This is a genomic window from Prevotella melaninogenica ATCC 25845, from assembly GCF_000144405.1.
Taxonomy (GTDB): Bacteria; Bacteroidota; Bacteroidia; order Bacteroidales; family Bacteroidaceae; genus Prevotella; species Prevotella melaninogenica.
Genome location: NC_014370.1, coordinates 1,703,944 through 1,761,614, shown reverse-complemented (window position 1 = coordinate 1,761,614; position 57,671 = coordinate 1,703,944). Strand labels below are relative to the sequence as shown.

The window sequence follows — 57,671 nt, the reverse complement described above, 5'->3', positions numbered from 1 at the left end:
ATAGCAAAGAACGACACGCTAACAGCCTTGCAACATGCATTATTCGCAGAAGTGGGTGACAGTTTAAAGCAACCACAGCCTAATGTTGTAATTATTTATAGCGAGAGTTGGAGTAATTATCTGTTCAATCTCCAACAGAAGGATGCGGAGATGAACTTCGGTTTGGACCGTCATTTCAAAGAAGATTTGCTTTTCCGCAACTTCCAATCGGTTCAGAATGGTACGATAAATTCGCTTGAAAACCTCTTTGTGTCTACTCCTTTTCCACACTTCTTTACTTCATCTTATCGTTTCAATACGCTGCCTACGTCGATTGCCTTACCTTTCAAAGCCAGCAACTATACAACGATGTTTATGTCGGGAATGGATGCTGCGTGGGAGAACTGTGCTGAAGCATTGCCTCATCAGCAGTTTGATGCAGTCTACGATAAGTTCTTTCTCTTGAAAGACTATCCTCATGCGACTTATAATAGTATTGGTGTTTACGATGAATACCTCTTCCAAGCATTGTTAGATAAGTTAAATAAACCATCAAAGAAACGGCAGATGATAACTGTGATGACGACGACAAATCATCCACCTTTTGAGTTCCCAAAGGACTTGAAACTTCCTCCTTTGCCCGATTCTTTCTATGGTAAGAAGTGTTTTGCAGAGCATAATCGTAAGGTTTTGGATAAGTATCTCACTGGATTCCGCTATTATAACAAGACACTGAATGACTTTCTCAATCGCTTCAAAGCCTCTGCAGCAGCAAAGAATACGATACTTGTTATCACAGGTGACCATAACGTGCGCGTTATTCTTAATAATGATGTAATCGATAAGCGGTATGAACATTCCGTTCCGCTCTATGTCTATCTCCCACCTTACCTACGCAAGGAGGCTTATAACAAGCTAACTAATCGATGGGGAAGTCATGATGATATCTTAGCAACGGTCGCCCCCTTTGCTTTCCGTAATACAAAGTATTTCAAGATGGGTAAAAACCTCTTAGATACGTCCGTTTCGGACAGTACTTATTATAGTGCAAACGTTGACCAGATAGAAGCTATACCAAGCTATCAAAATAAGGCTGAGCGACTTACGGCAGCCCGCAACCTACTCCGTCAGGTGTATTTTGGTTTGTATTGGAGGACGCAACAGTAACAAAACGATAGAGGGTGTAAGTTTTGAAGCTTACACCCTCTATTGTTATATTATAATGATTCGTTTATTTCTGTTCGTCTTCACTCTGTTTCTTTATCCTTGCCTCTATTACTTTCGCAACAATCATAAACTGGTAGAAGCCTGTCATAACACTATCAATAAAACCTGTAACACCGTTTCTTATTTCTCCATTCATAAAGTAGGATTTGAAGAAACGCCAGAAAGGACGGAAGAGTAATGCACCAACTCCATAGTTCTTGCCCTGTTTTTTGAGGACTTCGTTAGTGGTATAGCGGTTGCATTTCTCTAACATATCAGCTAAATAGTTCTCCGCTAAGTGAATTAATTGTACGTTGTAAAGATGGTTATTGATGTGTTCAACAGATCCCTGCACTTGTGGAATGGAGTGTATGTATGGAGGCCATACAGTTCCTTCGCAGATAAAGAAGCGTAGTTGGTAATCCTTTGAAAATCCTTTCTTAGGGGTATTCATAAATCGGTTCTGCCTTGGAATATAAAGACCTTTCGCACAGTTAGGCTTGTCGATGTGCTGATAGAGATAAGATCTCAGTTCTGGTGTCACCAATTCGTCAGCATCAACGACGAGTACCCACGGGCTTTTAGCACTTTGTATGGCAAAGTTTCGGGCTGGTTCGACACAGGTATGATTACCTTTTGGGAAAGTAACAACCTTACATCCGGCACGTTGAGCAATCTCCACGGTATGGTCAGTACTCTCCATATCGCAGATAACAACCTCATCGAAGTCCTTAACGGAGTCGAGTACACGCTGCAGGAATTTCTCAGCATTGTAGGTGTTGATAACAACTGATATCTCTTTTTTTTCCATCTTATGGGCAAAGATACGATTTTTTTCTGTACATTTGCATTATGCCAATTGAAAAAAACAACGCATTATCGGATTTGTTGGAAAGTATATTTGAAAGATAGAAATACCTACTGATTTGGTAAAGGCAATGTGTTTTATTGGTATAAAATGTGTTTGAATTATTCATTACTATGATAGAAAAGCCTTTAGTTACGGTCATTACCGTTTGTTATAACGCTGTATCACTGATAGAGAAGACTATCCGTAGCGTTTTGGCACAGCAGTATGAGCACATTGAATACGTTGTTGTTGATGGCGGTTCTACCGATGGTACGATAGAGATAATTCGTAAGTATGAAGCTCATATCAGTCATTGGATAACGGAACAAGACGAGGGTATCTATGATGCAATGAACAAAGGAGTTGCAATGGCTACAGGAGAGTGGTGCATCTTTCTCAATGCTGGTGACACATTTGCTGCTGATGACGTTTTGAATCGGATTTTTCAAGTTCCGCGTGAGGCTGATGTTATTTATGGTGATGTCGTAAAGAATGGAACTGTTAAGGCTGCAGAGCCACCGCATAATAGTCATAGAATGTACTTTTGTCATCAAAGTTGTCTGACACGTACAGCCTGTCTTCGAACTTTCCCATACGATACAAGTCATCGAATGTCAGCAGACTTCAAGTTGTATAAGTTGCTTTGGAAAAAGCATTATCGCTTTCTTCAACTGCCTTTTGCTATTGCCAACTTTGATACAACGGGTGTTTCCAACACGAACCGATCACGAGGACTATATGACAACATACGAATTATCAGAGAATTAGACGGATGTTTAGAGCAGATTCGACTTCTACCACGTCTTTATTTCGTCTATTTCCTCTGTAAATTAAAGAATCAATAAGTTAGTAACAATTAATAACCATATAGCTATGATACCCAAAGTCATTCATTACTGCTGGCTCAGCAACGACCCATATCCTGATAAAATACAGAAGTGTATGGACACTTGGAGGAAGGTGTTGCCCGACTATGAGATAAAATTATGGAACACTGAGAACTTCGATATGTCAAAGGCTCCAGTCTATGTGCGCGAAGCTTTCGAGCAACGTAAGTGGGCTTTTGCTGCAGATTATATCCGTATGTATGCGCTATATACCGAAGGTGGTATTTATCTTGACTCTGATGTAAAGGTGTTGAAGTCATTTGATGAATTCCTTAACTATAAGTTCTTCACTTCATTAGAGTATCATCCAAAGCAGATAGAGATGACCGGTGCGATGGATATGATTGATAAAGAAGGTAATCGTATCAAGGATGATTTCGTCTCAGGAATACAGATTCAGGCGGCAGTGATGGGTTCTGAGGCTGGCTGTCAGTTTGTTAAAGACGTCTTAGACGACTATGAGAAGCGTGAGTTTATTTATCCAGAAGGCTCTAATGGTAAGGGAGTTATCTCTCCATTTGTCTATGCAAGGGTAATGGAAAAGTATGGTTTTAAATACTTGGATAAAGATCAACCACTCGAAGACAATATGATGGTATTCCGTTCGGAAATCTTTGCAGGCAACAAGTATGAGGCAACACCAGCTTCATACGCCATACACTATTGTGCTCATAGTTGGAAACGAACCCCGATGGAGAAGTTAAACCGATGGTTGAAAAGGAATATCCCTTGTCTGTTTCCTAAGAAATAAATGTGATGAAAGATAGAATAAAGCAACTCTTACACCATCCTTTACTCTCTAACCGATGGTTCCTTATGGGCTTATGGTTTATCATTGCCCTCGCAGGAATGCTGAAGTACAATCGAAGTTTCAATAACTTCCTTATCTTCCGTGGTGTTTACTGGCACACAGTGAATCAAACTTCACTCTATACAGCCTATCCTGCGGAATATTGGGATGTGAATCATTATGGTCCGGTGTTCTCACTTGTCATCGCACCTTTTGCCCTTCTGCCTCTTTGGGCGGGTATGTTGCTATGGTTAGTGTTCCTAACAGCATGGCTATATTTAGCTATTGTCCGTTCAGGACTACGTGAACAACAGAAGATTTTCATACTTTGGTTCTGTGGAATAACGCTTCCTACCGCACTTTTTATGCAGCAGTTCAATATTGCTGTGGCTGCAATGATTCTCTCTTCTTTCTTTCTTATTGAGAAAGAAAAGGACGGTTGGGCTGCATTCTTCATCGTTTTAGGTACGTTGGTGAAACTGTATGGTATCGTAGGGTTGGCTTTCTTCCTATTCTCTCGGCACAAGTTGAGATTGTTGATGTGGCTTACAATATGGTCAGTTGTACTCTTCTGTGCGCCAATGCTTATTAGTTCGCCATCTTATGTCATAGGACAATACCACGAATGGTTCACTTGTTTAGTGGAAAAGAATGCAGAGAACCTCGGTTCTATTCAGCAGAATATCTCCCTTTTAGGACTTGTTCGTCGTACAACTGGCTGTATGAACTATTCTGACCTATGGCTGATTCTGCCCGGAATGGCACTCTTTGCCCTTCCTTACCTGCGTTTCTCACAGTATAAGAACCTTGCCTTCCGTGAGACGATACTTGCCTCTGTACTCTTGTTTGTCATACTTTTCAGTACAGGTAGTGAGGCCAGCGGATACGTGATAGCCTTGTTAGGCGTTTGTATATGGTACACCGCTGCTCCTTGGAAGCGTGGAAAGTGGGCGATAGCATTGATGGTATTTGTCTTCCTACTCTCTGGTATGGGTAGCAGCGACATCTTCCCGAAGTTCATCCGAGAAGCATATATCAAGCAATATGCCCTCCGTGCGTTGCCAATCAGTATTCTCTGGCTGTGGCTTTGTTATGAGTTATGCACAAAGGATTATACCCCAATAGAAAAGGCCGATGCTCATGAATAAGAAGATAATAGGTTATGATGCTAAGCGAATTGTAAGAAACGGTACCGGATTAGGTAGCTATGGGCGCACACTCATCAACGACCTTGCCCCGTTGATGCCTAACACAAACTTACGACTCTATGCTCCTGATGCTGGACGTGACGACCTTCGCAATCAGGTGGAACTGCGAGATAACGTGCAGTTCTGCTATCCCGACCACCTTCGTTTCCGTCTGCAGCGTGACTGGTGGCGTGTGAAAGGGGTGGTAAAAGACCTAAAAGCAGATGGAGTAGAACTTTATCACGGTCTTTCGGGTGAACTGCCTTCAGGTTTGGCAGCAGCCGGCATCCCCGGTGTTGTTACTATTCATGACCTTATCTTCCTACGTCATCCGGAGTTCTATCCCGCTATTGACGTTTTCTTCTATAAGCGGAAGTTCTATCAGACACTACGTGAGGCAAGCCGTATCATTGCGATTAGCGAATGTACGAAGCGTGACATCTTATATTATGGTGACTTTCCAGAGGACAAGATAGACCTTGTTTATCAAAGCTGTAGCACTCACTTTAATCAGTCGGTAAGTCCTTCACTGATAGAGGAAGCCCGCCGTAAGTATCAACTCCCACAGCGTTATATATTAAATGTAGGAACGGTAGAAGTGCGAAAGAATATTCTTTTGGGTATTCGTACTATGGCAAAGCTACCTTCCGACTTACATCTTGTCATCGTAGGACGACAGACCAAGTATCAGAAAAAGCTCGATGCAGAAATCAAACGTTTAGGAATTGGCGAGCGAATCCATTTCCTTCAAGGTGTACCTAACGACCTTCTCGCAGCTATTTATAATCAGGCTGAGGCTTTTATCTATCCTTCACGTTATGAAGGATTTGGTATTCCAATCATCGAAGCCATACAAAGCGGATTGCCAGTCGTAGCTGCTATGGGTAGTTGTTTGGAAGAAGCGGGTGGTCCTGATTGCCTTTATGTAGGTCCAGACGATGTCGACGGCAATGCTGCTGCAATCCTTTCAGCGATAGAGCATCGTAAGGAAATGGTCAGCAAGAGCCAACGCTACGTAAAACGATTCGAAAATCAAGATGTAGCCTCTCAGATTCTTGAGGTGTATAATAAGATATAAAGCATCATCCCCAAGCCCTTTTCTTATCATAAAGAGCTTGGGGATGAGTTTTTTCTTCCCTTTTCTATTGCTGTATTACTGCTTAGCACCAATCGTGCGAACGCTCCGCACCATGTGTGCGGACGCCTAACACCAATGGTGCGGATGCCTAATACGAATCTCGCAAACCATCAACACCCACCATCTAACACCCATCACCCAATCCTGCCAACCATTAACACCTACCATTCAACACCTATCACCCATCACCCTTTCTCCCTTTTACAAACACAAGACGCAGTAAAACGAAGTTGATAGGAACAACTATCACCATCACAAGGATAGGCGACAGCCATTTGCTGATACCTAACCAAAGGAAGAGATGGAGCAATCCTATTTCTAAAAGATAGTTGAGTATGTGGCTACCAACGAAGCCTGCAACATTATTTTTTGACGGTTTTCCTTTAAAAGTAAAGTAAGTTGTAAGTCCGTAGTTACAAAGAAGTCCCACTCCGTAACCAGCTGTATAAGCTATGGTTGTATTCGTAAAGAGTAGAAAGAGACAATAGGTTCCATAATGGATAAGCGAACATATAGTGCCCGTTATACCAAAACGGAAGAGTCGCCAGAAGTCTTTTCGCCAGCGTTGCCAAAGCTCTTTAATGCGTATCGCCATGTGAGAAGGGATTAATCGAGTATTTGACTGATGTTATAAAGTGGACGCTGCTTTACCTCTTCATATATTTTGGCAATATAAACTCCCACTGCACCGATTGAAATCATCAGCATAGCACCCACGAGCCAAATACTAAGAATGAGTGAAGCCCAGCCTGCTACCTCCGTATGATTGACGAAAGCGTGGATGACGTAGATACCTATGCACAAGGTGACGAACAAGAAGGCGATACCAAGATAGATGACATAGTAGATTGGTTTTACGGAGAATGATGTGATACCATCTAATGCCAAGCTAAGCATCTTGCGCAAAGTGTATTTAGAAGTACCTGCTTTACGTTCACTGATGCGGTCGTCAACAGTTGTAGACTTGAGTCCGATAGAAGGGATGAGACCACGCAGATAGAGGTTACGTTCCTTATATCCAGAGAGTATCTCTAAGGACTGACGGCTCATCAGACGGAAGTCAGCATGGTTAAAGATACTGTTCACGCCCATCTTCTCTTGTAGATGATAGAATGCCTGTGCAGACATACGCTTCAAGATTGGGTCGGCTTTGCGTGAAACCTTCACCCCATAGACAATCTCATTGCCGTCTTCAAAGGCATCAATCATCTGTGGAATACATTTCTTATAGTCATCTTGCAGGTCGGCATCGAGTGTGATAACAGCATCGGCCCAGTCTTTTGCCGTCATCATACCAGCCATGATAGCATTCTGATGCCCCACGTTATGAGCGAGGTTGATACCCTTTATACGTGGATGCTGGCTGTGGAGCTGTTGGATAATCTCCCATGTTCGGTCACGGCTTCCGTCATTGACAAACACAATCATCGAGTCATCAGAAATCCTTCCCTGACTGATGAGTTCGTCGAATAGCTCCATGAGCTGTGCTGCTGACTGTTCTAAAACCTCTTCCTCGTTGTAACACGGAGAGACCGTTGCAAGTTTTACCATATCTTATATTCTGCTTGTTGGGGTGTTTATAGGGAGTGTTTCTTTGACTGCTGTCTGCTGTTCAGAGCGGGAATCGAACTTATTTCTTCTGGCGCTTGGCAAAGTCAACGTAGGTAATAAACTCCTGCTTGTCTGCCTTCATTGCCTTGATAAAGCGGTCGAGTCGCTGTTCTAATTCGTGTCCACTATGATTCTTGATGATAAAAGGCATCTTGAACTCTGGATGTGACTTGAGGTCATAGAACTCCCATGGGTGGAAATAGGTCACGAAATAGCCATCGTGGCGCAATACCTGTCGAACTAAACGAAGATAGAACCACTCTGGGAAGTTGTGCATAGACAGCCAAAAGAGTGGAATACGTAGGTGAGGGCTAACGCTGGCAGGTATCTGCATGACCTTCCCTTGCATAAACCATGTGCGTGGAGTAGTGAGGTGCATGTATCGACCCGGTATAAAAGCAGGGTTCAAAGAAGAGTTATAAAGGTAGCCAGCCTTCTCTATATCCTCATCCGATACAGGGAACATACGTGGCTGACGATAGCCCGCAACCTTCACACCTGTTACACGTTCGATGATTTCTTTAGAACGAAAAACATCCTCTGGCTTGGGTTGCCAGTGGTCAACACCATGACAAGCCACCTCGTGCCCTTCGTTCTTAATACGCTCCATGACCTCTGGTGCCAGTTCTGCAAAGTTGCCAGTGCAGAAGAAGGTAGCGCAGACGTTATTCGCCTTCAGTATGTCGAGGATGCGATTTGTACCCTCAATGGATACCTTCATGCCCTCTTCAAGGGAGAAGTCTACCCCATGTTCGCGTGGTACATCAAACTCTTCCGTATCGAAGCTTAGTAATATCATTTCTCTTCTGTTTCTTTATTTGTCCAGTTTCCTTCATCAAAAGAAAGCTATTCTACAAATCCTTTTTCCTTTTGAGGATAGCCTTAACAACGGCTTTGACCATGTCTTGTTTTATTGTTGTAAGCTTTCATTTGTGGAAAGTATTGCAAAGTTACAATAAAACTCTGATATTACTTGTATAATAAGGTGTTGATTTGGGGCTTATTAACCATCAATAATTGGGCAGAAGAGGATTAATAAGCTTCTTCTGTTAAATATATAGATTGCAAATAGATACTATGTCTTTCCGTCTTCTACCAACAACTTATTCCCATATTACGGATATTTGTAAATTATTTTTATATGGTTCAATGCCAATATATGCTTTTTTGGCTTCTTAAAGACGCCTAATAGGCTTGCAAAAGATGCCCTTTTGAGGTTCAATTAACGCCCTTTTGGAGTCCAATTAAGCACCTTTTATGATAGTACTTTATAACTAACTGATTTCGTGTTTGTTACAAACCTGATTTCTATACGTGTATTTGTCATTATTTACAGATGTTTTATTAGAAATTATGTAATGATTTTTCAAAATGTTATCTTGAATCTTTGGAGTGTTTAATTTAGGGTGTTGGGTGTTGGTTGTTAGGTGTTGATGGTATGATTTTAGGGTTGTTGGGTGTTTAATGTTAGGTGTTGATGAAATGATAAGGTGGTTGATAAAGATAATCTACAATATGAGTTGGTATTTTATATGCTTTTTACTGTCTTTAAATGATTGGAGGGTTGATTTCTGGATGCTTTTTACTCGTAAGATATAAAAATATATTTTTTCTCCTCAAAAGATTTTGTTTTCTCAATAATATTTCGCACTTTTGTCCTCAGAATACACTAACGTAAACAAAAGATAATCTAAAAAACGGAAAGTCGAGAAAGCAACGTGGGGAAATGTAGACCTATGTTATGTCAAATTCCTTATGTTTTCATCTGTGCTATAGGATGATTCTATGCTTTTCAGATCGTACCGCTTCAGATAGAATCTTCATAAAATCATGTCACAAAAGAAGAACAACAAGAGATTGCTTGCAGTGCTTACAATGGCATTGTTTTCCATAATATCCTTTGCACAGGGAGTCAAGTTGGCTGATGGTGTTGAGCCATTGCCAGCGGATGCAAAAACTCCGGGCTCAGAATATACACTTGTCTTCCATGATGAGTTTAATGAGCCAGATGGCACCTTGCCTAATACAAAGGTGTGGAGATACTGTACGCGCCGTCCGAAAGTGACATGGGCACGCTTCTTGAGCAACTCTCCTGAGGTCGCTTTTATGAAGGATGGTAATCTCGTTCTGCGTGCTATTCCTAATTCTGATAGGTCAAAAGATGATGTGGAAATGCTTTCAGGCGGTATCGAAACCAGTCAGAGCTTCACCTTTCGCTTTGGTCGTGTAGAGTGTCGGGCTATGATTAATCCTTTTGTAGGTAATTTCCCTGCTATCTGGATGATGCCAAAGTCAAAGTTTGGATGGCCGAAAGGCGGTGAGATTGATATCTTTGAGCAGATTGATAATGAGCAGCGTTGTTATGCAACCGTACACTCTGCATGGACAAAAAGTCATGGAAATGAGCCACACTCTGGCAATCTTTGGATGCCAATGAATCGTTATCACACCTATGCAGTAGAGTGGGAAGAGGACGTGTTGACCTTCTTTGCTGATGGTAAGCGCGTGTTCCAATATAAGAAACAGAATGATAGTCAGGAGCAATGGCCGTTTGATAAGTCTAATTTCTACCTGATTCTCAATCAGTCAGTGGGCAATGGTTCATGGGCGAAAAAGGCAGATGTCAACCATACCTACGAGATGCGCGTCGATTGGATACGTGTCTATCAAAAGGAGAAGCATATCCCTACGAGTATCAGTGTTCCAATGACAAAGATACAGGAAAGCGCAGAAAGCGATGATATTTATTCGTTGCAGGGGGCTAAGATGGGGACTCATGAGAGCGAATTGCCAAAGGGAATCTATGTTCTTAATGGTAAGAAGTTTGTTAAATAAGCTTTACCGCTATGGTGGAAAAGCTAAGAAATACAGAAACGATTTACTAACATAAACAAGAAATAATCTATGGAAGAACAAATCGAAGTGAAAGAACTCGACAGTGTTGTAGTGCACTTTTCTGGTGACTCAGGTGATGGTATGCAGCTTGCGGGTAACATTTTCACCACTGTCTCGGCTACAGTCGGCAATGGTGTATCTACTTTCCCAGACTATCCAGCTGATATCCGTGCCCCGCAAGGATCCTTGACAGGTGTGAGTGGATTCCAGGTTCATATCGGTTCGGGCAAGGTTTATACGCCTGGTGACCTCTGTGACGTTCTTGTAGCAATGAATGCTGCTGCGTTGAAGATGCAGTATAAGCATTGTAAGCCTAACAGTACAATTATTATTGATACTGATTCATTCGGACAGCGTGACCTTCAGAAGGCTGAATTCCGCAGCGATGACTATTTAGGTGAGATGGGTATCGACCCTGATCGGGTAGTGGCTTGTCCGATAACAAAGATGGTGAAGGACTGTTTGGCTGATACTGGCATGGATAATAAGTCTATGCTAAAGTGCCGTAATATGTTTGCCTTGGGTCTTGTCTGCTGGCTTTTCAGTCGTGACTTAGAGTTGGTAAACAACTATCTTGAGACAAAGTTTAAGAAGAAACCAGCCATTGCAGAGGCGAATATAAAGGTAGTACGTGCAGGATATGACTATGGTCATAACGTACATGCTTCTGTTCCTAATACCTATCGTATTGAGTCAACAGTGAAACAGCCTGGCCGTTATATGGATATTACGGGTAACAAGGCTACTGCTTACGGTCTTATGGCTGCGGCTGAGCGTGCTGGCTTGCGTCTTTTCTTAGGTTCTTATCCTATCACTCCTGCAACAGATATCTTACATGAGTTGTCAAAGCATAAGTCAATGGGTGTGACAACCGTACAGTGTGAGGACGAGATTGCTGGTTGTGCATCGGCTATTGGTGCTGCTTTCGCTGGTGCTTTGGCTGCTACTTCAACCTCTGGTCCTGGTATCTGTCTGAAGAGTGAGGCAATGAACCTTGCACTTATTGATGAGCTTCCATTGGTGATTATCGACGTACAGCGTGGTGGTCCGTCAACGGGTATGCCTACGAAGAGTGAGCAGACTGACCTCTTGCAGGTGCTTTATGGTCGTAATGGTGAGAGTCCAATGCCTGTCATTGCAGCTACAAGTCCTACCGATTGCTTTGATGCAGCCTATAACGCTTGTAAGATTGCATTGGAACATATGACGCCAGTAGTGCTCCTTACCGATGCTTTCATTGCTAATGGTTCTTCTGCTTGGAAGCTTCCAAATATCGAAGAGTTGCCAGAAATCCATCCACACTTCGTTACAGAAGACCAGAAGTATAAGTACACTCCATACAAGCGTGACCCTAAGACATTAGCACGTTACTGGGCTATCCCAGGCACGGAGGGCTATACACACATCCTTGGTGGTTTGGAGAAAGATGGTGAGACAGGTGCTATCTCAACCGATCCTGAGAACCATGACAAGATGGACCACATCCGTTGGAACAAGGTGGCACGTATTTCTGTACCTGATTTGACAGTTTTAGGCGACAAGGATGATGCTGATTTACTCATTGTAGGCTTCGGTAGTACATACGGTCATCTCTATTCAGCTATGGAGGTGTTGCGTGGTAAGGGACATAAGGTTGCTTTGGCACAGTTCAAGTATGTGAACCCATTGCCAAAGAACACTGCAGAAGTGCTTAGTCGTTACAAGAAAGTCGTTGTTGCAGAACAAAATCTTGGTCAGCTCGCAGCCCTCTTGCGTATTCGTATCAACCACTTCGCTCCTTATCAGTATAACCAAGTTAAGGGACAACCATTCGTTGTCACGGAGTTGGTTACTACTTTCGAGAAACTCCTCAAGGCTCCACTGCCAAAGGAAGAAACTGGTACTTTCTATACGAAGATACTTGAGTAAGGGAGTTGACGAGTTTACAAGTTGACGAGTTAACGAGTTAACAAGTTGCTTGTTAAGAGTTAAGCGAATAGAAGTAATCATAATTGTGAATTATGAATTTTGAATTCTGAATTAATGGTAATCACAATTATGAATTATGAATTTTGAATTATGAATTAAATTAAAAGTCATGAATCAATATACAGCACAAGATTTTAAGAAGGGACAACCACGTTGGTGTCCTGGCTGTGGCGACCATTTCTTCCTTGCCAGCTTGCAGAAAGCAATGGCAGAGTTAGGTGTTCCACCTTACGAAACAGCCGTTATCAGTGGTATCGGATGCTCAAGCCGATTACCTTATTATGCTAATACATACGCTATGCAGACCATTCATGGTCGTGCAGCAGCCATCTCTACTGGTGCAAAGGTGACCAACCCAAACCTTACCATCTGGCAGGTTTCGGGCGATGGTGACGCACTTGCTATCGGTGGTAACCACTTTATCCATGCGATGCGTCGTAATGTGGACCTGAATATGATTCTTTTGAACAACCGTATCTATGGTCTAACGAAGGGACAGTATTCACCAACCAGTCCACGTGGCTTCGTTTCTAAGTCAAGTCCTTATGGCACTACGGAGGATCCATTCCACCCAGCAGAACTCTGTTTTGGTGCGCGTGGTAACTTCTTTGCACGTAGTGTTGCCAGCGACAATACCGAGACAATTGAAATCCTCAAGGCTGCTTATCTACATAAGGGTGCTGCCGTGTGTGAGATTTTACAAAACTGTGTTATCTTCAACGATGGTTGTCACAACTCTGTTTATACCTCACAAGGTCGTAAGGAGAATGCTATCTATGTCAAGCATGGCGAACCATTGATCTTCGGTCCCAACCAAGAGTTTGGACTTGTACAAGAAGGCTTCGGCTTGAAGGTGGTTAAAATCGGAGAGAACGGTATTACTCGCGATGACATCCTCGTACATGATGCTCACTGTCAGGATAATACCTTACAGCTAAAGCTTGCAATGATGAGCAATGAGGACGGCTTCCCTGTAGCTCTCGGAGTTATCCGTGACGTTGAAGCACCTACCTATGACGCTGCTGTTAATCAGCAGATAGAAGAGGTGAAGGCGCAGAAGCATTACCATACCTTTATGGAGATGCTCGAAACCAACGATATTTGGGAAATAAAAGAGTAAAAATTTAAGACGAAATACACTTGCACGAAAAGAGGAAAAGATGTAACTTTGTGGACAACCAACCATTTAAGACATCATGAGTAGACTAACCTCATTTCTACATAGCAGGTGTACGATACAGACAAATGCCACTTCCTGGCGCACGAGTGTTGCGTTAGGAGTTGGCATTTTTTTGTTTCTTTACCTCCTACAACCCTTTGGAATCAGCCAGTATCGGGGTAATACATTCCTGATGTGTCTTGGTTTTTGTGTCATGACTATCTTCGTTCAATGGCTTTGTGCTTTCCTTTTCTTCAAAAGACCATTACGAAAAAATGTCCCAATCACCAATGGTTATATCATTCTTTATAGTATTGCTATTGAGTTGGCAATGGCAATCTCTATGACGCTCTATGCTGCTTTCTTCTTCCAGATGCCATTAACATGGCGGCTATTCAGTATATTCTTTTATTGGACCTTCCTTGTTTGGGTAATCGTTACAGCTATTTTTACGTTGGTAAACTATAACCGTATGTTGAATAGTAGACTGGAAGAAATGATAAAGAAGACTACGGATGAGCAGGAGGATATCCTCATTACATTGCATGATCAGAACCTTCGAGGAACCGACCTCACCTTGCCTATCAACAATCTACTCTATATCGAAGCTCGAAAAAACAATGTCTGCGTATGTTATCTAAAAGAAGGTAAGATACAAAAAACCGAACTTCGTTCTACGTTGACAGCCTTGAAAGATGACCTCCCTTACGATAATATCTTTCAGTGTCACCGTTCCTTCCTTGTGAATATCAATAACATCTCTTCTGCAAAAGGTAATTCCAACGGCTATCAGCTGCGCCTTTCAGGTTGTGATGACTTCATTCCAGTCTCCCGCACCTTTGTTCCCGGTCTTCGCCACTTCGTCGGTTAATATCTATCCATTAGTATGTTCTTCCGTCTTCTACAAGTAACTTATTCCCTTATCACTTGATATCTGTAAACTATTTTCATACGTTTCAAAATCAATCCATGCTCTTTTGGCTTCTAAAAGACGCCTAATTGACTTGCAAAAGGTGCCCTTTTGAAGTCCAACTAACGCCCTTTTGAAGTCCAATTAAGCACCTTTTGTTTTGCTAATTTATAACCAATTGATTTCCTGTTGGTTACAAACCTGCTTTTTATGCGTGTTTTTATCCTTGTTCATAGCTGTTTTATTTGAAAATATGTAACGATTTTTCAACACGAAATCTGTGTTTTTGAAGTATTAAGATGAAAGTTTTTTCTGAAATGGGGAGTGATAAACTAAAGCTATTACATAAAAAGGCACACTGAGGAAAGGACTAAGACGGTGCAAGAGAAAGTTTTGTAGCGTAGTTAGTAATAGAAATATTCAGTTACTATAAAAAAAATACTGGTAATCTTCCCATAAAAACATACTGTTTGCTATTATATTCTTACCTTTGTAAGGTGATATTCTGAAATCGAATGTAATGATAAATCTAAACTAAAAAATACTTCAAAGAAATTAGAAATATGAGAAAGATACGTTATTTTCGCTTGTTGTAGGTGTTGCGATACGGCATGAAGTGTTTTCTATAAATCAAGGTGGCAACTATCTCTTTTGGATAACGAAACAGCTATTAAAAAGAGGTTTTAGTCATATCTTTTAAATATTTTTCTAAGTTTCTCAAAAAAAGTTCCTAAATCCGTGCAGTCTTTTAAGCAAAACATGCTCCTTTTAATAAAAAGGTATGGTATATCTATGAAAATAGATGTTAATATAGACGCATGTAAACAGGGAGAACGTAAGGCTCTCGGAAATTTATATAAGGCATATTCCGACAGATTAAAGAGAATATGCCTGCACTATGTGGAAGATGAAAGTACGGCAGAAGATATTTTGCACGATGCTTTTATCATCATTTTTACCTCTATTAATTCGCTGAAGGACAACTCAAAATTGGAAGGATGGATGATAACGATTGTGAGAAACCTTTCGTTGAGATTCCTACAAAGTACAGAAAAAAGTAATATTCTTTTATCCAGTCTGGGGAAAGATTTGTTGAGCGAAGAAGACGATAAAGAAAAGAATATAGAGCTGGAGTTGTTGCTGTCAGTGATAGAATTGTTACCAGAGGGGAACCGAGAAATATTCAAACTCTCAGTGTTGGACGGTCTTTCACATAAGGAAATAGGGGATCTGCTTGGTATCAATCCACATAGTTCTTCTTCGCAGTTGGCTCGGGCAAAGAAAATGCTGCGTGTCATATTGATTAAGTATTGGATGCTGTTCTTGCTTCCCATCCTGATACCTGTCTATATCTATTTCGTAACGAGGGACAAGTTCGTTGACACATCTGATAATAGATCAACGGCTTTAGATACTCATCATAACTTTCCAAAACGAGTTCAACAAAATAGAGCTGCTTCTCAAAAGAATGGGCAGCCAAGGTATTCTATACCTTCAAGTGCTACTGAAAATGATAGGCGTGTTTTGGCAGAAAAGACTCTTTCTACTGAAGATATTTTATCACGAATAATAACAGATAGTATAGAAACCAGACAGCAAATTGTATCATTTCATGAGGACTCCTTGCAGAAATATCTTGCTAAAATTAGAGTAAGTATAGACGACTCAGTGCTTCACATTCCACAAATTTCGGAAGATAAAATGTTGGCATCGAATGAAAGTATGAGGGTTGATGTAAATCATAAGAAGAAATATACGTGGAAAATTAACTTTGGTTATTCCTCAAATACATCGGGTAATACAATATCTAACTTCAATTATCTGTCAGTTATCGATTATGCAAATGGTGGTGCAGCTGCTAAAATTTATTCCTGGAGAGATTATATCGACTATCTTGACCGCAATCGTATGCTGATGGATTCAATAGAGAATGCAAGGCTACGCCAACAGGCTGTCAACCAGTTTATCTCTGCCGACCAAAGCGTAGCGGAAAAAGTACATCATTATCGTCCTCAAACCTATAGCCTGTCACTCAACAAACAGTTGAGTCCGCAATGGATTTTTGGTACAGGATTAATCTACACAAGATTGAAGTCTGAATTTGAGAATCCTTTCAATGATGCAAAATTGAAAAGAACGCAAAAAATAGATTATATAGGTATACCATTGCACATGACCTATCAAGTGTGGAATAAAGGGAAGCTGAATACTTATGTCACAGGAGGAGTAACTTTTGAAATGCCAGTTCACAGTTCTCTTACCAAAGAGTTTGTTATCACGTCGGATTCCTCGTTCACCATGAGGGGGACTATCCACCCGCGTTATCAATGGTCCGTGAATGCCGGCTTGGGAGTACAATACCAGATTTTCAAACCTTTCAGTTTTTATCTGGAGCCTGGGCTTTCCTACTACTTTAAAAATGGAAGTGGTATTCAAACATACAGAACTGAACATCCGTTTATGTTCAGCATACCTTTTGGGTTAAGATTAACATGGTAATCATCAAATAAATATAGTATATGAGTCACTTGAATTTAACAAAAAGTCTATTGGCATTTAGCCTGCTGGGTACCATAACAGCGTGTTCATCAGAAAGCACTGTTATCGGAAATGTCAAAGTATCAAATGTCGTTACCTCTGATTGCAAGACGTCCGTATCCAAGAAAGATACTCGCCCCGAGTATCTTACGGATTTTTACAGTACAAAAACGACATTGAGTATGCTTATGGGAAATGACAATACGGTTACAGCTCAGTTTCTTGACGTGATGGATAATTGTACAATTGGTCAATTGAACGTGGATATTACTTGTGTAGAAAACAAAATCATAATCATTCTCTACCCAGACCGTGACATGCTCACTGATTGTGTCTGCCTGTATGATGTGAACTTCAAAATCAGAGATTTATTTCCCGGAAATTATCAGTTAGAAATATTTCAGACAACCACGAACAAGCAGACGAACTCATCCAACAGAATCTATCATGGTACGGTGACTTTGGATTCCAATAAGATAGTGAGGCTGGCCATGACCCGTTAAGGGAGCCTCAGAGATAATAAAACTAAGACGGTGCGTATATGATTACGCACCGTCTTTTGTATAGATAAGTCTATCGTATTCCAAAAATATTTTGGAAAAATGAGCAGTCATTTGCATGGATTGGTATCTTTTATTTTGACGGACATGCAGAGCCGTTTCAGATTGTTTAACCAATTAACAGATACATCAATGCAAGCAAGACACTTGGATAGGAAAACATATTTTGAGGATTCTGCCATCACTTCTTCCCTTTTCTACCTGCCATACATCAGGAAGTTTCATCCGATAACCTCATGCAGCAAAATATTGGAAATTGGGTGTGGCGAGGGAGGAAATCTGAAACCTTTTGCAAATATTGGCTGCCAAGTCTTTGGTGTAGACATGGCACAGATACGAATAGAGCAGGCACGTCAATTCTTTTCAGAAGAAAAATTGAAAGGTCATTTTGAAAGTGGCGACTTCCTTGAATATCCGACTCCAAGTGAAGATGATAAGTTCGATATAGCAATCTTGCATGATGTTATTGAACATGTGCCCAACAAAATTGCATTCTTAAGCCATATTCGCAAGTTTCTAAAAGAAGATGGCATCTTGTTTGTGGCTTTTCCTGCATGGCAGATGCCTTTTGGTGGACATCAGCAAATATCTCGCAATAAGACATGGTCTAAAGTCCCGTACTTCCATCTCCTTCCGAATCCGCTGTATCGCTTTATCCTGAATAGGCTGGCAGGAGAAGAAGAGTCGATGGTAAGTGAACTTATATCGATAAAGAAGACCAAATGTCCGATTGAACGATTTGAGAAAGTAGTTAAGGCGACAGGTTTATCTGTATGCAATCGTCAGCTATGGCTTATCAATCCTCACTATCAGCAGAAATTCGGATTACGGCCTCGAAAACTTTGTCGGGGCATTTCCTATATTCCCTTTTTCAGGAATTTCTGTTCTACTTCTTGTTTTTATTTGTTGAAACTTGGATAGTTTTTCTAAAAAACGTTTACCTGAGAATTAAAGATGTAGGTGTCTATTCAAAATATGGAACTTGGGCTGGTATATATCAGGTCAAGTGTCATATAGTATTGTCAATATTCCATCTTCATCTTATCTTTTTCTCTATATATTCCTTTATAATTGAGTTTCCTGTCATTCCTGTCATTCATTATGATGACTTAACTTGTTAAATTACAGTAGGGTTATGCAAAGTGTTAAAAGTGACAGCAAACAGAAATTAAAATTATTCTTGTAGAAATGAGTAGTAGTGTGTCTTCTTACTTTAGTCAGAAATATTACATCATTCTCTTAACTATCCAACGAACTAAGCGTGTTAGTTGTTCGTCCCAAAAGATAGTATTTCAGCGGGCTTGATAGTTATTTAAACCACTTTTTTGCTGTCTGTCCCTATTATTTGGAGGCAATCAAAAGCTTTGATACATTTGCGACAGAAATCATTGTTTCACTTTTTAAAATCAAAGCGTATGAAAACTTTAGTTTCTAAAATCGTCGTTATCGTTGCCCTTATGTGCGCAACCAGTATGAATGCACAGAACAACAATCAGTTCGATGCACAGTTAAAAACCACTTTAAGTAATGTCAAGGCAAACGTACCTACATCTATTGTAAAGGTAATGAATGACTTGAAGCGTATGGAAACTCAGTATCCTGATGCTTGGCTCCCCACCTATTATCGTGTGTTCTATGCCCTTCAGTATGCTGCTCGAGACCCACAGAGCGATTATTCTTCTTTATTCTTAGACGCAGTGAAGGATGATGTCGAGGCGCTACAAACAAAGAATGACGTTGACCGTTCAGAGCTGTTTACATTGAAGGGGTTCTATTACACGGCCCTTATCACACAGAATCCTGTTGAGAATGGTAAACTTTATTACCGCGATGCAATCAGTTGTTACAAGTCAGCTATTGGCATTAATCCATCAAACCCTCGTCCTCGTATTCTTCTTTACATGTTCTTTGATAATATGAGTAAGCAGATAGGACAGCCAAGTATGAATAGTCCAAAGGATTTAGAGACTATCAAAGAGCTGTTTAGCAAGGAAAAGCAGAATGGTCTACAGCCAGCATGGGGACGTAATCTGATAGACTTTTGCAAGTAAAAGTAATGTCCTGAAAAACTTAATGTATAAAGATGTGGGGCGTATTAGGCATACGCCCCTATCTTTGTGAGGTCCTTTATCATACAAAGAAATTATGCTAATAGATACTATAAATCGTCATCAAGTCTTCATAAAACAGAAGATAAAGAGTATAGATTTGCTCTCTTTAAGAAAAAAATGTATCTTTGAAGCCTAAAAACAGATATTATTGAAAACAAAGAACGATTTAAGCTATGGCAAATTCATTAGACGAAGTGACAGGACCAGTTAATGATGCTGGCCGTGATGTACATGTAATAGACAAGCAACTTCCTGTTGAAGTTGGTTTTGGTTCAACCCTTTTCCAGATTGCTTTGTGGGTAGTTGGTCCGGTATTGGTATTGTTGTTTGTGCTGTTATTGGGTAGTACGATGACAAATCCATTGCTTGTAGGTGTTGTAGGCTGTTTGGTGGGAATCCTTCCAGGTGTTATCTTTATCTTTATGAAGATATCAGCTCGCAATTATTTCCAGAAGTTAGAACAGCGTATTCAGGCTGAGGCATCTAATATAGACAACTATTTGGAACAGCGAGTGCAGATTCTGCAGAACGTAGTTGGATTGGTAGAACGTGCTATCGACCTTGATAAAGACGTGATGAAGGCTGTTGCAGCTCTTCGTAGTGGTGGTGTGAACGAGGGTAACAGAAGTGATGTGAATGCACAAGTAAATACAGCCTTCGGTCGACTCTTTCCACAGGTTGAGGCTTATCCAGAGTTGAAAGCACACAATGCCATTGCTGATGCGATGCAGCAGAATAACTACTTGCAGCGTGAGATTACGGCAGCTCGTACTGTTTATAACAGTCGTGTGACACAATGGAATACTGATATCTTCTCTTGGCCAACAAAGATGATTGTTGCAGCTCAGCAGGGTTATACAACTCGCATACCATTTACTGCAACAGCAGAAACACGAGAGGCAGCGAGAGGTAAGTTCTTCTAATACTACAGAAGTAAATGATAGAGGATATATATGATCCACTAAACGAATACATCAGCACCTTTAAGGAAAAGTTCAAGCAGGTGGCTGATGAAACCTTTAATGCACTTGCTGACGAGGCACAGGTTGATGTTGAGGGTAATCGTGAGACGTGTCGACAAATCTATGCAGGTGAGAAGCAACTCACGGATGTGTCTGGTCGTATCACGATGTGGACTATCCTATGCGTTATTCTGTGGATAGCTGTGGTGGCAGGTGGTGCTGTTGTATATGTGAAATGGAATGAGTTTCCAATGGAGCATCTCTTGATGATAGGTGGAGGGGCGGTCTTACTGCTTGTCTTTCTATTACTCAAGGTACATCCAAAATTGAAGTCCTTACGTACTCAGCACAATGAATTAGATAATAAGGTGAAAACTTTGAAGGAACAGGCATGGAATCAGATGGCTGCTCTGAATAGGCTTTACGACTGGGATGTCTTTACGCGTATGATGTCGAAGACTGTACCCAGACTGGAGTTCGACCCTTATTTTACGACACAACGACTGGCAGACCTTCGTAAAACATACGGATGGAACGACTCTTTTAATACCGAGCGTTCTGTGCTTTATTCCCATTCTGGACTTATTAATGGTAATCCTTTCGTCATCTGTCGAACACGAAAGATGGAGATGGGAGAGAAGACTTATCACGGTCAGAAAACTATTTTCTGGACAACAACAGAGACGGGTCCTGATGGAAAGCCACGTACTGTGTCTCACTCAGAAACCTTACATGCCAGTGTAACAGCGCCTTATCCTAATTATTTTGAGCGTACAAGGCTTATCTATGGTAATACAGCAGCACCCGACTTGACCTTCTATCGTAAGCCAAGTGGGCTGGCTGGAAAAGAAGGTTCGTTACGTTATAAGTGGGATCGGTTTATGTTGAGACGTAAAGCACGCAACCTTGAGAGTGGCGACTTTGCGATGTTGACGAATGAAGAGTTTGAGGTTGCGTTCAATACAAGTAATCGTAATAACAATCAGCAATATGCTTTACTCTTCACACCATTGGCACAACAGAGTATGATGGCATTGTTGATGGACGAGAAAGAGGGCTATGGTGATGACTTTGATTTCGATAAGCATTATATGATAAATACTATCATGCCAGAGCATCTACAAGTGTTAGACCTCGATATGAACCCTGCTCAGTATCGCAGTTTTGACTTTGAGAAGGCTAAGAAAGACTTTTACGAAATCAATGAGAAATACTTCCGTGCTATCTACTTTAGTTTTGCACCCTTGTTGTGTGTACCGATGTATCAGCAGATACGACCACAGAAGGATATCTACGGACATGATATGGAACAGAAGAGTTCGTTCTGGGAGCATGAAGCATTGGCTAACTTTTGGGGACAGGAGAATTTCCAACATCCTGATTGTGTAACTCCTTGTATTATGAAGACTTCTTCTGCGGCACAGGGGGATGGCAGTACGCTGATTAACGTGACAGCTTATGGCTTCCGTTCAGAACGTCGTATGTCTTATATTAGTAAGTATGGTGGTGACGGTTCATGGCATGATGTACCCGTGGAGTGGTATGAGTTCTTACCCGTTGAGGGCAATGGTCGTATTATGATGCAAGAGGATAATCTTCAAAATGATACTGATATGAGTCAGAAACAGCGTATGAGCCATATCAGTGATGTCTTACAGAAATCGCACTTAGATGTTTATAGAAGGCATATTGCCTCTAAGATATAACGATGAAGGAAATGAATAAAAAAACAAAGGACGATAAAAGCATCTCACTTTTATCGTCCTTTGTTTATGTAAGGGGAGTCTTGAGTAGAAGTGAAGCGCTTGCCTTAGATTCGATAATATATTCGAGAACAAGCATACACATAAACTTTCTAATGCTGACTGCTATTTTTGAAGCAGTTGAAGAGCATAAGACAATTGAGTATCTTTCCCTGATAAGAAGTCATTAACTTTCATTGATACCAAATAATTCGGGCTTATTCCTTTCCCTTCTAATGGGAAACCCTTAGGAGAGGTACCTGACGAATGTCCTACAGGAAGTCGATAGAATATTCCGTGTGATGTCTTAAAAAGACAAATAATACCGCCTGTATCACCAGCTGAAGATGTACCAACCAACACGGCATCACCACTTTCTTTCATTGTAATGAGAAAAGTCTCAGCTGAAGAACAAGAATAATGCCCCATCAAGATGATTACTTTTCCCTTATAGCTGTTAGTAGAAGGAGATATTGTAGACCCATTCCAAATACGTCGTTTACCTTTTATTAAGTTCTGCGCAATATTATCTCCTATCCAACTGTTACCTCCACCATTCTGACGCACATCAACTATCAAGTATGGGAGTTTGCTTAGATGCTTCAAAGCTTTGGTGAATTCAGTGTCAGCATTATCTTGCATGCTTTTCACGTTAATATATCCAACCCTTGAAGAAACCTTTCTCCAAGTTACGTTTTGTTCCTCTGCCTTTGTGGGAACAGACTTAGATTGCAGATGAATGGTGATAGTTATTGGTTTTCCATGGCGAATAATGCCAAGTGTCTTTATAGGACTTGTATAACTACAGAGTATAGTCAAAGCTGATAGTAGATAGCGAGTGGCATCTGTCGAAGCTGAGACATATTTGCTATTATGCATCACCCATTTATTTGTAGGTACACCATCAACAGTTACAATCTCGTCTTTATCTTGCAATCCTGCCTTTATAGCAAAGACTGAAGGGTGATTAATAAACACACGATTCCCAATGACTGTGATATTATCCCCTTGTATGAACCAAGGATATAGTATGCTTTCATTATTTGCATGAGTGCATTTCAAGTTGGCAAAGAATTCCATTATAAGTAATGAATAAGCCACTTTCGATTGCATGGTGTCAATTCGTTGAAGGCATGTGGTGTGAATCGAATCAAGGTTGATGTGTTTCTTAGTAATATATGGGTATTTCTTTTTGATCTGTTCGAATATCTCTTCGAAATCACTTCGGAAGTCTTTTGGATTAACAGGTATCTTGTCTGCTGTGAATTGTTGAACCTCATCCCAGTCTGCATGCCCATGCGTTGGATACCATCTATTTAGAGCAAACACTGCAAATATAGATACTATTAATCCAAAGGTAACAATCATCAATACAACAGACTTCTTCATAATGCACTTATGTAAAAGTAATGTAATACTAAATCGGTTCATAAGAGAGAAAGCTTTGATTGGTCATAGACTTCCTTTTGAAGCTAAAATATGAGTTGTAAGTGCTTCATACGTTAGACGAAAGGATTTATGAAAATCAGCTTCTATATATCTCTAATGAACCGATTTGAAGATTCATAGAGTATCTTTATAACTTCTCACCATAGCACAAGTCACCAGCATCACCGAAGCCAGGAACAATGTACTTATGCTCGTTCAGTCCTTCGTCAATTGCTGCACACCAGATGGTGGTAGAGTCTTCAGGGAAAGTTTTGCGGATATGTGCGATACCTTCTGGTGTAGCCAAAAGACAAGCAACATGCACATGACGAGGAGTTCCTTTTGAAAGGATAGCCTTGTAGCCTAACTCCATAGAACCACCAGTAGCCAACATTGGGTCAGCGATGATAAGTGTCTTACCATTGATGTCTGGTGTAGCAAGATATTCAACGTGAATACCTACCTCATGATGTTCAGCATCCGTATATTCTCGATAAGCACTAACGAAGGCATTACCAGCATGGTCGAATATGTTAAGGAAACCGTTATGGAAAGGCAATCCAGCACGGAAAATAGTAGCCAAAACAATCTTGTCAGTTGGTACATTAACCTGAGCCGTGCCTAATGGAGTAACAACATCCTTTGGTTCGTAGTTCAGTGTTTTAGAAATTTCAAAAGCTTCGAACTCTCCGATACGCATAACATTGTTGCGGAAGAGCAAACGATTCTTTTGATAATCCTTATCACGGATTTCTGCTAAATACTGATTGATAATAGAGTTCTGCTCTGAAAAATTAATGATGTCCATTTTAAGTCTTAGGTGTTATAGATAAGCAAGTTAGCAACTTGCTCTGCAAAATTTCGGCAAAATTAAGAAATAAATCTGAGGTTTTGCAAAGTCTGATTTGCAAATATGGCCATGCTTCTTGTTTTTTTAATTTCTTTAACCTTCTAAGCAAATACTTTGAAACTTTTTCTTCGGTATTTTTTGTGTGAATTTAATAAATATATTACCTTTGCGGTGTCTTAATAAATAGGACATAAAAACAGTGAACAAATCAATTTTCAACTAAATACATTTATAAGAAATGGCAAAGTTTGATAAGAGCGTACTTGAGAAGTACGGTATTACAGGTACAACAGAAGTACTTTACAATCCTTCTTACGAAGTATTGTTCAATGAAGAAACAAAAGAGAGTCTTCAAGGCTATGAAAGAGGTCAGGAGACTGAGCTTGGTGCAGTAAACGTAATGACTGGTATCTACACTGGTCGTTCTCCTAAGGATAAGTTCATCGTTGATGATGAGAACTCTCACGATACAGTATGGTGGGATTCTGAGGAATACCATAACGACAACCACCGTGCTTCTAAGGAGGCTTGGACAGCTGTTAAGGACATCGCTAAGAAGGAGCTTTCTAACAAGCGTCTTTTCGTAGTTGATGGTTTCTGTGGTACTCACAAGGATACACGTATGAAGATTCGTTTCATCGTTGAGGTTGCTTGGCAGGCTCACTTTGTAACAAACATGTTCATCCGTCCAAAGTCAGAGGCAGACTTCGAGCAGGAGCCAGACTTCATCGTTTACAACGCTTCTAAGGCTAAGGTTGAGAACTGGAAGGAGCTCGGTCTTCATTCAGAGACTTGCGTTATGTTCAACGTAACAACTAAGGAGCAGGTAATCGTTAACACATGGTATGGTGGTGAGATGAAGAAGGGTATGTTCTCTATGATGAACTACTTCTTGCCATTGAAGGGTATGGCTTCTATGCACTGCTCTGCTAACACTGACATGAACGGTGAGAACACAGCTATCTTCTTCGGTCTTTCTGGTACAGGTAAGACTACTCTTTCTACCGATCCAAAGCGTAAGCTCATTGGTGATGACGAGCACGGATGGGATGACAAGGGTATCTTCAACTACGAGGGTGGTTGCTATGCTAAGGTTATCAACCTTGACAAGGAGTCTGAGCCAGACATCTATGGCGCTATCACACGTGACGCTCTCCTCGAGAACGTAACAGTTGACGAGAATGGTAAGATTGACTTTGCTGATAAGAGCGTAACTGAGAACACTCGTGTTTCTTACCCAATCTACCACATTAAGAACATCCAGCGTCCTGAGTCTCAGGGTCCAGCTGCTAAGCAGGTTATCTTCCTTTCAGCTGATGCATTCGGTGTATTGCCTCCAGTATCTATCTTGACTCCAGAGCAGACTAAGTACTACTTCCTCTCTGGTTTCACAGCTAAGTTGGCTGGTACAGAGCGTGGTATCACTGAGCCTACTCCAACATTCTCTGCTTGCTTCGGTCAGGCATTCTTGGAGCTCCACCCAACAAAGTATGCTGAGGAGTTGGTTAAGAAGATGCAGCAGAGTGGTGCTAAGGCTTACTTGGTTAACACTGGTTGGAATGGTACAGGCAAGCGTATCTCTATCCGCGACACTCGTGGTATCATCGACGCTATCTTGAACCACTCAATCGACGCTGCTCCAACAAAGCAGATTCCTTTCTTCGACTTCACTGTTCCTACAAAGCTCGAAGGTGTTGCAACTGAGATCCTCGATCCACGTGACACTTACGCTGATGCAGCTCAGTGGGAAGAGAAGGCTAAGGACCTCGCAGCTCGTTTCATCAAGAACTTCAAGAAGTACGAGACAAACGAGGCTGGTAAGGCTCTCGTAGCAGCTGGTCCACAGCTCTAATCCTTTCGGAATACTTCTGAATAGATATAATGACTCCCATCCGTAGCAATACGGATGGGAGTTTTTGTTTGTCCTTCTGTAATAGAGTACAGTAAGACCGCTAATAGTAAGTAGAAATATTACATACTATTACAAGCGTAGTTTTAATTTTGTTTTGCTGTCACTTTTAACACTTCGTGTAATACTACTGAATCTTAACGAGTTAAGTGGATGTTTTGAATGATAGGAGTGACAGCAAAGTTTGTTTTGGTAAGATTATGTTCTGTCTCTTATGATTTAATTATTCATATAGAGAATCCCTGTTAGGATTTTTTTGTTCTTCCAAAATGTTGAGTGATATGTTAAAGCACTTATATAATAACGCACACGGAGATACAGAGGAGACGGAGCTAAACACCATGTTGTGGAGGTGCTGATGGCACAATGAGCGACGGAGGGGTAGCGTACAGATTCCTAATAACTTTTTAGGATAAACGCTTTGAATATAAATTGCTAATAGAACTGGCAAATAATCTCCTTTGCTCTATGCACTGACTGTGCCTCTGTGTACTACCATCAGTATGCTTTAATACTCCTTCGTACCCTCCATTTCTCTGTGTGATATTTTGGCAGAGACCTAAGATTAGGTGGATTATTATCACTCTAAATTTCTGAAGACCCATATTTTTGTGAACATCCAACCTCCGTTTCCCTCAGTTTCTCAGTATGGTTTATCATGTTGTAGGCTTGCTTTATTGTTTTCATCTGATTATCAAACTTCTAATGGGGATTATGGCGAATGTGTTGAGTAGTCCGCACCACTCGTGTTCAGCCTCCGCACGACCTGTGCGGAGGCTCCGCACAAGATGTGCGAAGCATCATTACGTTGACTGAAAGAAGTAGGATGAGCTACGATAGATATTTATTTGGTTAGCAGTAGACTATCAAGGCGAATATAATTCCTTAAATGTGTAAACTATTTCGATACTAATTACTCTATTTTCTTTGTGCTATCAGGTAAGATCTTTCTAAATTTTTGTTCTATATTATTCGTGTCAAGTACCTTTAACTGTTCTTTTGCCATTTTATGGAGAATCTCAAAACGTTGCTTTCTTGATACCCCTTGCTTTATCATTTCAGAATTAGCAGATTCCATATTAGATAATACTACTAACTGGTTGATGCTTGCAGTTTCTCTAAGATTTATTCCTTTAGATGCCAAATTTGGGTTAGCTTGAGCCCATTCTTTTGCTTTACACCCAAAAAGAATTATATTTAGCATATCAGCTTCTGTTGCATAGATAATCCCATGCTTGATAGCATTAATGTCCATTTTAGGAATAATCACGTTTTTAATAGCATCAGTATGAAGTGTATAATTGGTTTTCGATAGTATTCGCTTTGCGTTCCACTCTAACGAAAGCGGATCGCTCTCTTGTTCTTTTAACCGCTGGTATTCCTTTATAATATAAAGTTGGAATGTAGGGCTAATCCACATACCAAAATGGAATGCAATGTCCTTGTGAGCATATGTTCCTCCATACCTTCCTGTTTTCGCAGTCAGACAGATTGCGTTTGTCCTCATTACCAGCTCTTTCACGCTTATCTTGAAATTGTTCAACCCAGCCTTTTCTTTAATTGTGGCGAATTCGCCATAATTAAAATTTGGATTATACATCATTTCCCATGTTCCTATATATTCGAGAGTGTTTCTGTTACGCAGCCAGTCACTTATAAAGAAATCTCCATCTTTGGCTTTTATCATATCCGTTAGACTGATATAGTCGTTATCATTCTTTCCTATCAGCACAGATATTTCTGTACTCTGTACCGTTATCTTCTTTGATGTATTCATATTTTTAGTTATTATATCAGCAAAAGTAATAAATAAAAAACACTTCTCAGTATTGTTAGGGTCTTTTTTGCTTCTTATACGATTTTTTTTCGCAATGAGGGCAAATGGTAGTGTGATGTAATGTAAAATAAGTAGACAAATAAAGGCGTAGAAAAGTAGAAGAATGATAAGGTTTTAAGTCGAGAAAAGGCGTGTGAAAAGACAATAGTATAAATTGAAAAGTTCAGGTGAAGGTAAGGAAGATAGCAGAAGTTTATCAGATGTGATTTATAGGTCATTTTTCTTCAAGTTTATCGTTACTTTGGCAATACTTACTAAACAAACTTAAAAAAACGCAGTTATTTTCGATATTTTACATAATTAACCTCGTTAAAGACGTTGATTCTGAAGAATTCTGATTAAATTTGCAGCTAAATTCAATTATTAGTATCTGATGCGTAATAAGATATATACTCTCGTAGCTTTAATGGTGGCTACTTTGACAATAACATCTTGTCTTAAGGACGACGACGAGAAAAATAGTGTAAGTTACAAAGACACGGCTATTTTGAGCTTTTCTTTGGGACAATTAAAGCAAGTGCGTGATACCGTTGCCAAGAATGGTAGCGATAGTACTTATGTTAGCAACTTCAATGGTGCTAAGGTTAAGTTCTATATCGATCAGGCACAGGGTTTGATTTATAATCCTGACTCTTTGCCATATGGTACAAAGCCAGCAAGTGCTTTGGCTAAGATTGTGGCAAAGAATAGCGGAACTGTTGTAATCAAGTCAACTACAGAGGAGAAGTTCACTTATTACAGCAGTAATGATTCTATTGATTTCAGCACTCCACGCGTTTTCCGTGTTTACTCAAACAAGGGAAGCGAGTACAGAGACTATAAGGTTACAGTGAATGTTCATAAGCAGAAGGGCAACGTGTTTAGCTGGCAGGCACTGCAGGCGAACAGCAACTTTGCTTCGTTTACAGCGATGAAGGCTGTTAGTGCAGGTAGCAAGGTGTTTGTATTCGGAACGAATGGCAGTCAGACTGTTGTTTATGCAGCGTCAAAGGACAATGGCAACAGCTGGACAAAGCTCAGCAAGACCTTCACTGCAAATGCTTATAAGAGTGTGGCAGTGCAGGGTACTAAGCTTTTCGTTATCGACAATGGTACGGTTTATAGCTCTACAGACGGCAGCAGCTGGACTACAGTGGCTACAAATAGCAGTTTGAAGCAGTTGGTGGCAGCGTCACCAGCAGAGTTGTTTGCGCTATCAACGTCAGGTACGTTGTTGGCTTCAAAGAACAACGGTGTTACTTGGACTAACGAGTCATTAGATAGCAATGCTTCACTCCTTCCAGTAAGCAATATTGGTTCTTCACTTACAGCAGTTTCATCTGACTTGTATCGCGTACTGCTTGTTGGTACACTCTCAAGCGGTACAAAGAATGCTGCATGGACGAAACTTTCTTATCGTCAGAATGAGCAGTGGAGTTATGTAGAGAGCAATGCTGACAAGTTCCAGCTCCCTCTTTACAAGAGTCTTTCAGTTGTAAACTATGATAAGGCAGCCCTTGCATTAGGTCTTAATAGCAGTGGTAAGTTGGCTTCTATGCTTCTCTCTCGTGATGGGGGTATCACATGGAAGAGTGATAAGAGCTTCACTTATCCAACAGGTGTACAGGCTGCAACAGCTTTTGCAGCAACAGTTGATAGCGACGAATACCTCTGGGTAATCAGTGGTACAAAGGTTTGGCGTGGTAGACTCAATCGAGTAGGCTGGGCATTGAACCTTAGTCGATTGGCTGAATAAGCTATTCAAACAGGACTACAATGAAACGTATCTTCATCAACCTCCTCCTTTTCCTTGCTGCTACGCCTCTATGGGCGCAGTCGGATCCGGAGTATAAGATGGAGATAGGCGCCGGTGTTGGTATGATGGGTTACTTAGGCGACTTTAACGAGTCGTTGTTTAAAGACCTACAGCCGATGGGAACGGTGCTGGCAAGATGTAATCTCAGTCCTTATATGGGATTAAAGATGAACGTATCGTTTGGAAAGATGAAAGGTTCATCGGCTGATGTCAAGACTTACTATCCACGTTTTGCCTCTGCTCCCTATATATTCGACAATTCATTGGTTGATGTAGGCTTTGCATACGAATATAACTTCCTGCCGTATGGTACGGGTCGTGACTATCGTGGTGCACAGCGTTTGTCGCCTTATGCGATGATAGGATTGGGTGCCACCTACGTTAATATTAAGGGTGGCGATCGCAAGTCGGTGCTTACTGCGAATCTCCCAATCGGATTGGGGGTGAAGTATAAGGTGAATGAACGAATGAACGTAGGGCTGGAATGGGCGTTACATTTCTCGCTTAGCGATGAGTTAGACGGACAGAAAGACCCTTACGGCATTAAGAGTAGTGGACTCTTTAAGAATACAGACAGCTATTCAACCCTGCAGCTGACGTTCTCTTATAGTTTTATGGCAAAGTGTAAGACTTGTCATAACGAGGACGAGTAAGGGAAGTTAGTTTCCACCTATTATATATAGGTAATGTCTAAAGCGTGCAGACATAAGTGCTGTTCAGAACAAAACATAGGTTTATCTCTTCAAAAGATATGGCAGAAGAATTAGATATGACACGAATACCCCAGCATATTGCCATTACAATGGATGGTAATGGACGTTGGGCAACCGAACGCAATAAGCCACGCTCCTACGGACATCAGGCAGGAGTAGATACCGTTCGTCGCATAACATCAGAATGTGTACGATTGGGTGTGAAGTTTCTCACGCTCTATACCTTCTCAACAGAGAACTGGAATCGTCCTACGGATGAGATTGCTGCGTTGATGGGACTTGTGCTTACGTCTTTGGAAGATGAAATCTTCATGAAGAATAATGTGCGTTTCCGTGTTATTGGTGACATGGCACGTCTACCAGAAGAAGTGCAGAAGAAGTTGCGTGAGACTGAAGAGCACACAGCGAAGAACTCTGCAATGACAATGGTTGTGGCGCTTAGCTACAGTGCACGTTGGGAGATAGCCAAAGCAATGAGGGAGATTGTTGCAGAGCATCAGGCTAACAGCTCTGAACCTTTGCGCCCAGAAACGATTACAGAAGAGGTGATTAGCGAGCATTTAGAGACAAACTTTATGCCCGACCCAGACCTCTTGATAAGAACGGGTGGCGAACTTCGCATCTCCAATTACCTCTTATGGCAGATAGCTTACTCTGAGCTGTATTTCTGTGATACCTATTGGCCTGACTTCGATGAGCAGGATTTGCAGAAAGCCATTGCGAGTTTCCAGAGTAGACAGCGTCGCTTTGGAAAGACTGAGAAACAAGTAGAAGAAAACGAAAACAATTAAGTTACGCGATAGATGACTAAAATAAATAAGGTGTTGATGCTCCTTGCACTTTCTGGAGTTTCGCTCACGATGAGTGCACAGCAGAAGATTGTAAACCCAGACATCACATATTCAGGTACTCCTAAGACTTACAAGTTGGCAGGATTGACCGTTACTGGTATCGAGGGCTATGAGGATTATGTCCTCACTGGTATCTCAGGACTCACTGTTGGGCAGGAGTTGGAGGTTCCGGGTACCGCTATCACTGATGCTGTGAAGCGTTACTGGAAGCATGGACTCTTCTCAGATGTTTCCATTTCAGCTGATTCTATTGTGGGAGATAATATCTATTTGAAGATACATCTCGCGCCACGTCCTCGTATTTCTACCATTAACTATAATGGACTGAAGAAGACAGAGCGTGAGGATATGGAAAAGAAACTCGGTCTTTTGAAGGGTGGACAGATTACGCCTAACATGATTGACCGTGCGAAGATACTTGCAAAGAAGTACTTTGAAGACAAGGGTTATAAGAATGCTGAGGTCTTCATCCGTCAGCGTGACGATGTTGCAGCTAAGAACCAGGTTATCCTTGATATCGATGTAGATAAGAAGGAGAAACTGAAGGTGCGCTCTATCATCATTGATGGCGACAACCAGTTGGGCGAAAAGAAGATTAAAGGAACCCTGTTTAGCAAGGGTGCCTTTGCTAAAACCCATGAGGCTGGTAAGCTTGCAAACATCTTAAAGTCGAAGAAGTTCACTCCAGAGCGTTGGGCTGAGGATAAGAAGAACCTTATTACAAAGTACAACGAGTATGGATATCGTGATGCTATGATTGTGAAGGATAGTGTATGGAACGTTGATCCAAAGCATGTAGATATCTATGTAAAGGTAGATGAGGGTAAGAAATATTATATCCGTAACATCAAATGGGTAGGTAATACAGTTTACTCAACAGATTATCTGTCACGTCTACTTGACATGAAGAAGGGTGACGTGTACAACCAGACTTACTTGAATAAGCGTCTTTCACAAGATGAGGATGCTGTGGGTAATGCTTACTGGAACAATGGTTACCTCTTCTATAACCTTCAACCAACAGAGGTGAATATTGTCGGCGACTCTATTGACCTTGAGATGCGTATCACTGAAGGACAGCAGGCACGTATCAACCGTGTGAGGATTAATGGTAATGACCGCCTTTATGAGAATGTTGTTCGTCGTGAGTTGCGAACAAAGCCGGGCGATCTCTTCTCTAAGGAAGCACTCCAACGTTCTGCACGTGAGTTAGCTTCAATGGGACACTTCGACCCAGAGGCAATCAACCCAGTACCAGAACCAAACTATGAGGATGGTACTGTGGATATCAATTATAACCTCAAGCAGAAGTCAAATGACCAAGTTGAGCTTTCACTCGGTTGGGGTCAGACGGGTGTTATTGGGCGTGTCGGTTTGAAGTTGAATAACTTCTCTATGGCAAACCTCTTCCGTAGAAACCGTGAGCATCGTGGTATCATGCCTATTGGTGATGGTGAGACACTTTCATTGGGTGCACAGACCAACGGTACTTACTACCAGTCATACAATGCACAGTACTCAACCAACTGGTTGGGAGGTAAGCGTCCTATCCAGTTCAGCGTGGGTATGTCGTATTCAAAGCAGACAGACGTGTCAAGCAACTATTATAACAGTGGTTACATGAATAACTATAACAACTATCGTTACGGTTATGGTAACTACAATTACAATAGCTACGAGAACTATTATGACCCAGACAAGTATGTGAAACTCTTGAGTGTCTATGCTGGTTGGGGTAAGCGTCTTAGCTGGCCTGATGACTATTTCACCTTGTCTCTCCAGCTTCAGTACCAGCGTTATATGTTGCGCAACTGGCGTTACTTCATTATGTCGAATGGTTCAGCGAACAACTTGAACCTTAACATTGCGCTTAATCGTACGTCAACAGACAACCAACTCTTCCCACGTCGTGGTTCTGACTTCTCGGTATCATTGACGATTACTCCGCCTTGGTCTAAATGGGATCATAAGGACTATGCTCACTTGGCAACCGACCGTAACTCTCCAACCTACTCACAGGAGCAGCAGGAGAAGTATCGTTGGGTGGAGTATCATAAGTGGAAGTTCAAGGCTCGTACCTTTACAGCCCTCACAAGTGGTCAGAAATGTTTCGTTTTGATGACCCGTGTTGAGTTCGGTTTGTTGGGAAGTTACAATAAAAACAAGAAAAGTCCGTTTGAAACCTACTACATGGGTGGTGATGGTATGAGTGGATACTCTACTGGTTACGCTGAGGAGACAATCGGTCTTCGTGGTTACGAGAATGGTTCACTCACTCCATATGGTGCCGAGGGCTACGCTTACAGCCGTATGTCATTGGAGCTTCGCTATCCATTCCTCTTGGGTAATACAACCATTTATGGTCTTGGATTCGTAGAGGCTGGTAACGCATGGACAGAGACAAGTAAGTTCAATCCATTTGACATGAAGCGTTCTGCTGGTCTTGGTGTTCGTATCTTCCTCCCAATGGTGGGTATGATGGGTATCGACTGGGCTTATGGTTTCGACAAGGTATTTGGTACAAAGGGTGGTAGCCAGTTCCACTTTATCCTTGGACAGGAGTTTTAGTTTAGTTGACGAGTAGACAAGTTGACGAGTGAACGAGTTACTTGCGACGTGGACAGGAACTTTTAGTTTAGTTGACAAGTAGACAAGTTGACGAGTGAACGAGTTGCTTGCAGCAATAAATTAAGTGAGTATCGGTAATCATAGTTATGAATTATGAATTATGAATTTTGAATTAAAAGAGATGAAGAAGAATATTTTTAAGAGTGTATTGCGATACGTTTTACCTCTTTACCTTTTTACTCTTTTACCTTTAACAGCTTCAGCACAGAAGTTTGCACTGATTGACATGGAGTATATACTCAAGAATGTGCCAGCTTATGAGCGTGCAAACGAGCAGTTGAATCAGGTAAGTAAGAAGTGGCAAGCTGAGGTTGAGGCACTCAACACAGAGGCTTCTACCATGTATAAGAATTATCAGAATGAGGTAGTCTTCCTTTCTCAGGACCAGAAGAAGAAGAGACAAGAGGCGATTATGGCTAAGGAAAAGCAGGCATCCGACCTCAAGCGTAAGTACTTCGGTCCAGAAGGCGAGCTCTTCAAGAAGCGTACCAGTCTGATTACTCCTATACAGGACGAGATTTATAATGCAGTAAAGGATATCTCAGACCAGCGTGGTTATAGTTTAGTTATCGACCGTTCAAGCAATGCCGCTGGTATTATCTATGGTTCGCCAAAGGTGGATATCAGTAATGAGGTACTGCAGAAGTTGGGATATTCTTATCAGTAAGTAGTCTTTGTGCTAAGTAAACTAACCATCTTAGGAAGCCTATCTACTATAGAAATTATAGTCACACTGGATAAGTTAGAAATGTTATCACCGCAGATAAAAAGTAAATTAATAAACAATTAAACAATAAAAAGAAATGAAGAAGTTATTTTTGATGTTGATGCTTTGCGCACCAATGACATTGTTCGCACAGAAGTTTGGTCACCTTGACTCACAGGCTCTCCTCCAGTCACTGCCAGAGGCTACAGCTGTTCAGAGTAAACTTGAGGCTAAGGGTAAGGAGTATCAGAAGCAGATTGAAGACATGCAGTCAGAGTTGCAGCGTCAGGCAGAGGCTTATGACAAGTCTAAGAGCACAATGAACGCTACAAAGCAGGCTGAGACTGAGAAGAGCTTGCAGGATATGTACAACAAGATCCAGCAGACTGCTCAGGACAATCAGAAGGCTTTCAATGAGGAGCAGCAGAAGCAGCTCGGCCCTGTCCTTGAGAAGGTTCGTAACGCTATCGCTGCTGTTGCTAAGGCAGGTAACTATGTTTACATCATGGAGAAGGCAGCTGGTCAGCCATTGTATATCAACGAGGCACTCAGCAAGGATATCACTGCAGAGGTAAAGGCTCAGTTGGCTAAGATGAAGTAATACATTGCGGGTGCCTTTGCCCCGTAGTTGATTCTCCTTGATTTAGCGGTCTTTTAAGTCTTTGAGATAGGTAATAATTCCTACTTTAGCTCGTCTTTAAGGGTGCATTATGATGATGACTCGGATTTATTTTCATGATAAAAAGAAATTATTTACGTGAAAAGAAATATTTATCTTCATGAAACGAATTCCGAAAAGACGGTCAATGGGATAGGAGATGAGCCTCTCCAATCAATGGACTAACACTATTTTAGAGGAGAAAAAAGGGTGAGGTCACCGCACGGATATATGTTCTTGCGATGACCTCATTTTTGTTTATATATTGAAGAGATAATAAAAGAGATAATGAAAAAACTATTCTTTTCCTTTGTTTTCATGCTTTTGCCGCTCTTGGCAATGGCACAACAGAGTGTTCCAGCATTTAAGTTTGCATACTTTAGCTATGATAAGGTGCTTCATGCAATGGCTGACTATGCCACAGCTACACGCAGTTATAACGACCTTAAGGCAAAGTATGATGCCGAGACAAAGCGTTCAGTAGAGGATTTCAATAGCCGTTATGAAGACTTCCTCGACGTACAGCGCAAGTTGGAACCATCTATTCTTCGCAAGCGTCAGGCTGAGTTAGAGGAACTGATGGACCGCAACATCGCCTTTCGTAAGGAATCTGAGCGTCTGTTGAAGAAGGCTGAAGAAGATATCTATGCACCTGTTCACGCAAAGTTAAACAACGCTGTACGTCAGATGGGTAAGGAAAGCGGTTACGCTTTCATTCTGAATGCAGATAACAATAGTGTCCCATTCGTTAATACAGCGATGGGAGAAGATGTTACAGAGGCTTTGATAGCTGCTTTGAAATAAAAGACTTTACCCACAGAAAAGTCTTTGCATGGGTGGTGTTGATGCTTAGCACAAAACGTGCTGGGCATCCGCACATGATGTGCGGAGCGTCCGCACCACTCTGTATGTGGTGATATCGGACGACGATTAATTGTATTTAAAAAGACTAATGACAAAGTATTCTAAACAGCCGGGACCTATCGGTATTTTTGATTCTGGGTATGGTGGACTAACCATTCTGCATGGTATTCGTCAGCTACTCCCAGAGTATGACTATCTTTATTTGGGCGATAATGCGCGTGCTCCATATGGTTCACGCTCCTTTGATGTTGTCTATCAGTTCACACGTCAGGCTGTGATGAAACTCTTCGACCTCGGTTGCCAGTTGGTTATCTTAGGTTGTAACACCGCATCTGCTAAAGCGCTCCGTACGATTCAGCAGAATGACTTGCCCAATCTTGACCCAGATAGGCGCGTGTTGGGTGTAATTCGCCCTACGGCAGAAGTAATTGGCAAGCTTACCCGCTCACGACATGTAGGTGTGTTGGCAACTGAAGGAACTATTAAGAGTGATAGTTATAACCTTGAAATACAAAAGCTGTGGGAGGATGTAAAGGTAACGGGTGTTCCTTGTCCGCTGTGGGTGCCAATCATTGAGAACAATGAAGCAGACAGTCCCGGTGCTGATTACTTCGTAAAGAAGCGTATCGACCATATCATGCGACTTGATCCAGAGATTGATACACTCATCCTTGGTTGTACGCATTATCCTATTCTCATGCCGAAGATACTGAAGCATGTACCACGTGGAGTGCGTATCGTACCACAAGGAGAGTATGTAGCGGAGAGTCTGCAAGACTATTTCCGTCGCCATCCAGATATGGATGCACGTTGTACGAAGAATGCTACAGTGAAGTATTACACCACAGAAAACCCCGAAAAGTTCAAAGAAACGGCACGTATCTTCCTGCATGAGCAGGTTAATGTGGAGCATGTCGACTTGGAATAAGCTCTAAACGGACAATAAAACAGCCTGTTGAGTCGTTAGATAAGAACTAAAGAGTAAAAGATGAAAAAGTTATCTATATTGTTTTTTCTGTCAGTTGTCATGATTATGGCAGCCTGCTCTGATGATGATACTTTCACAACATCACGGAGCAATCTGCTCTCTTTCTCAACTGACACACTACGACTTGACACCACTTTCTCCAACGTTCCGACATCTACTAAGATTTTCTGGGTGTATAATAAGTCGGGTGATGGACTGCGATTAACCAATGTACGTCTGGCACAAGGTAATCAAACGGGTTTCCGTGTGAATGTAGATGGTGTGGAACTATCGGCTGCTAATGGCTATCAGGTTCGTGATTTGGAAGTACGTAACAAGGATAGTATCCAAGTGTTTGTTGAGATGACATCACCTTTTAATAATGCTGCAACACCGCAAGAGGTCGTTGATAATCTTTTGTTTACGCTCGAAAGTGGTGTACAGCAGAAGGTAAACTTACGTGTCTACAGCTGGGATGCAGAGTTGGTAAAGGGTCGCAAGATTACATCTAATACTACTTTGAACAGTACGAAACCGCTTGTTTTCCAAGATACATTGAAGGTTGAAGCTGGTGCTACACTGACAATTCCTGCCGGAACAACCGTGTACTTCTCTCAGAAGGCTGCCCTTGATGTTTATGGAACACTGCGTTGTGAAGGCACAGCAGACAATCCTGTGACATTGCGTGGTGACCGATTGGATAAGATGTTTAAGTATCTTCCTTATGATCGTGTCAGTGGTCAGTGGCAGGGAATACGCTTTCATAAGGACAGTTATGATAATGTTCTTACGCATACGGATATCCATTCAACCTATAATGGTATTCTCTGTGATACGGCAACATCGACTCGTACGAAGCTGACACTCGCTAATTCTACCGTTCATAACTGTCAGGGCTATGGCTTGCAAGCTATCAACTGCAAGATTATAGCTTATAATACTCAGTTCTCAAATACGCTGATGGACTGTGCTGCCTTTGTGGGAGGAGAGGTGATTTTGACACATTGTACCTTCGCACAGTTCTATCCTTTCGATAGTAATCGTGGTGCGGCGTTGAGCTTTGGTAATCATATTGGTGATAAAGACTATCCTCTTCAGACCTTCCATATGGTCAACTCGCTTGTGACAGGCTATGCTGATGATGTGCTTATGGCTAATAACAAGGAGGGGGTGACAGCCAATTATCACTTCTATAATTGTATTCTTCGTACGCCAAAACCTAAGGAAACGGCTTTATTATCAAACTTCACAGATGTCATTTGGGAGAATAGTAAGGATTATCCAGATGGTGGTTCAAAGCAGTTTTTACTCGTAGATGGCGACAAACAGAAGTACGATTTCCATCTAAAGAAGGCTGAAAAAGGTGAGAAGTATCCTGCTATTAATGCAGGACTTGCCCTTGGCGATACTCGTTTTGCAACTGATCATGATGGTAAGCAGCGTGACAGTAAACCAGATATCGGCTGTTATGAGCTGATTGCTAATTAAAGTCATTAGGCTTATTTGCCTTATTAGCCCTATTAGGCTAATAAGCCCAATTAGCCTAATAACCCTCACCATCAATAATAAATATCAACAATGAAAACAATAGACATAAGCATCAAGATAGGTTTTTGCCAACAAGATGAACTCTCGAAGGCTGATCAGCACCTTATTCAAAGAGCCGTTGAGGCAACTGGTAATAGTTATTCTCCTTATAGCCGCTTCCGTGTTGGAGCTGCGTTGTTGCTTGCTAATGGTACAGAAGTTATTGGAGCCAATCAGGAGAATGCTGCTTTTCCATCAGGCTTATGTGCTGAGCGCTCAGCAATCTTTGCTGCTCAGTCTGTCTATCCAGACCAAGCAGTGACCACACTTGCCATTGCCGCAGCCAATGAGTATGGTTTGATGCGAGACCCGATAGTGCCTTGTGGAGCCTGTCGACAAGTTATTTTAGAAATAGAAGATCGTTATAAAAAGCCTATTCGTATCCTTCTTTATGGTACGGCAGGCATATATGTTATCAATAGTGTAAAGGACCTCTTGCCTCTCCAGTTCTTAGGAGAATCCATGAAGTAGCCCTTTTGTTTTCAATAAATAGTAATAATGGAGTATTTACCAAAAGACCCAGCAATATTAGTAAGCAGTGTTAACATGCTACTACGTGATGAAGAGTTTGATTCTTTAGAGTCACTTTGTTACAATTTCAATGAAGATATAGATAAGCTCAAAGCCAACTTGCGTGAAGCAGGCTATGTCTATAGCGAGGAACAGCATCAGTTTCGTCCAATAGGTTTTGATGAATAAGGTGTTTAATAACATCCTTTTATTACTCTTTTTAGCTTGATTATGCCTATCAAACCAAATAAGTTTGGTAATTCGTGTAGGTTATAAAAAGTTAGAACAACAGTGGTGCAGATGATAATTATTTTGTAATTTTGCATCATTAAGATATAAACAACGGCATTATGCAAGACTTAGTAATTTACAATACACTGCATCGTAAGAAGGAACTCTTCCAACCGATTGCAGCTCCTAACGTAGGAATGTATGTCTGTGGACCAACTGTTTATGGCGATCCACATCTCGGACATGCACGTCCTGCTATCACCTTTGATATTCTTTTCCGCTATCTTAAACACATAGGGTACAAGGTTCGTTATGTTCGTAACATCACGGACGTGGGCCATTTGGAGCATGATGCTGACGAAGGTGATGATAAGATTGAGAAGAAGGCACGTCTTGAGCAGTTGGAGCCAATGGAGATTGCGCAGCACTATACCAATCGCTATCATGATGCTATGCGTTCGCTTAACGTTCTTCCACCAAGCATCGAACCACATGCGACTGGTCATATCATAGAGCAGGAAGAGTTAGTAAATCAGATTCTTGCCAACGGCTATGCCTATGAAAGCAATGGAAGTATCTACTTTGATGTAGAGAAATACGATAAAGACCACCACTATGGCGTTCTTTCTGGTCGTAACATCACCGACATGATAAACAATTCTCGTGAGTTGGCAGGTGTTGATGAGAAGCATAATCAGATTGACTTTGCCCTTTGGAAACGTGCTATGCCAGAGCATATCATGCGTTGGCCATCTCCTTGGAGCGATGGTTTCCCTGGTTGGCACTGCGAGTGTACAGCGATGGGACGCAAGTATTTGGGTGATCACTTCGATATCCACGGTGGCGGTATGGACCTTATCTTCCCTCATCATGAGTGCGAGATTGCACAAGCTGTGGCCTCACAGGGTGATGAAATGGTGAAGTATTGGATGCACAACAATATGATTACCATCAACGGACAGAAGATGGGCAAGTCGCTTGGCAACTTTATTACGCTTGAACAGTTCTTTACTGGCGAGCATGATACGCTCACACAGGCTTACTCTCCAATGACAATTCGTTTCTTCATCCTCTCTGCTCACTATCGTGGAACAGTAGACTTCTCTAACGAGGCACTACAGGCTGCTGAGAAGGGATATGAACGTTTGATGAATGGTATTGAGGATTTGGCACGCATTCAGCCTGCTGCAGCGTCAGATGAGAATACAAAGAAGTTTGTTGCAGGCTTCCGTCAGAAGTGCTATGATGCAATGAATGACGACTTGATGACCCCTGCTGTCATCTCAACTCTCTTTGAGGCTTGCCACTTGGTGAACATTCTCATCGACCATAAGGCGCAGATTTCAGCCGACGACCTTAAGGAACTTACTGAGGCAATGCAGCTTTTTGCCTTTGATATCCTTGGTCTTCAGAATGAGCGTGGAGCCAATAACGATGCTCGTGAGGAGGCTTACGGAAAGGTAGTCGATATGGTACTCGACCTTCGTGCAAAGGCAAAAGCAGAGAAGAATTGGGCTGTTAGCGACCAGATTCGTGATGCCCTTGCTGAGGCTGGCTTCCAAGTTAAGGACACCAAGGACGGTGTTACGTGGAAACTTGACCGATAAACTGAAAACTTCAGATTGCTTCTTTGATGAGTATCAACGCTGTTTGTCAGTGGAGTAAGCGGTAAATAAAAGGATAATGAGTGAGCCCTAAACGGAGTGTCGCTCGTATTCATTCCTATAAGGATATATATTCTTAGTATGTGTCAGCGATAATGTGCAGTGTATTAGGAATATCTATCCTTATTTTTTATTCAATTATTAGGGTGATAATAACCGCCTAAGCAATATGAAACGAACAAAGACTCTTCTCCTTTCTTGCTTGATAACCGTGCTGGTAGGGCTTGGCTTATTCTTTTCGTTGCTTCCTTCTAAGCAGACCGCTAAGCCAGTAACGATTGAAAAAGACTCGGATTCAGTTGTTTTCGTACAGCCGAAAGCTGTTGTAAATAACACGACAAAAGACATAAATGTCATCAGAGATTATTATCGTCTCTATCTTAAAAGAGCAAATGGTCAGGATATTTCTGTCCATGAAGAGCGTAGGTTTCTCACGCAGACATTGATAGATAAGCTGTGTTATTGCGGTGGAACTAACTATTTACCTTTGTTCCCACTTGAAGACAATAGGGACCCAAGATGGTCGTTGGATAATTTAAAAATACGCTCTGAGGGTGGAAACTGGTATAGCATACAGTTATATGACCACAAACTAAAGAGCAATTGCAATCTTGCTTTGCGAATGGTAACTGACAAAGATGGACAGAGAAGGATTGGATATGCCTATCAATATGGTCAAGCTTCGGAGTTTTCGGATGCAGATATTTATAAGAAACTTGTGAAGATGGATGAACATCCAAAAGATGAAATTGCTTTTCTTAAGGCTTTTATCCGTTCTTATCTTTCCCTGAATCTGACGATTGACCTCAATGCACCTGCTTATAGAAAATATCTCTGCGAGAAGTTTGTGAAAGCAGGAGCAGGAGTCTATAAGAACAAGTATTCTGGTAATTATCAAATAGACTGGTTGGATAGTCCCGGTATTGATTATCTTTCAGATATTCCTTCCTTTTCCATTGTTCCCGATAAGGAAGGGGAAGGATACTTTGTCATACCAGAAGGTGTGGCTACTTACGAAGGATATTATGTGAATGTTGGAAAACGAAACGGGCATTATTATATTATGCAATATGGTACAACAGACCCAGATATAGAACCATCGGACGATATTGAGCCGGTAACTATTGAAGAATAGTGACAGAGTAGGTCTGAGTAAGATAGGAGACGGAGCCTTTTAAAGTGTTGTAAATGCCATTTTTACAAATGTGACAGTATGTGTTAGAAGTATAATAAATCTGTTTTCCGAATTATTTTCATGAAGAAAAATATTTCTTTTCATGAAAATATATTCTTCTTCTCGTGAAAATAATTTCTTTTTTGTATGAAAGTAAATCAGTAAAGATTAGTTTCTAAGTTTTAGAGTTTGGTTTTTACCTTTTTATTCCTTTGCTTTTTGCATTTTAAAACTGAGTAAAGTTACCTTGTTTTGCAGTTTATTATATTCGTTATAATGAACATAATGTCTCCTTTTTCTCATTTTTAGAGGTACTGTTGTTATACCGCACGTGTCGTGTTGATGGTTAGCACGAATGGTGTTGTTGGTTCGCACGAATGGTGCGGATGGCTAAACACCTCGCAATAGGCTATTAATGTGGAATTAATTTAATGTCAGAAAAGAGTTGTATTACGTAAAAGTAACTAACATTAGATTGTTTCCCAAAGATGGATGAGTACTTGCAGAGTGATGGATTCTCACTGAAAGATATGAAGAGACACCCTCTTGATTTGCTGAAAGTGTTGGAACGTAAAATAAAGTAATAGCTTTGTCTCTTTGTGTGCTAAGGTCAATGAACAATGAGAAACTGATGATAGCTAATAAAATAAAAGGTGCGCTTTTGAGAGTCAAAGGCGCACCTTTTATATGTTAGAAGCGTATCTAATACTTAAACGAACTGCCTCCTAAGAACTCTCTCAGTAGGGAGGTTGGAGGGAGATTGCGGAAAGGTAGTGGTGCAAAATACTTGAGGAACTTGCGCAGACGATAGGCTTCAGCATATTCCTCGCAGTTCTCTGGCACATGTTCTAATACCTCTTCCGCCTGTGGTTTGATGACGGCAAGCTCAAAGAGAAGGGCAGTGTTGAACATTACATCAGCCTGCTCTTGATAAGGGAAAATCCACTTGTTCTCACCAGCACGTACACTTGGCCAGCGGTGGATTGTTTCTTGTGCAGAACAACCACGATACTTGTAATCGCGAACAATACGACGAAGCAGTCGATTGTCGGTTGTTGGGATATAGTTATGGTCGTCTAACAGGATTGTAGTGAGGGCAGATGCGTAGATTTTAAACTTCTTGTCGTCTGCAATCTGCTCTGTCAGTGCAGGGTTGAGCGCATGAATACCTTCCACAAGTAGTATGTTATTCTCTCCAAGATGCAGTTTTTTACCGCTCTTCTCGCTCCTTCCTGTTTGGAAATTATACTTCGGTAATTCTACCTCTTCACCACGGAAAAGTGCATTAAACTGCTCATTGATAAGTGGAATGTTCAGTGCGTAGATACTCTCGTAATCAAGTTCTCCGTTCTCATCTTTTGGTGTTTCAGTCCTGTTAACGAAGTAGTCATCTAAGGAAATCTGTACTGGTTTTACACCACTTGCTAATAGTTGGACAGAAAGACGTTTGCAGAAAGTTGTCTTACCACTCGAAGATGGACCAGCTATGAGTACTACTTTAATCTCTTTTCGTGCAGCAATCGTATCGGCAATCTGTGATATCTTCTTTTCTTGCAGAGCCTCACTGACATTAATAAGGTCGGTTGCCAGTCCATTCTTTACCGCTTCATTGAAGTCGCCCACCGTCTTAATGCCTAAGATACTCTGCCATCTATGATGCTCTTTGAACACCTCGAACATCTTGTCTTGACGTATCAATTCACCTAATTTAGAAGGGTCTTGTGTGGAAGGAATGCGCAAGAGGACTCCATCAAAGTAAGGCTCCAACCCAAAGAGATGAAGTTGACTCGTGTTGGTAAGCATCGAGCCATAGTAATAATCCTTATAATCGTCAAGCACATAATAGACACAATAAAGGCTACCGCTGCTTTTAAGGAGTTTAGCCTTTTGAATGTCACCTAATTCAGTGAACATCTTTACAGCCTCCTCGGTTGTTGTTTCGTAACGCTGGATAGGCATCTTAGCGTCGATAATCTCCTGCATTCGTGTACGGATACGGTCAACATCCTCTGTTGTAATCTCATGTCCGAGCTGCAAGTTACAGTAGTAACCATTTGAAACAGGGATATCTATGACCACAGAACTGGTTGGATAGAGGTCGTGAACAGCCTTGCAAAGCACTAAGAAGAGCGAGCGGGTGTAAGTGCGAATACCTGATGGTGTAAGCAGGTTGAGGAACTCTACATCCTTATTATGATAGACACGATAATGGAGTCCTTCCACCTTATTGTTTACTTTTGCACTCACTGGTCCATAAGGCATTTGAAGATTAATTTCTTTATAAATGTCAGAAAGTGTACTTCCAATTGGGACTTCTTGAGTTTTTTTATTATTTTTGCAACGGATATGCAGTACTTGTCTCATAATCATTGATGGTTAAAATTATGTCAGGGAACAATATTGTCCTTTGGTAAATAGGATTGTAAAGTTAGGGAAAGTTTTGCAAATATCCAAGAAACAGACATCACAAATTAAGTTATTATATGTCGATTTGGATTTTCTTTAAGCTCATTGGTGCATTAGCTTTGCTGATGTTCGGAATGAAGGCAATGAGTGAGGCACTGCAGAAAATGGCAGGTCCGCAGTTGCGCCACATCCTTGGTGCAATGACAACTAATCGTTTTACAGGTATTCTTACGGGTACATTCATCACAGCTGCCGTACAGTCGTCAACTGCAACTACTGTAATGACAGTCAGTTTTGTGAATGCTGGATTGCTGACATTGGTGCAAGCCATCTCTGTTATCATGGGAGCGAACATTGGAACGACGCTGACGGCATGGATTATGTCGGCTGGTTTCTCGTTTAACATTACTGATTTTGTATGGCCAGCCTTCTTTATTGGTATCGTACTGATCTACTCTAAGAGACGTAAACTCATTGGTGACTTCCTCTTTGGTATCTCATTTATGTTCTTGGGATTGGGAACCCTACGTCAGACAGGTATCGATATGGACCTTGCGCACAATCAGGCTGTACTCGATTTCTTTAGTAACTTCGACCCACAAAGCTTCATCACAACTATCGTTTTCCTACTTATCGGTAGTGTGCTGACCATGTGTGTGCAGAGTTCTGCAGCTATCATGGCTATCACGATGATTCTTTGTTCAACGGGAGTATTGCCTATTTACCAGGGTATTGCACTTGTAATGGGTGAAAATATCGGTACAACTGTAACCTCAAATCTTGCTGCTTTGACAGCAAACACACAGGCTCGCCGAGCTGCTATGGCCCACATGGTGTTCAATGTCTTTGGTGTTCTCTGGGTATTATGTGTTTTCCATCCTTTTATCAATATGGTATGCGATTGGGTGGGTTACGATGTAACGATGCCAAAGGGTGCTCCTGGTTTTGCGGCTAATGCTGCCAAACTAAGCTTTGTGCTTGCTGCTTTCCACACAACCTTCAATCTTGCCAACACAGCTATCCTCGTTGGACCAATCAAGTATTTAGAGAAGCTTGTCTGCATTATTATCAAACCAAAGGCAAACAAGGACGAAGACGAGTTCCGTCTGCACTTTATTCAGGCTGGTATCATGAAGACTCCAGAGCTTTCTGTGCTTGAGGCTTCAAAGGAGATAAAGTCGTTTGCTGAGCGCATTCAGCGTATGTTCGGTATGGTTCGTGAGCTACTTGGCGAGAAAGATACAGATAAATTCACCAAACTCTATAGTCGTATTGAGAAGTATGAAGGTATTTCTGATAATATGGAGATAGAGATTGCGAAGTATCTCGACCAAGTTTCTAATGCTCACCTGAGTGATGAAACCAAGGAGAAGGTACGCTCTATGCTTCGTGAAATCTCAGAGTTGGAGAGTATCGGAGATGCTTGTTATAACATTGCTCGTACTTGCAGCCGTCTTATCAATAGTAAGGAAGACTTCACACAGGAGCAGTATGACCACATGCACCAGATGTTTGAGTTGACAGACGATGCTCTGACACAGATGAATCGTATTCTTGTTGGTCACCGTCAGGACAACGATGTGAATCGTTCGTTCAATATTGAGACCGAGATTAACAACTACCGCAATCAGTTACGCTCGCAGAATATCAACGATGTGAACGACCATAAGTACACCTATGCAGTAGGAACAATGTACATGGACATCATTCAGGAGTGCGAGAAATTAGGCGACTATGTAGTCAATGTTGTTGAGGCTCGTATGGGTGTTCGACAGCAAGACGCATAAAATTTTGAGTATGATTAAACAAGATAAAGGCAGGGGCATCAATGTGTGTCCTTGCCTTTACTATATCATGACTTCCATCTCTTGAATGCTTATAGTATCACCACTTGACGGGTTCTAACATTCGGTTGCACTTTCATTAACCACATAGAGCAGTTCATTTAATCTTCAACACATTTGGTGTTCGCCATTCGCACAACATGTGTTCACCATCAACACAACATGTGCGGAGCGTCCGCACGATAACTATTAGGGACCGAAAGACCAGTTAAGGACATCATTGCCGATTTCGATAAGCCATTAACTCCTCACAACTCAAAGCATAGAAATGGGTACTCCATGTGTATTCTTTGTTTCGTCAATAACGAAGATACTATGCAGGCTTCCTATACAATTAATCGTACCAAGCGTGTTGAGCATGAATTGTTGATAGCTTTTCATGTCATGTGCATAGACTTTAATAAGAAAATCGTAGTCACCACTGGTGTTATAACACTCTGTTATTTCCTCAAGATTCTGCACAACGTCCATAAACTCTTGTATGAGTTCTTGAGAGTGTTGTTTCAGTCTGATATTACATAATACCATAATACCATTGCCAACCTTATGAGGATTCACAACTGCCATGTATCTTTCTATATAGCCATCACGCTCCAATCGCTTCTGTCGCTCAAACGTGGGAGAGGTTGAAAGGTGGAGTTTTGCAGCTAATTCTTTTACCGTAAGATCAGAATTGCACTGTAGAATACGTAGGATTTTACGGTCGGTTTCATCTAAAGTCTCATTGTTATTCATTTCGATATATTTTGTTTTTGCAGAATATTATTCTACTGTTTGTTGGGAATATGGGGTAAAGATAGTATATTTTTCTGAATTATACAGTAAATTTTGATAGTAAATAGTTTTGTTATATCTTTGCAATCGAACTCAAGAATAAAAATAATAAAGCAAATAATGATATGAAAAGGAATCTTGAAACTATATGTATTCATGGCGGCTGGCAACCTAAAAAAGGTGAACCTCAGCAGCTACCCATTTATCAGAGTACAACTTTTAGATATGAGACCAGTGAGCAAATGGCACGTTTGTTTGACTTGGAGGATAGCGGTTATTTCTATACTCGTTTGGCAAATCCTACCAATGATGCTGTAGCCAAGAAGATTGCAGCCCTTGAAGGTGGCGTTGGTGCTGTACTGACTTCTTCGGGTCAGGCTGCTAACTTCTATGCTATCATTAATATTTGTGGAGCAGGCGACCATTTAGTGACTTCTAACACAATCTATGGCGGAACGTATAATCTCTTTGGTGTAACATTGAAGAAGTTGGGCATTGAGTGTACCTTCATTGATCCTGAGTGGGATGATGAAAAGATTGAGGCAGCCTTTCAACCAAATACAAAATGTTTCTTTGGTGAGACGATTTCTAACCCAGGAGGTAAGGTGTTTGACATCGAACGCTTTGCAGGAATAGCTCATAAGCATGGTGTACCACTGATAGTTGACAATACATTTGCTACACCAATCAACTGTCGTCCTTTTGAGTGGGGTTGTGATATCGTCACTCATTCTACGACAAAGTATATGGATGGACATGCCTCACAGGTTGGTGGTGTTGTTGTCGATTCTGGTAACTTTGATTGGGAAGCATATAGTGAAAAGTTCCAAGGATTGACAACTCCTGATGAGAGTTATCATGGACTCATTTATACGAAGTCGTTTGGTAAATTGGCATATATAACGAAGCTCGTTACTCAGTTGATGAGAGACCTTGGAAGTATTCCTGCACCGCAGAATTCATATCTACTTAATATTGGTCTTGAGACCTTGCACCTTCGTATGAGGCAGCATTGTGATAATGCACAGAAGGTAGCTGAGTGGTTGGAAAAGAATGAGAAGGTGGCATGGGTGAACTATTGTGGTCTTCCTTCCGATAAGTATTATGCTTTAGGACAGAAGTATCTTCCAAATGGTTCATGTGGTGTCATAGCCTTTGGTTTGAAGGGTTCACGAGAAGACGCCATCAAGTTTATTGATAGCTTAGACTTTGTTTCTATCGTCACTCACGTAGCTGATGCACGTACTTGTGTTTTGCATCCGGCAAGTCATACTCACCGCCAGTTGACAGACGAACAACTCCGTGAGGCTGGAGTAGCACCAGACTTAATCCGTCTTTCTGTTGGTATTGAGAATGTAGATGATATTATCGCAGATCTTAACCAGGCATTGAAGTAATCCAAACATAAGGATATAATAAAGGACACCCAATAACTGAGTGCTCTTTTTTATTTTATAATTTTATGAAACATCCTCCCTAAAAATATCCTCTCGTAAAATAGTTTACGATATCCCTCTTCGGTAATCACTCCCCTCTCCTTTCGGAGAGGGGTTGGGGGTGAGGCTCCTTTCTTTTTCCTTTCGGAGAGGGGTAGGGGGTGAGGCTCCTTGGGGGTGAGGCTTTTTTTACCCCATTACCCTCACTACTTCCACTGACCTTTCAAGCCATTCTTCCATCTGCTTGTAATCCTTCTTTTCCCATACATCTTTGAAGTCTATAAACTCATGGGCAAGGCGACTTTCATAGGCGTTACGGCGATAGCTGGTTAGCTTTCCTTGTTTCATGATTTCTACACTACCAAACTCGTTGGCGGGTGTTGGGATATGTATCCAACCTTTTTCTCCTTGTATGAGAATGAATGATGGACTACTTGAATCCTTTGCTGCGGTACAGGTCGCGGTCATCGTAGGATAGGAGAGAACCATTACACCTGAGGTATCAATGCCATTGTGACCTCGGTTAGCAAAATATTGTGTTGCGGTAGGTTGTCCGAAAAGACCGATGACAATATTTATATTGTAGACATTGAGGTCGTTCAGCGCACCACCTCCTAATTCTGGGTTGAATGCAGGGGCAATATCACCCTGTAAATAGCGTTCGTACTTACTTGAATATTGTGAGAAATTACATTGTACAAAGTGAATGGGACCTATCTTTTTTAGGCTATCTTTGACCATGCGGAAGTTAGGTGTATGGAGTGGAGAGATAGCTTCAAAAAGGTAGAGCTTTCTTTCTCGTGCCATTGCTGCAAGCTCTTCTGCTTCGGCAACCGTGAGAGTGAAAGGCTTTTCTACAATTACATTCCTACCAGCCTTTAATGCCATACGTGTAAATTCGTAATGGGCATTGTTGACTAAAGCGATATAAACGAAGTCAGCTTTGTCTTCTTTTAGTAATTGCGCATAGTCGGTATATATACGTCCAATATGATTCATCTTCGCAATAAGTTCTGCTTTTTCCTCATTGCTATGTGAGAATATACTGGTGATTTCTATCCCTTTGACTTCTGTCTTGAGTAGTGAGATAACTTCTGTAGCTATCATCCCTGTCCCTACAATACTAATCTTCATCTTTTCTATAGCTTTTTAAGAGCATGTTCTATGGACTAATTTTCTATGGGATAAGCCTATAGAATGTGCTTTGTTACTTTCCTTATACAACAAAAGTAGGGAATGTTTTGGAAATAAAAGGGGAAATGACTATTTTTGTTGTCTCTTAACAAGCATTAGTTGATATGAATAATAAAAATTTTTCATTCCTTTTAGCATCTCTTTTGTTTATAACTACTATGGCTGGATGCAAAGGTGAGAAGGTATCAGCTGCGGAGAAAGTGAAGGACTCTGTGACCTCTCCTTCTTTGATAGCTGACTCTGTTGTAAAAAAGAAAGACGTACCATTGGTGGTTGATTCTATTGGTAAGTCTTATAGTACAAAGAAGGGTGACGTTGATCTTGCTTATTCCTTCCCTGTGTCTGGTCCTCAACCACTGGTCGATTCTCTCCGTGCTTACCTCTCGTCTGAGTTGGTATGGATTGGGGATGACTATAGTGATGAGGGCGTAGAGTCTAAACCTTATAGCAATATTGCAGATGGTAAGGGAATGATAAACTACTATGCTAAGAATGCTTATAAGAGTATAAGCAAAACTTTAGATGAAATTGATGACCCAGATGTGGCTTGGAAACCAGAAATTTCTAAGTTTATAATGAAGCTAAATGAAACGGAACGTTATGTTACGTACTATTCTTCTTTTTACACATATTCAGGTGGTGCGCATGGAATGGCTTCAGAATATGGGGCTACTTTCGACAAGAAGACGGGTGTTATGCTGCGGAATGTATTGAGTCCGAAGGATATAAAAGCACTTCAACCTATCCTTAGAACTGGTGTTGAAAGCTATTTCAGAGGGTGGTATGAAAAAGAGAATGATGTTGAAAGCCGTGTAAAGGAAGATATGGATGGGCTTTCTCTTGAGAATGGTATTATCCCATTACCAGGAAATGGTGTTTATCTTTCTCCAGAGGGTGTGGTGTTTATCTATGGATTCTATGAGATTGGTGCTTATGCTATCGGAATGCCTACCTTTACTGTTCCTTATAAGAAGATAGGAAAGTTCCTTTCGCCTGAGGCAAGACGCCTTGCGGGGATTAAATAAACTTTCTTAATTCTGTAAGTTGGATTGAATTATATTTGTCTTTGAAGTTGAGAAATGACTTTTCATTAGCCCTTTTCACTGACTATTCTCTCTTTTGAAGGGAATAGTCAGTGTTTTTATTGGTGCATCAACCAGACAAATCCTTTTGCAATTCTGACTCCGTTGTCTTGGAAATGGTTGCCTTCATTCCATTCCATCTTACAATTGACACCTTTATCTTTGAATATTTGTTCTTGGCGAAGGATGTCTTTACTGATAGTTGACATCATTTTTGTTTTTGTTTTCTCTTCTTTGTCGCCAAGGCTGAGATATGCGTGTTCTACTTGTGGCTGGTGGGAGTTGGCATAGTCTAACCAACCTGTATACCATGCTGAAGGGGATGCTGAGACAATTCCATGGAAAGGAACATTCTGTTGATAACTTACCCAAAGACTAAAAAGGCCTGCTAATGAATATCCTCCTAAGATGGTATTGCTTTTGTTGAGCTCTAAAGCAAATTGTGTCTTTAAGGTCGGGATAAGTTGTTCTATTATATATAATAAGGTGGAATGAGCGCCATCACCAAAGGGAACCTTTCCAAATACAGGGGGAGCAGGCCAAGGGGTTAGCTCGGCATTCCATTTATTTATACGAACAGCAATATGGATGAATGGTGTCTGCGAGTTGTCTTCTATATAGGTGATTTGTCGCTCCAACTCCTCTGTGTCATTACTGTCAACGGGCTGAATAATGAAAAACTTTGCGTTTTCTTCGCTATGTAGGATGCAAGTATGCTCTCCAATCTTAACAATCTCCTTTTTATGTCTCATTCTTTTTAAATCTTATTTTAGGGTGCAAAAATAATCATTTTTAAGCAAATTAGTTGATTTGGGTCAATTTTAAATAAAAAAGTTCATTTCTTGAAAAAATAATCTTCAAAACATTTGGTGGGAACGGAAATTCTGTATACCTTTGCATCCGCTTTACAAAACAAGCCACCTGGCAAGTTGCTTAAAGCATATAAAGAAAGAGTTCTTTGAAAAGATTTACATAAACAGAGAAGTAGTACAAGAAGCGTCTGTTTGATTTTATATCAAATGGATGGGTAAAAGAAATGAACCGATCAATTCGTTGTCCCTACTTTTGAGGCGCCGCCTCAAAACTAAAGGAACAGAAGAAAAGGTGCTTTTTACTTGATACTTTTAGGATAAGCGTTCTGAAACAGAGATTACTCGGTGGAGTGCTTGGGGGATATTGGTATTCATTATCATTTATCACCTATCACTTATCACCAAAACATATTTTACAATGGAGAGTTTGATCCTGGCTCAGGATGAACGCTAGCTACAGGCTTAACACATGCAAGTCGAGGGGAAACGGCATTGAGTGCTTGCACTCTTTGGACGTCGACCGGCGCACGGGTGAGTAACGCGTATCCAACCTTCCCATTACTGTGGGATAACCTGCCGAAAGGCAGACTAATACCGCATAGTCTTCGATGACGGCATCAGATTTGAAGTAAAGATTTATCGGTAATGGATGGGGATGCGTCTGATTAGCTTGTTGGCGGGGTAACGGCCCACCAAGGCAACGATCAGTAGGGGTTCTGAGAGGAAGGTCCCCCACATTGGAACTGAGACACGGTCCAAACTCCTACGGGAGGCAGCAGTGAGGAATATTGGTCAATGGACGGAAGTCTGAACCAGCCAAGTAGCGTGCAGGATGACGGCCCTATGGGTTGTAAACTGCTTTTGTATGGGGATAAAGTTAGGGACGTGTCCCTATTTGCAGGTACCATACGAATAAGGACCGGCTAATTCCGTGCCAGCAGCCGCGGTAATACGGAAGGTCCAGGCGTTATCCGGATTTATTGGGTTTAAAGGGAGCGTAGGCTGGAGATTAAGTGTGTTGTGAAATGTAGACGCTCAACGTCTGAATTGCAGCGCATACTGGTTTCCTTGAGTACGCACAACGTTGGCGGAATTCGTCGTGTAGCGGTGAAATGCTTAGATATGACGAAGAACTCCGATTGCGAAGGCAGCTGACGGGAGCGCAACTGACGCTTAAGCTCGAAGGTGCGGGTATCAAACAGGATTAGATACCCTGGTAGTCCGCACAGTAAACGATGGATGCCCGCTGTTGGTACCTGGTATCAGCGGCTAAGCGAAAGCATTAAGCATCCCACCTGGGGAGTACGCCGGCAACGGTGAAACTCAAAGGAATTGACGGGGGCCCGCACAAGCGGAGGAACATGTGGTTTAATTCGATGATACGCGAGGAACCTTACCCGGGCTTGAATTGCAGAGGAAGGATTTAGAGATAATGACGCCCTTCGGGGTCTCTGTGAAGGTGCTGCATGGTTGTCGTCAGCTCGTGCCGTGAGGTGTCGGCTTAAGTGCCATAACGAGCGCAACCCCTCTCTTCAGTTGCCATCAGGTTAAGCTGGGCACTCTGGAGACACTGCCACCGTAAGGTGTGAGGAAGGTGGGGATGACGTCAAATCAGCACGGCCCTTACGTCCGGGGCTACACACGTGTTACAATGGCCGGTACAGAGGGACGGTGTAATGCAAATTGCATCCAATCTTGAAAGCCGGTCCCAGTTCGGACTGGGGTCTGCAACCCGACCCCACGAAGCTGGATTCGCTAGTAATCGCGCATCAGCCATGGCGCGGTGAATACGTTCCCGGGCCTTGTACACACCGCCCGTCAAGCCATGAAAGCCGGGGGTGCCTGAAGTCCGTGACCGCAAGGATCGGCCTAGGGCAAAACTGGTGATTGGGGCTAAGTCGTAACAAGGTAGCCGTACCGGAAGGTGCGGCTGGAACACCTCCTTTCTGGAGAGGATGCTTATTAGTTGATTTATTTGATAAGTATTTAAGTATACATGTCAAGAAGTTAACGGTAATCAAGGAAATAAAAGAACCTTTGGTTCGTTTTTCTTCTTGTACTCACTGCACTCTGTATTATATAAATGTAGGAGTTTAGAGTTTAAGGCTCACATAAAGGTTCAAGTCCTTATCCTCCACCACGCTGTTCTATGCTTCTGAGGCACAGCCTCAGAACACAGAGGGTAACAGCACAAGATCTTTGACATATTGACACAAGCAAGACTGTAATGTAGAACTATTCTTTCTATAATGGGAAGAATTAGAATTCTAATTATTGAAGAAAAAACTTCAAATTCTTTAGAATCACACAACAGCTGAAAGTATGAGCTACATTCTTTGTAAGCAATTACAAAGAAGGCGAAGAAAGTAAGAAAGGGCGCATGGCGGATGCCTTGGCTCACGGAGGCGATGAAGGACGTGATAAGCTGCGATAAGCCTTGGGTAGGTGCAAATAACCTTTGATCCAAGGATTTCCGAATGGGACAACCTAACAGGTTGAAGACCTGTTATCACTACAGTAGTAGTGAGGCGAACGAAGGGAACTGAAACATCTTAGTACCTTTAGGAAGAGAAAATAAATAATGATTCCCCTAGTAGTGGCGAGCGAACGGGGAATAGCCCAAACCTGCTTTGTGGCAACGCTTAGCAGGGGTTGTAGGACCACGCTGTCGTACTTAGATTGTGAGAAGAATGTTCTGGAAAGAACAATCATAGAGGGTGATAATCCCGTATTCGAAGCATGACGAGACGTAGTGGTATCCTGAGTAACGCGGAACACGTGAAATTCTGCGCGAATCTGCCGGGACCATCCGGTAAGGCTAAATACTCCCGTGAGACCGATAGTGAACGAGTACTGTGAAGGAAAGGTGAAAAGCACTCCGATGAGGAGAGTGAAATAGTTCCTGAAACCATGCGCCTACAAGCGGTCGGAGCCGCGTAAGCGGTGACGGCGTGCCTTTTGCATAATGAACCTACGAGTTACCATGTCTGGCAAGGATAAGCGTCATGAGACGCGCATCCGCAGTGAAAGCGAGCCTGAATAGGGCGTCGAGTCAGATGGGGTAGACGCGAAACCAAGTGATCTACACTTGCCCAGGTTGAAGTCCGGGTAACACCGGATGGAGGACCGCACGGATAAGCGTTGAAAAGCTTCCCGATGAGGTGAGTGTAGGAGTGAAAGGCCAATCAAACTTGGAGATAGCTCGTACTCCCCGAAAGGCATTTAGGTGCCGCGTGCGACGATTTCCATAAGAGGTAGAGCGACCGATAGGTCAAGAGGGCTTCACCGCCTATCGAGACCTGACGAACTCCGAATGCTTATGGACTGCAGTCGTGCAGTAAGGGGGCGGGTGCTAAGGTCCGTCCCCGAGAGGAGAAGAATCCAGACCGCCGTCTAAGGTCCCGAAATTCTGTCTAAGTTAGTCTAACGAAGTCTGGTCCCCGTGACAGCTAGGATGTTGGCTTGGAAGCAGCCATTCATTCAAAGAGTGCGTAACAGCTCACTAGTCGAGGGTCCGGGCATGGATAATAATCGGGTATAAGTCAGATACCGAAGGCGCGGGATAGTAATGTATATTAAAAGTATCGGTAGGGGAGCATTCCATCGGCGTTGAATGGTGAGGGTAACCGATCCTGGAGCTTATGGAAAAGCAAATGTAGGTATAAGTAACGATAAAAAGGGTGAGATTCCCTTTCGCCGAAAGACCGAGGTTTCCCGGGCGATGCCAATCAGCCCGGGGTTAGTCGGGTCCTAAGTCTCAGCCGAACGGCGAAGGCGATGGCAGATGCGGTTAATATTCCGCAACTCGCATATACAGTGATGTGGAGACGGAGCAGTGACACTGCTGCGCCCTGACGGAATAGGGCGTTTAAGTGCGTAGGCTATGAGGAAGGCAGGCAAATCCACCTTCCGAGCTGAACCATGAAAGTACAGGTAATCCTTCGGGATAACTTGAGTGCAGGTAATCATACTTCCGAGAAAATCCGCTAAACTTAATGTATATGCGACCCGTACCGCAAACGGACACACGTGGTCGGGTAGAATATACTAAGGCGTTGAGAGATTCATGGTTAAGGAACTAGGCAAATTGACCCCGTAACTTCGGGATAAGGGGTCCTCATAGCAATATGAGGCGCAGAGAATCGGTCCAGGCAACTGTTTAACAAAAACACAGGGCTGTGCAAACTCGAAAGATGAAGTATACAGCCTGACACCTGCCCGGTGCCGGAAGGTTAAGAGGAGATGTCACCAGTAATGGGAAGCATTGAATTGAAGCCCCGGTAAACGGCGGCCGTAACTATAACGGTCCTAAGGTAGCGAAATTCCTTGTCGGGTAAGTTCCGACCTGCACGAATGGTGTAATGATCTGGACGCTGTCTCAACCATGAGCTCAGTGAAATTGTAGTATCGGTGAAGATGCCGATTACCCGCGATGGGACGAAAAGACCCCGTGAACCTTTACTACAGCTTAGCATTGACCTTGGTCATCCGATGTGTAGGATAGGCCGGAGGCTTCGAAGCGGGTGCGCCAGCATTCGTGGAGCCATCCTTGAAATACGGCCCTTTGGCTGTCTGAGGTCTAACGCGCCTGTGGCGCGGACACTGCTTGGTGGGTAGTTTGACTGGGGTGGTCGCCTCCAAAAGCGTAACGGAGGCTTCCAAAGGTGCCCTCGGGCCGATTGGTAACCGGCCTTATAGAGTGCAATGGCATAAGGGCGCTTGACTGGGAGGCAGACATGCCGAGCAGGCAGGAAACTGGGGCATAGTGATCCGGCGGACGTGTATGGAAACTCCGTCGCTCAAAGGATAAAAGGTACTCCGGGGATAACAGGCTGATCCCCCCCAAGAGCTCATATCGACGGGGTGGTTTGGCACCTCGATGTCGGCTCGTCACATCCTGGGGCTGGAGAAGGTCCCAAGGGTTGGGCTGTTCGCCCATTAAAGTGGCACGCGAGCTGGGTTCAGAACGTCGTGAGACAGTTCGGTCTCTATCTATCGTGGGCGTTGGAGTTTTGAGTGGTGCTGACACTAGTACGAGAGGACCGTGTTGGACAGACCTCCGGTTTACCAGTTGTGCCGCCAGGTGCACCGCTGGGTATCTGAGTCTGGATTGGATAAGCGCTGAAAGCATCTAAGTGCGAAGCCAGCCGCAAGATGAGAACTCCTCATAAGGGTCGTCATAGACGATGACGTTGATAGGGTGTAGGTGTAAAGACGGTGACGTCAAAGCCGAGCACTACTAATTGCCCGAAACTTTC

Annotated in this window: 43 protein-coding genes and 2 rRNA genes (2 of these 45 only partly in view); 34 read left to right on the top strand and 11 right to left on the bottom strand. The window is 42.0% G+C overall.

Annotation, left to right across the window (positions count from 1 at the left end; all coding sequences use genetic code 11):
• A protein-coding gene (locus HMPREF0659_RS07005) for an LTA synthase family protein (RefSeq protein ID WP_013263885.1) crosses the window boundary here: on the top strand, nt 1–1,146 show its 3' portion. It extends 837 nt beyond the left edge of the window; only the last 1,146 of its 1,983 coding nucleotides appear in the window; its start codon lies off the left edge, out of view; it ends in the stop codon at nt 1,144–1,146.
• Between the two features lie 64 nt (nt 1,147–1,210).
• Here the strand turns inward: HMPREF0659_RS07005 and HMPREF0659_RS07000 are convergent, their stop codons facing one another.
• Nucleotides 1,211–1,996, bottom strand: a complete 786-nt coding sequence (locus HMPREF0659_RS07000) for a glycosyltransferase family 2 protein (protein ID WP_013263949.1) — start codon at nt 1,994–1,996, stop codon at nt 1,211–1,213.
• 149 nt (nt 1,997–2,145) lie between these two features.
• Between HMPREF0659_RS07000 and HMPREF0659_RS06995 the strand changes: the two genes are divergently transcribed.
• From HMPREF0659_RS06995 to HMPREF0659_RS06980, 4 genes are read left to right on the top strand one after another with little or no spacing between them, the layout of a single operon-like run.
• Entirely contained in the window at nt 2,146–2,880 is a 735-nt protein-coding gene (locus tag HMPREF0659_RS06995; protein ID WP_226893178.1) for a glycosyltransferase family 2 protein, read from the top strand.
• Between the two features lie 10 nt (nt 2,881–2,890).
• Nucleotides 2,891–3,673, top strand: a complete 783-nt coding sequence (locus HMPREF0659_RS06990; protein ID WP_262502351.1) for a glycosyltransferase family 32 protein — start codon at nt 2,891–2,893, stop codon at nt 3,671–3,673.
• Between the two features lie 5 nt (nt 3,674–3,678).
• A complete protein-coding gene (locus tag HMPREF0659_RS06985; RefSeq protein ID WP_013264109.1) occupies nt 3,679–4,860 on the top strand; it encodes a glycosyltransferase family 87 protein in 1,182 nt (393 codons plus the stop codon).
• Nucleotides 4,853–5,977, top strand: coding sequence for a glycosyltransferase family 4 protein (locus HMPREF0659_RS06980; RefSeq protein WP_013264679.1), 1,125 nt, complete (start codon nt 4,853–4,855; stop codon nt 5,975–5,977). The genes HMPREF0659_RS06985 and HMPREF0659_RS06980 overlap by 8 nt, the downstream gene beginning before the upstream one ends.
• A gap of 238 nt (nt 5,978–6,215) precedes the next feature.
• Here the strand turns inward: HMPREF0659_RS06980 and HMPREF0659_RS06975 are convergent, their stop codons facing one another.
• The 3 genes from HMPREF0659_RS06975 to HMPREF0659_RS06965 form a co-directional block, all read right to left on the bottom strand.
• Nucleotides 6,216–6,632: a GtrA family protein gene (locus HMPREF0659_RS06975; RefSeq protein ID WP_013264756.1), complete on the bottom strand. Its 417-nt coding sequence runs from the start codon at nt 6,630–6,632 to the stop codon at nt 6,216–6,218.
• An 11-nt stretch (nt 6,633–6,643) separates the two neighbouring features.
• A complete protein-coding gene (locus tag HMPREF0659_RS06970) occupies nt 6,644–7,588 on the bottom strand; it encodes a glycosyltransferase family 2 protein (RefSeq protein WP_013264170.1) in 945 nt (314 codons plus the stop codon).
• Between the two features lie 79 nt (nt 7,589–7,667).
• Nucleotides 7,668–8,447, bottom strand: a complete 780-nt coding sequence (locus HMPREF0659_RS06965; protein ID WP_013264968.1) for a polysaccharide deacetylase family protein — start codon at nt 8,445–8,447, stop codon at nt 7,668–7,670.
• Nucleotides 8,448–9,478: 1,031 nt separating this feature from the next.
• Here HMPREF0659_RS06965 and HMPREF0659_RS06960 point away from each other — a divergent pair.
• The 10 genes from HMPREF0659_RS06960 to HMPREF0659_RS06915 all read left to right on the top strand — a co-directional run bounded on the left by HMPREF0659_RS06960 (nt 9,479) and on the right by HMPREF0659_RS06915 (nt 22,457).
• Complete coding sequence (locus tag HMPREF0659_RS06960; RefSeq protein WP_013263903.1) at nt 9,479–10,483, top strand: glycoside hydrolase family 16 protein; 1,005 nt, start codon at nt 9,479–9,481, stop codon at nt 10,481–10,483.
• Between the two features lie 69 nt (nt 10,484–10,552).
• Complete coding sequence (locus HMPREF0659_RS06955) at nt 10,553–12,451, top strand: 2-oxoacid:acceptor oxidoreductase subunit alpha (RefSeq protein ID WP_013264930.1); 1,899 nt, start codon at nt 10,553–10,555, stop codon at nt 12,449–12,451.
• A 169-nt stretch (nt 12,452–12,620) separates the two neighbouring features.
• Nucleotides 12,621–13,631 (top strand): 2-oxoacid:ferredoxin oxidoreductase subunit beta, encoded by a 1,011-nt coding sequence (locus HMPREF0659_RS06950; RefSeq protein WP_013264729.1) that lies wholly within the window; start codon nt 12,621–12,623, stop codon nt 13,629–13,631.
• Between the two features lie 76 nt (nt 13,632–13,707).
• A complete protein-coding gene (locus tag HMPREF0659_RS06945) occupies nt 13,708–14,541 on the top strand; it encodes a LytTR family DNA-binding domain-containing protein (RefSeq protein ID WP_044045938.1) in 834 nt (277 codons plus the stop codon).
• A gap of 831 nt (nt 14,542–15,372) precedes the next feature.
• Complete coding sequence (locus HMPREF0659_RS06940) at nt 15,373–17,079, top strand: sigma-70 family RNA polymerase sigma factor (protein WP_044045937.1); 1,707 nt, start codon at nt 15,373–15,375, stop codon at nt 17,077–17,079.
• Nucleotides 17,080–17,300: 221 nt separating this feature from the next.
• A complete protein-coding gene (locus HMPREF0659_RS12895; RefSeq protein WP_227985694.1) occupies nt 17,301–17,621 on the top strand; it encodes a hypothetical protein in 321 nt (106 codons plus the stop codon).
• Nucleotides 17,622–17,810: 189 nt separating this feature from the next.
• The gene (locus tag HMPREF0659_RS06930) at nt 17,811–18,599 is read left to right on the top strand and encodes a class I SAM-dependent methyltransferase (protein WP_013264934.1); all 789 of its coding nucleotides are present in this window, start codon (nt 17,811–17,813) and stop codon (nt 18,597–18,599) included.
• 494 nt (nt 18,600–19,093) lie between these two features.
• Nucleotides 19,094–19,729 (top strand): hypothetical protein, encoded by a 636-nt coding sequence (locus HMPREF0659_RS06925; RefSeq protein WP_044045935.1) that lies wholly within the window; start codon nt 19,094–19,096, stop codon nt 19,727–19,729.
• A 233-nt stretch (nt 19,730–19,962) separates the two neighbouring features.
• Nucleotides 19,963–20,712: a LemA family protein gene (locus HMPREF0659_RS06920; protein ID WP_013264589.1), complete on the top strand. Its 750-nt coding sequence runs from the start codon at nt 19,963–19,965 to the stop codon at nt 20,710–20,712.
• A 14-nt stretch (nt 20,713–20,726) separates the two neighbouring features.
• Nucleotides 20,727–22,457 carry an MAG1210 family protein gene (locus HMPREF0659_RS06915; protein ID WP_013263824.1) on the top strand — a complete coding sequence of 577 codons (1,731 nt, stop codon included), beginning with the start codon at nt 20,727–20,729 and terminating at the stop codon, nt 22,455–22,457.
• A gap of 162 nt (nt 22,458–22,619) precedes the next feature.
• Here the strand turns inward: HMPREF0659_RS06915 and HMPREF0659_RS06910 are convergent, their stop codons facing one another.
• Together HMPREF0659_RS06910 and upp are read right to left on the bottom strand one after the other, a co-directional pair.
• Nucleotides 22,620–23,924, bottom strand: coding sequence for a S41 family peptidase (locus HMPREF0659_RS06910; protein ID WP_081439546.1), 1,305 nt, complete (start codon nt 23,922–23,924; stop codon nt 22,620–22,622).
• A 145-nt stretch (nt 23,925–24,069) separates the two neighbouring features.
• A complete protein-coding gene (gene upp / locus HMPREF0659_RS06905; protein WP_009013109.1) occupies nt 24,070–24,729 on the bottom strand; it encodes a uracil phosphoribosyltransferase in 660 nt (219 codons plus the stop codon).
• A 280-nt stretch (nt 24,730–25,009) separates the two neighbouring features.
• Between upp and pckA the strand changes: the two genes are divergently transcribed.
• Complete coding sequence (gene pckA, locus HMPREF0659_RS06900; protein WP_013263924.1) at nt 25,010–26,623, top strand: phosphoenolpyruvate carboxykinase (ATP); 1,614 nt, start codon at nt 25,010–25,012, stop codon at nt 26,621–26,623.
• Between the two features lie 970 nt (nt 26,624–27,593).
• On the opposite strand, the gene HMPREF0659_RS06895 is transcribed toward pckA, so the two are convergent.
• Nucleotides 27,594–28,457 carry a KilA-N domain-containing protein gene (locus HMPREF0659_RS06895; RefSeq protein WP_013264906.1) on the bottom strand — a complete coding sequence of 288 codons (864 nt, stop codon included), beginning with the start codon at nt 28,455–28,457 and terminating at the stop codon, nt 27,594–27,596.
• 433 nt (nt 28,458–28,890) lie between these two features.
• Between HMPREF0659_RS06895 and HMPREF0659_RS06890 the strand changes: the two genes are divergently transcribed.
• The 13 genes from HMPREF0659_RS06890 to HMPREF0659_RS06830 all read left to right on the top strand — a co-directional run bounded on the left by HMPREF0659_RS06890 (nt 28,891) and on the right by HMPREF0659_RS06830 (nt 42,826).
• Nucleotides 28,891–30,252 carry a DUF6242 domain-containing protein gene (locus HMPREF0659_RS06890; RefSeq protein WP_013264335.1) on the top strand — a complete coding sequence of 454 codons (1,362 nt, stop codon included), beginning with the start codon at nt 28,891–28,893 and terminating at the stop codon, nt 30,250–30,252.
• Nucleotides 30,253–30,272: 20 nt separating this feature from the next.
• Nucleotides 30,273–30,965, top strand: a complete 693-nt coding sequence (gene porG / locus HMPREF0659_RS06885) for a type IX secretion system protein PorG (protein WP_013263895.1) — start codon at nt 30,273–30,275, stop codon at nt 30,963–30,965.
• A 98-nt stretch (nt 30,966–31,063) separates the two neighbouring features.
• The gene (locus HMPREF0659_RS06880) at nt 31,064–31,816 is read left to right on the top strand and encodes an isoprenyl transferase (protein WP_013264833.1); all 753 of its coding nucleotides are present in this window, start codon (nt 31,064–31,066) and stop codon (nt 31,814–31,816) included.
• A 12-nt stretch (nt 31,817–31,828) separates the two neighbouring features.
• On the top strand, nt 31,829–34,444 hold the full coding sequence (locus HMPREF0659_RS06875; RefSeq protein WP_013264098.1) for a BamA/OMP85 family outer membrane protein: 2,616 nt from the start codon (nt 31,829–31,831) through the stop codon (nt 34,442–34,444).
• 181 nt (nt 34,445–34,625) lie between these two features.
• Complete coding sequence (locus tag HMPREF0659_RS06870; RefSeq protein ID WP_044045934.1) at nt 34,626–35,171, top strand: OmpH/Skp family outer membrane protein; 546 nt, start codon at nt 34,626–34,628, stop codon at nt 35,169–35,171.
• Nucleotides 35,172–35,307: 136 nt separating this feature from the next.
• The gene (locus HMPREF0659_RS06865) at nt 35,308–35,811 is read left to right on the top strand and encodes an OmpH/Skp family outer membrane protein (RefSeq protein ID WP_004359086.1); all 504 of its coding nucleotides are present in this window, start codon (nt 35,308–35,310) and stop codon (nt 35,809–35,811) included.
• A gap of 345 nt (nt 35,812–36,156) precedes the next feature.
• A complete protein-coding gene (locus HMPREF0659_RS06860; RefSeq protein ID WP_004359087.1) occupies nt 36,157–36,672 on the top strand; it encodes an OmpH/Skp family outer membrane protein in 516 nt (171 codons plus the stop codon).
• Nucleotides 36,673–36,820: 148 nt separating this feature from the next.
• A complete protein-coding gene (gene murI, locus HMPREF0659_RS06855) occupies nt 36,821–37,660 on the top strand; it encodes a glutamate racemase (protein ID WP_013263977.1) in 840 nt (279 codons plus the stop codon).
• A gap of 60 nt (nt 37,661–37,720) precedes the next feature.
• Nucleotides 37,721–39,187, top strand: a complete 1,467-nt coding sequence (locus tag HMPREF0659_RS06850) for a hypothetical protein (RefSeq protein ID WP_013264246.1) — start codon at nt 37,721–37,723, stop codon at nt 39,185–39,187.
• 90 nt (nt 39,188–39,277) lie between these two features.
• Nucleotides 39,278–39,757 carry a cytidine deaminase gene (locus HMPREF0659_RS06845; RefSeq protein WP_013264090.1) on the top strand — a complete coding sequence of 160 codons (480 nt, stop codon included), beginning with the start codon at nt 39,278–39,280 and terminating at the stop codon, nt 39,755–39,757.
• Between the two features lie 27 nt (nt 39,758–39,784).
• The gene (locus tag HMPREF0659_RS06840) at nt 39,785–39,985 is read left to right on the top strand and encodes a DUF4250 domain-containing protein (protein ID WP_036923805.1); all 201 of its coding nucleotides are present in this window, start codon (nt 39,785–39,787) and stop codon (nt 39,983–39,985) included.
• 161 nt (nt 39,986–40,146) lie between these two features.
• On the top strand, nt 40,147–41,634 hold the full coding sequence (gene cysS, locus HMPREF0659_RS06835) for a cysteine--tRNA ligase (RefSeq protein WP_013264882.1): 1,488 nt from the start codon (nt 40,147–40,149) through the stop codon (nt 41,632–41,634).
• Nucleotides 41,635–41,860: 226 nt separating this feature from the next.
• Nucleotides 41,861–42,826 carry a hypothetical protein gene (locus tag HMPREF0659_RS06830; protein ID WP_013264384.1) on the top strand — a complete coding sequence of 322 codons (966 nt, stop codon included), beginning with the start codon at nt 41,861–41,863 and terminating at the stop codon, nt 42,824–42,826.
• 741 nt (nt 42,827–43,567) lie between these two features.
• Here the strand turns inward: HMPREF0659_RS06830 and HMPREF0659_RS06825 are convergent.
• Nucleotides 43,568–45,235 (bottom strand): nucleoside kinase, encoded by a 1,668-nt coding sequence (locus HMPREF0659_RS06825; RefSeq protein WP_013264705.1) that lies wholly within the window; start codon nt 45,233–45,235, stop codon nt 43,568–43,570.
• Nucleotides 45,236–45,348: 113 nt separating this feature from the next.
• Between HMPREF0659_RS06825 and HMPREF0659_RS06820 the strand changes: the two genes are divergently transcribed.
• A complete protein-coding gene (locus HMPREF0659_RS06820; protein WP_013264239.1) occupies nt 45,349–47,058 on the top strand; it encodes a Na/Pi cotransporter family protein in 1,710 nt (569 codons plus the stop codon).
• Nucleotides 47,059–47,370: 312 nt separating this feature from the next.
• On the opposite strand, the gene HMPREF0659_RS06815 is transcribed toward HMPREF0659_RS06820, so the two are convergent.
• Entirely contained in the window at nt 47,371–47,850 is a 480-nt protein-coding gene (locus tag HMPREF0659_RS06815) for an Lrp/AsnC family transcriptional regulator (protein WP_013264537.1), read from the bottom strand.
• A 164-nt stretch (nt 47,851–48,014) separates the two neighbouring features.
• Here HMPREF0659_RS06815 and HMPREF0659_RS06810 point away from each other — a divergent pair, with 164 nt between their 5' ends.
• Complete coding sequence (locus HMPREF0659_RS06810) at nt 48,015–49,286, top strand: O-acetylhomoserine aminocarboxypropyltransferase/cysteine synthase family protein (RefSeq protein ID WP_013264011.1); 1,272 nt, start codon at nt 48,015–48,017, stop codon at nt 49,284–49,286.
• A 228-nt stretch (nt 49,287–49,514) separates the two neighbouring features.
• On the opposite strand, the gene HMPREF0659_RS06805 is transcribed toward HMPREF0659_RS06810, so the two are convergent.
• Nucleotides 49,515–50,459 (bottom strand): Gfo/Idh/MocA family protein, encoded by a 945-nt coding sequence (locus HMPREF0659_RS06805; protein ID WP_013264631.1) that lies wholly within the window; start codon nt 50,457–50,459, stop codon nt 49,515–49,517.
• A gap of 218 nt (nt 50,460–50,677) precedes the next feature.
• Here HMPREF0659_RS06805 and HMPREF0659_RS06800 point away from each other — a divergent pair, with 218 nt between their 5' ends.
• The gene (locus HMPREF0659_RS06800; RefSeq protein ID WP_013264045.1) at nt 50,678–51,544 is read left to right on the top strand and encodes a DUF3298 and DUF4163 domain-containing protein; all 867 of its coding nucleotides are present in this window, start codon (nt 50,678–50,680) and stop codon (nt 51,542–51,544) included.
• 116 nt (nt 51,545–51,660) lie between these two features.
• Here the strand turns inward: HMPREF0659_RS06800 and HMPREF0659_RS06795 are convergent, their stop codons facing one another.
• On the bottom strand, nt 51,661–52,353 hold the full coding sequence (locus HMPREF0659_RS06795) for an alpha/beta hydrolase (RefSeq protein WP_013264836.1): 693 nt from the start codon (nt 52,351–52,353) through the stop codon (nt 51,661–51,663).
• Nucleotides 52,354–52,828: 475 nt separating this feature from the next.
• Here HMPREF0659_RS06795 and HMPREF0659_RS06790 point away from each other — a divergent pair.
• Nucleotides 52,829–54,359, top strand: a 16S ribosomal RNA gene (locus tag HMPREF0659_RS06790).
• Between the two features lie 414 nt (nt 54,360–54,773).
• Nucleotides 54,774–57,671: ribosomal RNA gene (locus HMPREF0659_RS06785) — 23S ribosomal RNA — on the top strand (it continues 4 nt past the right edge of the window).
• The 16S and 23S rRNA genes sit together here, the layout of an rRNA operon.

What these genes read in the sequence shown, in the direction of transcription:
- HMPREF0659_RS06940 (WP_044045937.1), top strand. Translation starts at nt 15,373, where the DNA reads ATGAAAATAGATGTTAATATAGACGCATGTAAACAGGGAGAACGTAAG.
- HMPREF0659_RS06925 (WP_044045935.1), top strand. Translation starts at nt 19,094, where the DNA reads ATGAAAACTTTAGTTTCTAAAATCGTCGTTATCGTTGCCCTTATGTGC.
- HMPREF0659_RS06810 (WP_013264011.1), top strand. Translation starts at nt 48,015, where the DNA reads ATGAAAAGGAATCTTGAAACTATATGTATTCATGGCGGCTGGCAACCT.
- HMPREF0659_RS06965 (WP_013264968.1), bottom strand. Translation starts at nt 8,447, where the DNA reads ATGATATTACTAAGCTTCGATACGGAAGAGTTTGATGTACCACGCGAA.
- HMPREF0659_RS06815 (WP_013264537.1), bottom strand. Translation starts at nt 47,850, where the DNA reads ATGAATAACAATGAGACTTTAGATGAAACCGACCGTAAAATCCTACGT.
- HMPREF0659_RS06955 (WP_013264930.1), top strand. Translation starts at nt 10,553, where the DNA reads ATGGAAGAACAAATCGAAGTGAAAGAACTCGACAGTGTTGTAGTGCAC.
- HMPREF0659_RS06970 (WP_013264170.1), bottom strand. Translation starts at nt 7,588, where the DNA reads ATGGTAAAACTTGCAACGGTCTCTCCGTGTTACAACGAGGAAGAGGTT.
- cysS (WP_013264882.1), top strand. Translation starts at nt 40,147, where the DNA reads ATGCAAGACTTAGTAATTTACAATACACTGCATCGTAAGAAGGAACTC.
- HMPREF0659_RS06825 (WP_013264705.1), bottom strand. Translation starts at nt 45,235, where the DNA reads ATGATTATGAGACAAGTACTGCATATCCGTTGCAAAAATAATAAAAAA.
- HMPREF0659_RS06880 (WP_013264833.1), top strand. Translation starts at nt 31,064, where the DNA reads ATGGCAGAAGAATTAGATATGACACGAATACCCCAGCATATTGCCATT.
- HMPREF0659_RS06915 (WP_013263824.1), top strand. Translation starts at nt 20,727, where the DNA reads ATGATAGAGGATATATATGATCCACTAAACGAATACATCAGCACCTTT.
- HMPREF0659_RS06845 (WP_013264090.1), top strand. Translation starts at nt 39,278, where the DNA reads ATGAAAACAATAGACATAAGCATCAAGATAGGTTTTTGCCAACAAGAT.
- upp (WP_009013109.1), bottom strand. Translation starts at nt 24,729, where the DNA reads ATGGACATCATTAATTTTTCAGAGCAGAACTCTATTATCAATCAGTAT.
- pckA (WP_013263924.1), top strand. Translation starts at nt 25,010, where the DNA reads ATGGCAAAGTTTGATAAGAGCGTACTTGAGAAGTACGGTATTACAGGT.
- HMPREF0659_RS06850 (WP_013264246.1), top strand. Translation starts at nt 37,721, where the DNA reads ATGAAAAAGTTATCTATATTGTTTTTTCTGTCAGTTGTCATGATTATG.
- HMPREF0659_RS06795 (WP_013264836.1), bottom strand. Translation starts at nt 52,353, where the DNA reads ATGAGACATAAAAAGGAGATTGTTAAGATTGGAGAGCATACTTGCATC.
- murI (WP_013263977.1), top strand. Translation starts at nt 36,821, where the DNA reads ATGACAAAGTATTCTAAACAGCCGGGACCTATCGGTATTTTTGATTCT.
- HMPREF0659_RS06890 (WP_013264335.1), top strand. Translation starts at nt 28,891, where the DNA reads ATGCGTAATAAGATATATACTCTCGTAGCTTTAATGGTGGCTACTTTG.
- HMPREF0659_RS06975 (WP_013264756.1), bottom strand. Translation starts at nt 6,632, where the DNA reads ATGGCGATACGCATTAAAGAGCTTTGGCAACGCTGGCGAAAAGACTTC.
- HMPREF0659_RS06870 (WP_044045934.1), top strand. Translation starts at nt 34,626, where the DNA reads ATGAAGAAGAATATTTTTAAGAGTGTATTGCGATACGTTTTACCTCTT.
- HMPREF0659_RS06865 (WP_004359086.1), top strand. Translation starts at nt 35,308, where the DNA reads ATGAAGAAGTTATTTTTGATGTTGATGCTTTGCGCACCAATGACATTG.
- HMPREF0659_RS06985 (WP_013264109.1), top strand. Translation starts at nt 3,679, where the DNA reads ATGAAAGATAGAATAAAGCAACTCTTACACCATCCTTTACTCTCTAAC.
- HMPREF0659_RS07000 (WP_013263949.1), bottom strand. Translation starts at nt 1,996, where the DNA reads ATGGAAAAAAAAGAGATATCAGTTGTTATCAACACCTACAATGCTGAG.
- HMPREF0659_RS06960 (WP_013263903.1), top strand. Translation starts at nt 9,479, where the DNA reads ATGTCACAAAAGAAGAACAACAAGAGATTGCTTGCAGTGCTTACAATG.
- HMPREF0659_RS06860 (WP_004359087.1), top strand. Translation starts at nt 36,157, where the DNA reads ATGAAAAAACTATTCTTTTCCTTTGTTTTCATGCTTTTGCCGCTCTTG.
- HMPREF0659_RS06980 (WP_013264679.1), top strand. Translation starts at nt 4,853, where the DNA reads ATGAATAAGAAGATAATAGGTTATGATGCTAAGCGAATTGTAAGAAAC.
- HMPREF0659_RS06840 (WP_036923805.1), top strand. Translation starts at nt 39,785, where the DNA reads ATGGAGTATTTACCAAAAGACCCAGCAATATTAGTAAGCAGTGTTAAC.
- HMPREF0659_RS06895 (WP_013264906.1), bottom strand. Translation starts at nt 28,457, where the DNA reads ATGAATACATCAAAGAAGATAACGGTACAGAGTACAGAAATATCTGTG.
- HMPREF0659_RS06820 (WP_013264239.1), top strand. Translation starts at nt 45,349, where the DNA reads ATGTCGATTTGGATTTTCTTTAAGCTCATTGGTGCATTAGCTTTGCTG.
- HMPREF0659_RS06800 (WP_013264045.1), top strand. Translation starts at nt 50,678, where the DNA reads ATGGCTGGATGCAAAGGTGAGAAGGTATCAGCTGCGGAGAAAGTGAAG.
- HMPREF0659_RS06945 (WP_044045938.1), top strand. Translation starts at nt 13,708, where the DNA reads ATGAGTAGACTAACCTCATTTCTACATAGCAGGTGTACGATACAGACA.
- HMPREF0659_RS06930 (WP_013264934.1), top strand. Translation starts at nt 17,811, where the DNA reads ATGCAAGCAAGACACTTGGATAGGAAAACATATTTTGAGGATTCTGCC.
- HMPREF0659_RS06805 (WP_013264631.1), bottom strand. Translation starts at nt 50,459, where the DNA reads ATGAAGATTAGTATTGTAGGGACAGGGATGATAGCTACAGAAGTTATC.
- HMPREF0659_RS06910 (WP_081439546.1), bottom strand. Translation starts at nt 23,924, where the DNA reads ATGAACCGATTTAGTATTACATTACTTTTACATAAGTGCATTATGAAG.
- HMPREF0659_RS06950 (WP_013264729.1), top strand. Translation starts at nt 12,621, where the DNA reads ATGAATCAATATACAGCACAAGATTTTAAGAAGGGACAACCACGTTGG.
- HMPREF0659_RS06830 (WP_013264384.1), top strand. Translation starts at nt 41,861, where the DNA reads ATGAAACGAACAAAGACTCTTCTCCTTTCTTGCTTGATAACCGTGCTG.
- porG (WP_013263895.1), top strand. Translation starts at nt 30,273, where the DNA reads ATGAAACGTATCTTCATCAACCTCCTCCTTTTCCTTGCTGCTACGCCT.
- HMPREF0659_RS06920 (WP_013264589.1), top strand. Translation starts at nt 19,963, where the DNA reads ATGGCAAATTCATTAGACGAAGTGACAGGACCAGTTAATGATGCTGGC.
- HMPREF0659_RS12895 (WP_227985694.1), top strand. Translation starts at nt 17,301, where the DNA reads ATGCTTATGGGAAATGACAATACGGTTACAGCTCAGTTTCTTGACGTG.
- HMPREF0659_RS06875 (WP_013264098.1), top strand. Translation starts at nt 31,829, where the DNA reads ATGACTAAAATAAATAAGGTGTTGATGCTCCTTGCACTTTCTGGAGTT.